Annotated in this window: 54 protein-coding genes and 2 riboswitches (2 of these 56 cut by a window edge); of the genes, 37 read left to right on the top strand and 17 right to left on the bottom strand. The window is 52.3% G+C overall.

The genetic code is table 11. The annotated features are described in order from the left end of the window. A protein-coding gene (locus HH215_RS20735) for a hypothetical protein (RefSeq protein WP_169281626.1) crosses the window boundary here: on the bottom strand, positions 1–455 show its 5' portion. 385 nt of this gene lie to the left of the window's left edge; 455 of the gene's 840 nt are visible here — the first part of the coding sequence; its start codon is at positions 453–455; its stop codon lies off the left edge, out of view. A 250-nt stretch (positions 456–705) separates the two neighbouring features. On the opposite strand from HH215_RS20735, the gene HH215_RS20730 reads away from it, so the two are divergent. The 3 genes from HH215_RS20730 (at position 706) to HH215_RS20720 (ending at position 5,097) form a co-directional block, all read left to right on the top strand. Next, on the top strand, positions 706–3,018 hold the full coding sequence (locus HH215_RS20730; RefSeq protein ID WP_169281625.1) for an alpha/beta hydrolase: 2,313 nt from the start codon (positions 706–708) through the stop codon (positions 3,016–3,018). Between the two features lie 95 nt (positions 3,019–3,113). Continuing rightward, positions 3,114–3,653: a sigma-70 family RNA polymerase sigma factor gene (locus HH215_RS20725; RefSeq protein ID WP_169281624.1), complete on the top strand. Its 540-nt coding sequence runs from the start codon at positions 3,114–3,116 to the stop codon at positions 3,651–3,653. Continuing rightward, complete coding sequence (locus HH215_RS20720; RefSeq protein ID WP_169281623.1) at positions 3,640–5,097, top strand: DUF4179 domain-containing protein; 1,458 nt, start codon at positions 3,640–3,642, stop codon at positions 5,095–5,097. The genes HH215_RS20725 and HH215_RS20720 overlap by 14 nt, the downstream gene beginning before the upstream one ends. A gap of 398 nt (positions 5,098–5,495) precedes the next feature. Here the strand turns inward: HH215_RS20720 and HH215_RS20715 are convergent, their stop codons facing one another. Both HH215_RS20715 and HH215_RS20710 read right to left on the bottom strand, forming a co-directional pair. Continuing rightward, positions 5,496–5,957 (bottom strand): GNAT family N-acetyltransferase, encoded by a 462-nt coding sequence (locus tag HH215_RS20715; RefSeq protein WP_169281622.1) that lies wholly within the window; start codon positions 5,955–5,957, stop codon positions 5,496–5,498. Positions 5,958–6,107: 150 nt separating this feature from the next. Further along, complete coding sequence (locus HH215_RS20710) at positions 6,108–6,932, bottom strand: 2-dehydropantoate 2-reductase (RefSeq protein WP_169281621.1); 825 nt, start codon at positions 6,930–6,932, stop codon at positions 6,108–6,110. 81 nt (positions 6,933–7,013) lie between these two features. On the opposite strand from HH215_RS20710, the gene HH215_RS20705 reads away from it, so the two are divergent. The 4 genes from HH215_RS20705 (at position 7,014) to HH215_RS20690 (ending at position 12,899) form a co-directional block, all read left to right on the top strand. Continuing rightward, on the top strand, positions 7,014–7,616 hold the full coding sequence (locus tag HH215_RS20705) for an ATP-binding protein (RefSeq protein WP_310735621.1): 603 nt from the start codon (positions 7,014–7,016) through the stop codon (positions 7,614–7,616). Positions 7,617–7,653: 37 nt separating this feature from the next. Next, a complete protein-coding gene (locus tag HH215_RS20700; protein ID WP_169281619.1) occupies positions 7,654–8,136 on the top strand; it encodes a cytochrome c biogenesis protein CcdC in 483 nt (160 codons plus the stop codon). A 227-nt stretch (positions 8,137–8,363) separates the two neighbouring features. Next, positions 8,364–11,402 (top strand): EAL domain-containing protein, encoded by a 3,039-nt coding sequence (locus HH215_RS20695; protein ID WP_169281618.1) that lies wholly within the window; start codon positions 8,364–8,366, stop codon positions 11,400–11,402. 102 nt (positions 11,403–11,504) lie between these two features. Next, positions 11,505–12,899: an FAD-binding oxidoreductase gene (locus HH215_RS20690; protein ID WP_254450593.1), complete on the top strand. Its 1,395-nt coding sequence runs from the start codon at positions 11,505–11,507 to the stop codon at positions 12,897–12,899. Here HH215_RS20690 and HH215_RS20685 read toward each other — a convergent pair. Then, positions 12,896–13,861 (bottom strand): helix-turn-helix transcriptional regulator, encoded by a 966-nt coding sequence (locus tag HH215_RS20685; protein ID WP_169281616.1) that lies wholly within the window; start codon positions 13,859–13,861, stop codon positions 12,896–12,898. The two genes, HH215_RS20690 and HH215_RS20685, sit on opposite strands and share 4 nt — an antisense overlap. 124 nt (positions 13,862–13,985) lie before the next feature. Between HH215_RS20685 and HH215_RS20680 the strand changes: the two genes are divergently transcribed. Beyond that, positions 13,986–14,855 carry an SDR family oxidoreductase gene (locus HH215_RS20680; protein ID WP_174887634.1) on the top strand — a complete coding sequence of 290 codons (870 nt, stop codon included), beginning with the start codon at positions 13,986–13,988 and terminating at the stop codon, positions 14,853–14,855. 20 nt (positions 14,856–14,875) lie between these two features. Here the strand turns inward: HH215_RS20680 and HH215_RS20675 are convergent, their stop codons facing one another. The 4 genes from HH215_RS20675 to HH215_RS20660 all read right to left on the bottom strand — a co-directional run bounded on the left by HH215_RS20675 (position 14,876) and on the right by HH215_RS20660 (position 19,040). Continuing rightward, positions 14,876–16,939 (bottom strand): multicopper oxidase family protein, encoded by a 2,064-nt coding sequence (locus tag HH215_RS20675; protein ID WP_169281614.1) that lies wholly within the window; start codon positions 16,937–16,939, stop codon positions 14,876–14,878. Positions 16,940–17,181: 242 nt separating this feature from the next. Then, positions 17,182–18,048 carry a DUF4097 family beta strand repeat-containing protein gene (locus HH215_RS20670; RefSeq protein WP_169281613.1) on the bottom strand — a complete coding sequence of 289 codons (867 nt, stop codon included), beginning with the start codon at positions 18,046–18,048 and terminating at the stop codon, positions 17,182–17,184. Continuing rightward, complete coding sequence (locus tag HH215_RS20665; RefSeq protein WP_169281612.1) at positions 18,045–18,593, bottom strand: DUF1700 domain-containing protein; 549 nt, start codon at positions 18,591–18,593, stop codon at positions 18,045–18,047. The genes HH215_RS20670 and HH215_RS20665 overlap by 4 nt, the downstream gene beginning before the upstream one ends. Before the next feature lie 117 nt (positions 18,594–18,710). Further along, on the bottom strand, positions 18,711–19,040 hold the full coding sequence (locus HH215_RS20660; protein WP_169281611.1) for a PadR family transcriptional regulator: 330 nt from the start codon (positions 19,038–19,040) through the stop codon (positions 18,711–18,713). 298 nt (positions 19,041–19,338) lie between these two features. On the opposite strand from HH215_RS20660, the gene HH215_RS20655 reads away from it, so the two are divergent. The 6 genes from HH215_RS20655 to cyoD all read left to right on the top strand — a co-directional run bounded on the left by HH215_RS20655 (position 19,339) and on the right by cyoD (position 25,474). Next, positions 19,339–20,796 carry an ABC transporter substrate-binding protein gene (locus HH215_RS20655; RefSeq protein ID WP_169281610.1) on the top strand — a complete coding sequence of 486 codons (1,458 nt, stop codon included), beginning with the start codon at positions 19,339–19,341 and terminating at the stop codon, positions 20,794–20,796. 137 nt (positions 20,797–20,933) lie between these two features. Then, positions 20,934–21,173, top strand: a complete 240-nt coding sequence (locus tag HH215_RS20650; protein ID WP_169281609.1) for a hypothetical protein — start codon at positions 20,934–20,936, stop codon at positions 21,171–21,173. 345 nt (positions 21,174–21,518) lie between these two features. Continuing rightward, positions 21,519–22,511 (top strand): ubiquinol oxidase subunit II, encoded by a 993-nt coding sequence (gene cyoA, locus HH215_RS20645; protein WP_169284501.1) that lies wholly within the window; start codon positions 21,519–21,521, stop codon positions 22,509–22,511. A 20-nt stretch (positions 22,512–22,531) separates the two neighbouring features. After that, the gene (locus HH215_RS20640) at positions 22,532–24,502 is read left to right on the top strand and encodes a cbb3-type cytochrome c oxidase subunit I (protein ID WP_169281608.1); all 1,971 of its coding nucleotides are present in this window, start codon (positions 22,532–22,534) and stop codon (positions 24,500–24,502) included. Continuing rightward, a complete protein-coding gene (cyoC, locus tag HH215_RS20635; RefSeq protein WP_169281607.1) occupies positions 24,502–25,125 on the top strand; it encodes a cytochrome o ubiquinol oxidase subunit III in 624 nt (207 codons plus the stop codon). The genes HH215_RS20640 and cyoC overlap by 1 nt, the downstream gene beginning before the upstream one ends. A 1-nt stretch (position 25,126) precedes the next feature. Then, positions 25,127–25,474 (top strand): cytochrome o ubiquinol oxidase subunit IV, encoded by a 348-nt coding sequence (gene cyoD, locus HH215_RS20630; RefSeq protein ID WP_169281606.1) that lies wholly within the window; start codon positions 25,127–25,129, stop codon positions 25,472–25,474. 84 nt (positions 25,475–25,558) lie between these two features. On the opposite strand, the gene HH215_RS20625 is transcribed toward cyoD, so the two are convergent. Together HH215_RS20625 and HH215_RS20620 are read right to left on the bottom strand one after the other, a co-directional pair. Beyond that, positions 25,559–26,038, bottom strand: a complete 480-nt coding sequence (locus HH215_RS20625; RefSeq protein WP_169281605.1) for a hypothetical protein — start codon at positions 26,036–26,038, stop codon at positions 25,559–25,561. A 90-nt stretch (positions 26,039–26,128) separates the two neighbouring features. Beyond that, a complete protein-coding gene (locus HH215_RS20620) occupies positions 26,129–27,034 on the bottom strand; it encodes a cation diffusion facilitator family transporter (RefSeq protein ID WP_254450163.1) in 906 nt (301 codons plus the stop codon). Between the two features lie 351 nt (positions 27,035–27,385). On the opposite strand from HH215_RS20620, the gene HH215_RS20615 reads away from it, so the two are divergent. The 3 genes from HH215_RS20615 to HH215_RS20605 are packed head-to-tail and all read left to right on the top strand — an operon-like array spanning position 27,386 to position 30,707. Beyond that, positions 27,386–28,840: a circularly permuted type 2 ATP-grasp protein gene (locus HH215_RS20615; protein WP_169281604.1), complete on the top strand. Its 1,455-nt coding sequence runs from the start codon at positions 27,386–27,388 to the stop codon at positions 28,838–28,840. Positions 28,841–28,890: 50 nt separating this feature from the next. Then, positions 28,891–29,844, top strand: a complete 954-nt coding sequence (locus HH215_RS20610; protein WP_169281603.1) for an alpha-E domain-containing protein — start codon at positions 28,891–28,893, stop codon at positions 29,842–29,844. Beyond that, positions 29,841–30,707 (top strand): transglutaminase family protein, encoded by an 867-nt coding sequence (locus HH215_RS20605; protein ID WP_169281602.1) that lies wholly within the window; start codon positions 29,841–29,843, stop codon positions 30,705–30,707. The genes HH215_RS20610 and HH215_RS20605 overlap by 4 nt, the downstream gene beginning before the upstream one ends. Before the next feature lie 84 nt (positions 30,708–30,791). On the opposite strand, the gene HH215_RS20600 is transcribed toward HH215_RS20605, so the two are convergent. Then, positions 30,792–31,949: a S1C family serine protease gene (locus HH215_RS20600; protein ID WP_169281601.1), complete on the bottom strand. Its 1,158-nt coding sequence runs from the start codon at positions 31,947–31,949 to the stop codon at positions 30,792–30,794. 260 nt (positions 31,950–32,209) lie between these two features. Next, positions 32,210–32,309: riboswitch (purine riboswitch) on the top strand. A 71-nt stretch (positions 32,310–32,380) separates the two neighbouring features. Between HH215_RS20600 and HH215_RS20595 the strand changes: the two genes are divergently transcribed. Beyond that, a complete protein-coding gene (locus HH215_RS20595; protein ID WP_169281600.1) occupies positions 32,381–33,820 on the top strand; it encodes an NAD(P)/FAD-dependent oxidoreductase in 1,440 nt (479 codons plus the stop codon). 7 nt (positions 33,821–33,827) lie between these two features. On the opposite strand, the gene HH215_RS20590 is transcribed toward HH215_RS20595, so the two are convergent. After that, a complete protein-coding gene (locus HH215_RS20590; RefSeq protein ID WP_169281599.1) occupies positions 33,828–34,877 on the bottom strand; it encodes a YeiH family protein in 1,050 nt (349 codons plus the stop codon). Positions 34,878–35,035: 158 nt separating this feature from the next. Here HH215_RS20590 and HH215_RS20585 point away from each other — a divergent pair, with 158 nt between their 5' ends. Continuing rightward, a complete protein-coding gene (locus HH215_RS20585) occupies positions 35,036–35,968 on the top strand; it encodes a LysR family transcriptional regulator (RefSeq protein ID WP_169281598.1) in 933 nt (310 codons plus the stop codon). On the opposite strand, the gene HH215_RS20580 is transcribed toward HH215_RS20585, so the two are convergent. Next, entirely contained in the window at positions 35,943–36,578 is a 636-nt protein-coding gene (locus tag HH215_RS20580; protein WP_169281597.1) for a DsbA family oxidoreductase, read from the bottom strand. The two genes, HH215_RS20585 and HH215_RS20580, sit on opposite strands and share 26 nt — an antisense overlap. A 126-nt stretch (positions 36,579–36,704) precedes the next feature. Here HH215_RS20580 and HH215_RS20575 point away from each other — a divergent pair, with 126 nt between their 5' ends. The 5 genes from HH215_RS20575 (at position 36,705) to HH215_RS20555 (ending at position 41,395) form a co-directional block, all read left to right on the top strand. Then, on the top strand, positions 36,705–37,532 hold the full coding sequence (locus HH215_RS20575) for an aldo/keto reductase (protein ID WP_375140455.1): 828 nt from the start codon (positions 36,705–36,707) through the stop codon (positions 37,530–37,532). 102 nt (positions 37,533–37,634) lie between these two features. Further along, a complete protein-coding gene (locus HH215_RS20570; RefSeq protein ID WP_169281596.1) occupies positions 37,635–38,060 on the top strand; it encodes an RrF2 family transcriptional regulator in 426 nt (141 codons plus the stop codon). Positions 38,061–38,157: 97 nt separating this feature from the next. Then, entirely contained in the window at positions 38,158–38,469 is a 312-nt protein-coding gene (gene trxA, locus HH215_RS20565) for a thioredoxin (protein WP_169281595.1), read from the top strand. Positions 38,470–38,699: 230 nt separating this feature from the next. Then, the gene (locus HH215_RS20560; RefSeq protein WP_169281594.1) at positions 38,700–39,275 is read left to right on the top strand and encodes a TetR/AcrR family transcriptional regulator; all 576 of its coding nucleotides are present in this window, start codon (positions 38,700–38,702) and stop codon (positions 39,273–39,275) included. A gap of 92 nt (positions 39,276–39,367) precedes the next feature. Next, the gene (locus HH215_RS20555) at positions 39,368–41,395 is read left to right on the top strand and encodes a YhgE/Pip domain-containing protein (protein WP_169281593.1); all 2,028 of its coding nucleotides are present in this window, start codon (positions 39,368–39,370) and stop codon (positions 41,393–41,395) included. Between the two features lie 66 nt (positions 41,396–41,461). On the opposite strand, the gene HH215_RS20550 is transcribed toward HH215_RS20555, so the two are convergent. Beyond that, positions 41,462–42,178: a hypothetical protein gene (locus HH215_RS20550; protein ID WP_169281592.1), complete on the bottom strand. Its 717-nt coding sequence runs from the start codon at positions 42,176–42,178 to the stop codon at positions 41,462–41,464. Between the two features lie 196 nt (positions 42,179–42,374). On the opposite strand from HH215_RS20550, the gene HH215_RS20545 reads away from it, so the two are divergent. Continuing rightward, entirely contained in the window at positions 42,375–43,664 is a 1,290-nt protein-coding gene (locus HH215_RS20545) for a molybdopterin-dependent oxidoreductase (protein ID WP_169281591.1), read from the top strand. A gap of 157 nt (positions 43,665–43,821) precedes the next feature. Here HH215_RS20545 and HH215_RS20540 read toward each other — a convergent pair whose 3' ends face one another. Next, positions 43,822–43,965, bottom strand: a complete 144-nt coding sequence (locus tag HH215_RS20540; RefSeq protein WP_169281590.1) for a hypothetical protein — start codon at positions 43,963–43,965, stop codon at positions 43,822–43,824. Between the two features lie 74 nt (positions 43,966–44,039). Here HH215_RS20540 and HH215_RS20535 point away from each other — a divergent pair, with 74 nt between their 5' ends. From HH215_RS20535 to prmC, 5 genes are all read left to right on the top strand, one after another. After that, complete coding sequence (locus HH215_RS20535; RefSeq protein ID WP_169281589.1) at positions 44,040–44,954, top strand: DUF6612 family protein; 915 nt, start codon at positions 44,040–44,042, stop codon at positions 44,952–44,954. A gap of 512 nt (positions 44,955–45,466) precedes the next feature. Further along, entirely contained in the window at positions 45,467–46,567 is a 1,101-nt protein-coding gene (ychF, locus tag HH215_RS20530; RefSeq protein WP_169281588.1) for a redox-regulated ATPase YchF, read from the top strand. A 189-nt stretch (positions 46,568–46,756) separates the two neighbouring features. Further along, positions 46,757–47,878 (top strand): stalk domain-containing protein, encoded by a 1,122-nt coding sequence (locus HH215_RS20525; protein ID WP_169281587.1) that lies wholly within the window; start codon positions 46,757–46,759, stop codon positions 47,876–47,878. 189 nt (positions 47,879–48,067) lie between these two features. After that, the gene (gene prfA, locus HH215_RS20520) at positions 48,068–49,141 is read left to right on the top strand and encodes a peptide chain release factor 1 (RefSeq protein WP_169281586.1); all 1,074 of its coding nucleotides are present in this window, start codon (positions 48,068–48,070) and stop codon (positions 49,139–49,141) included. A 17-nt stretch (positions 49,142–49,158) separates the two neighbouring features. Next, positions 49,159–50,058 carry a peptide chain release factor N(5)-glutamine methyltransferase gene (gene prmC, locus HH215_RS20515; protein WP_254450162.1) on the top strand — a complete coding sequence of 300 codons (900 nt, stop codon included), beginning with the start codon at positions 49,159–49,161 and terminating at the stop codon, positions 50,056–50,058. Between the two features lie 73 nt (positions 50,059–50,131). Here prmC and HH215_RS20510 read toward each other — a convergent pair whose 3' ends face one another. After that, on the bottom strand, positions 50,132–50,695 hold the full coding sequence (locus tag HH215_RS20510) for a hypothetical protein (RefSeq protein ID WP_169281585.1): 564 nt from the start codon (positions 50,693–50,695) through the stop codon (positions 50,132–50,134). A 120-nt stretch (positions 50,696–50,815) separates the two neighbouring features. Then, positions 50,816–51,706, bottom strand: a complete 891-nt coding sequence (locus tag HH215_RS20505; RefSeq protein ID WP_310735494.1) for a LysR family transcriptional regulator — start codon at positions 51,704–51,706, stop codon at positions 50,816–50,818. A gap of 143 nt (positions 51,707–51,849) precedes the next feature. Here HH215_RS20505 and thrC point away from each other — a divergent pair, with 143 nt between their 5' ends. The 7 genes from thrC to glyA form a co-directional block, all read left to right on the top strand. Then, positions 51,850–53,112: a threonine synthase gene (gene thrC, locus HH215_RS20500; protein ID WP_169281584.1), complete on the top strand. Its 1,263-nt coding sequence runs from the start codon at positions 51,850–51,852 to the stop codon at positions 53,110–53,112. Between the two features lie 124 nt (positions 53,113–53,236). Next, entirely contained in the window at positions 53,237–53,902 is a 666-nt protein-coding gene (locus HH215_RS20495) for a stage II sporulation protein R (RefSeq protein WP_169281583.1), read from the top strand. Positions 53,903–53,979: 77 nt separating this feature from the next. Next, positions 53,980–55,065, top strand: a complete 1,086-nt coding sequence (locus HH215_RS20490) for an L-threonylcarbamoyladenylate synthase (RefSeq protein WP_169281582.1) — start codon at positions 53,980–53,982, stop codon at positions 55,063–55,065. A gap of 116 nt (positions 55,066–55,181) precedes the next feature. Then, complete coding sequence (locus HH215_RS20485; protein ID WP_169281581.1) at positions 55,182–55,742, top strand: manganese efflux pump MntP; 561 nt, start codon at positions 55,182–55,184, stop codon at positions 55,740–55,742. Positions 55,743–55,781: 39 nt separating this feature from the next. After that, positions 55,782–56,363 (top strand): low molecular weight protein arginine phosphatase, encoded by a 582-nt coding sequence (locus HH215_RS20480; RefSeq protein ID WP_169281580.1) that lies wholly within the window; start codon positions 55,782–55,784, stop codon positions 56,361–56,363. A 94-nt stretch (positions 56,364–56,457) separates the two neighbouring features. After that, positions 56,458–56,540, top strand: a riboswitch (ZMP/ZTP riboswitch). 182 nt (positions 56,541–56,722) lie between these two features. Beyond that, the gene (locus HH215_RS20475; RefSeq protein WP_174887633.1) at positions 56,723–57,331 is read left to right on the top strand and encodes a TIGR01440 family protein; all 609 of its coding nucleotides are present in this window, start codon (positions 56,723–56,725) and stop codon (positions 57,329–57,331) included. Positions 57,332–57,373: 42 nt separating this feature from the next. Beyond that, positions 57,374–57,671 carry the start of a serine hydroxymethyltransferase gene (glyA, locus tag HH215_RS20470; protein WP_169284496.1) on the top strand. Its footprint extends 950 nt past the window's final position, so only the first 298 of its 1,248 coding nucleotides appear in the window; it begins with the start codon at positions 57,374–57,376; its stop codon lies beyond the right edge, outside the window.

Below are 57,671 nucleotides of genomic sequence, written 5' to 3'. Positions count from 1 at the left end.
GACAACGATTCCTTTCGCAGCCTTCTTTCTCTCTGATCTCCGTTTTCATCCGCGATTGACTGCCTTTCCCTTCGAACGGCTTCCAAGTACTCTTCTCTGCTAGAGAAATCATTCAGCAATAACAACTCGTTACCCGCAAACGTCAAAGAGAAAAATTCCCGTAAATTGCACGCGACCAGCCTCGCGCAATTCCCGAAGTCCATCGGCGAAACGCAGATGACCGGGGCTTCTTCCCCATTTTCCATCGTTCCGAAATCGGTAAGCAAAGCATAATGGATACCGTCCATTCCGGTTCGCGCGAACGTCACGGAATCCGCGGGCGAGCAACTATAGCCGCCGTTTCCATCGCCGAGAATACCGAGATACAACCCTGACGGTCGTTCCCATTCAGGCAGATCTTCGTCAACGGTTTTCTCCCAATTCATGACTTCTCTCAACAGCTCAGGTTCCTTCACCGCGGTTACTCCATCCTCTCAATAATAAGTAAGCTTTCTAAAGATGATATCCCATAAGTTCTATTTTAGGGAAGAATCAAGCTGTCCCAAAGGCGGTTGTATTTGTTAATGAGATAGCGATATCTCCATTAAAAGGTCCCGTCACCATAATCGTTCTTAGCGATTTCTAGACTTTGGAGTACGTGAACGTACAGGATAAGGTTTATAATCAAGGTAGAGAGAATGTCTATTTGGATTAGAGGCGGAATCTATGAACCTTGAATTTATAGAGTTAAGCAGAAACAAGAGAATCGCTGTATGGTTGAGGCGACGATTGTCGGGGGCTTACGCGCGGGACAACGGGATATGGAAATCGGCTATCGTAACTTTGTGGCTATTCAGTTGTTTGGCGGTCGGGATATCCGCGCTTGGCATGCCGACGGGCTTCGGTACGTTGTTCGATGTCGTTACGGGGTTAGCGTTAAATACGATTGCTTTAGCTATATCGTCCGCGGTTGTCGGTGCCTTGTTAGCGATCGCCGGCGTGAAAGTGCCCCGATTCACGGCGGGCAGCTTCCTATATGTAGGCGTGCTTGTTTATTTCGTCCTGTACTTCTCCGAATTCGGTTGGAAGGGCGCTACCGCTTTCTCGATTACGAGTACGCTGTTGGCTGCATGCTTAGGTGTTCTAGTTTGGGGGATAGTGCGACTTCGACTTCGATTGCAATCAAAAACGCGAAGGATGGTATTGGGGCTGGGGGCGCTCGTCGTCGTTCTCTTTCTTGCCGTTTCCGGTTATCCGCGTTTGCTTCCGACGATGTCGGACTCGGATGCCGATAGTGCAGACGGTGCGGCCCCGAACGTAGGAAACGATGTGCATTCCCTATCCGCGATCCTCTCCGATCCCTCGGAGCCGGGTGATTATGTCGTCGATTCCTTCACTTATGGAAGCGGGGGCGATCGGCACCGTTCCGAATTCGCCAAGGGAGCCGATGAGTTATCTTTACCCGTAGATGCTTCGGCTTATATTGATAACTGGCCGTGGTTACGGGACAAGTTCTGGGGCTTCGATGAAACGAATCTCCCGCTTAACGGCAGGGTTTGGCTGCCGGAGGGGGAAGGGCCTTTCCCTCTAGTGCTCATGGTACATGGCAATCACTTGATGGAGAAGTTCTCCGATGGAGGCTACGGTTACTTAGGGGAATTGTTGGCTAGCCAAGGAATCGCCGCCGTATCGGTGGACGAGAACTTCTTGAACTATTCGGTTTGGTCCGGAATCCCTAAGCAAGACATGAAGCTGCGCGCTTGGTTGCTATTGAAGCATATCCAGCAAATCCAACAGTTCAACGTACAAACCGAATCCCAGTTTAACGGTCGGATCGATTTTCAGAGGATCGCATTGCTCGGGCATTCCCGCGGCGGACAGGCGGCGTCGATGGCAACGGATCGAGACTCGTGGTTTCCGAATGACTTAAGCTTACCCGACGAGGATAGCTACTCGATTCGCGCGGTTATCGCGCTTGCGCCTACGGATACGGAAGTGGACGGCAAATGGACCCAGCTTAGGGATGTTTCTTATTTAACGCTGCAGGGCGCGAAGGATGCGGATCTCGTTAACTTTTACGGCGATAGACAGTACGGTCGAGCTACGTACTCCGATGAGTCCGATGCGTTCAAAACCTCGCTCTATATAGAGGATGCCAATCACAGTCAATTTAATACGGATTGGGGCGAATCCGATAACGCCATGCCGGCCGGTCTGTTTATTCGCCCAACCGAATTGCTTGAGCCGGAAGACCAGAGGCGGATTGCGCAAGTGTATGTTTCCGCTTTTCTGGAGACGGTCTTTCAAGGTTCCGAACGATATGATTCCCTATTCCGGGATTATCGGACAGGGCTTGGATTTCTCCCGCCGACCCGATATTTCAATCAGTACGAAAGCGGCAGTTTCCGTCGGATCGCCGATTTCAAGGGAAAAGCTCGCGAAGTTCTCTCTCCCGGAGTAACCGCGGAAGCGACCGATCTGACCGATTGGCGGCATACGGATGCTTTGAACCGTCAAGGGAAGGGCAAAGGGGATAACGGCGTCGAACTGGAATGGGATGCGGAAGGTTCTTATACGATCAATCTGAATCCGGCTTTGATTGGCGAGGTCGATGAAGAGGATGTCCTCATGTTCTCCATGGCCAATATGGGGCGCGATCTGGAAGAGCTGGAAGAGGAGATCGAGGAGCCGGAGATGCTCGAGGCGCTTGAGGAAGCGATGGAATCCAACTTGTCGATCGATATTGAGGTGGAGGACCGGGAAGGCAACTCGGTGAGGTTGCCGCTTGATCGATTCCGGGAGACGGAGCCTCAAGTGGCTACCGAGTTCACGTGGCTGCCTAGAATGGAATCCGTATTGAGCGAAGGAAAGTTTAAGGACGTCGAGGAACCGGTATATCAAGTATATGAGTTGCCGCTTGACTCTTTCGTGGAAGCTAACCGCGAGTTCGATCCGTCGGAATGGTCGCGGATTACGTTCCATTTCAACGAGGGACCGGGCAAAGTGATGCTGGACGATCTGGGTTTGATGCCCGGGTGATCAGATGGAGACTCGAGTAATCGGGTCTCTTTTTCGCGCGCATACGAAAACCGTTTTACGCCGCTTTCAGTCTAATGGGTATAAGGAGGGGCTTCATGGAAACAGATCAGCTAGTCCGAGCGGCGCAGCAAGGCGACGATGAAGCCTTTTTCTTCCTGATTAGCTCCGAGAAAGAGCGACTCTATAAGATAGCCTATTCTTATCTGAGGAACGAGGAGGAAGCGCTGGATGCCTTGCAAGAGACGACATGCCGGGCATATGGGAAGTTGCGTGCGTTGAAAGAGCCGCGTTATTTCGCGACATGGCTTATTCGAATATTGATCCATTATTGCATCGATGAGCAGAAACGGAAGCGGAAGCGGAAAACATTTTCTGATATCCGTCATCCCGACCAGATTCAACAGAATCAAAGCTCCGTAGACGATAGGATGGAGCTCGAGAAGGCGATCGAGAAGCTTGATCCTCGGTACCGGCACGTTATTATTTTGAAATATTATCAGGATATGACGTTGACCGAGATCGCCCGATTGTTGGAGAAGCCCGAAGGAACCGTGAAAACATGGCTGCACAAAGCTCTTGAGCAACTGCGAGCCCAAGTCGGAAGGGAAGGGGGCGGCGAAATTGTCGAATTATGAATCCTTGGAGCGGGCGCTTCAATCGGCGGGGGAAGCCCATTCGGAGATTCCGTTACCGCCAGCCGAATTAGATATGCGCATAACACGAGGAATAGAGCAAGGCAAGAAGGAACGACTGAGAGCGAGGCGGCTACTGAGGCGAAGGCTCTGGTCGGCGGCAGCGGCTTGCCTATTGCTAATGACCTGCGTGTTCGGCATTCGGTTATCTCCCGCCTTCGCCTCAATGTTGCGAGATATACCGGGTATGGAGACTTTCGTGAATTTTATCCGCAGCTCGAATGACCGTGGGTTGGGATTGGCGCTCGACAACGAATTCGTTCAGCCTCTTGCGATTTCGGATGAGTACGGAGGAATATCCTTTACGGTCGAAGGAATGATTGCCGACGAGAACAGGGTGGTTATTTTTTACTCGATCAATAGCGGTTCCGATCAAAAGCTCGTGGTGCTGGATCGACTGCAAATAAAGGCTCCGGATGGAAAGGAGTTGGGCGCTATGAGCAGTTACGGGGACATAGGCATAGAGCAAGAGTTGCCATTCAAAGGTTTGAATAAAGGCTATGTGGATATTCAGATGGAAAATGGTTCGCGAGTTCCGGATGCCGTTACTCTGAAAGCCCAACTAAAACTAGCGGATCCGGACAATCCTGCGGCAAGGTATGAAGGTCCGGATTTAGATGCGACCGAGCCTTCCGAAGCGGTCGAGCCAGCAAGACCGAACGATCGCTTCTACGAAGTAACCATTCCGATCGATCAGTCGAAGTTCGCGGGCATGAAGCGAGAGTATCATCTGAATCAGACCATTACCGTAGAGGGGCAACGAATCAACTTCGTCAAAGCGACCGTCACGCCGTTGCAGGTGAGGATAGAAGTTAAGTCCGATCCCGCGAATAGTAAGGAAGTGTTCGGTGCGGGCGACATTCGGTTGACGGACGAGAACGGCGAACAATGGAAATCGTTCTGGAGTATGGGGAATGTTGACGATGGCGCGACCATTGGTTTCGAGAGCAATTTTTTTCGTAAGCCCAAGGAGCTATATCTCGAAGGAGAATGGTTCCGCGCGTTGGATAAGGATAAGATGGACGTCGTGGTCGATATGGATCGGCAGGAGCTCATTCACAAGCCCGATTCCTTGCTCAAGCTTAGAAGCATAACGCCATTCGGAAAATATAAGAAGCTGACATTATCGATGTTGGTGGATCATGAGACGGATAATATGATGTACGGCGGCATGTTGGAGTCAAAATTCAAGGATGCTTCCGGCAAAGAATACGATATGGCTGACATTCCGGGCGGCGTCATTTCAGGGTCGAGCGGGAGGGGGGCGCCAAACGAGCAGGAAAGCTATTACTACTTGAATGATGAGGATTATGAGCAGCCGCTTGCTTTCCGAGTTTATCAGTATCCGAGTTATATTCGCCAGCCTTACAAAATTCAAATTAAATAAGGTCTGGAAATAGGGGCTGACGCATTCTAGTTTCTATCTAACGGAAGCAGCCGCCGCTATTTTGCTCAAAATGGCTCTTTTCAAAATCTAACGGAAGTAGGCGCTCTTATTTATGTGTTTTTCAGTGAAAACAGGCCATTTGGGCAGCAATAGCGGCGCTTAGTTCCGTTAGGATTTTAAAACGCTTGATATCGTCCAAATAGCGTCCGTGGCCGCCGTTAGAAAATACACCACTGCGAATGTGGTTCGAGCGCTGATTAGTCTAATGAGTAATGTCAAAAAAGGAGGTCGCGGGGCGAATTTTTTCGCACGGCGTGCTGCTCCCGGCGCGCGGTGTGCCGTTGCATGACGGGGGTTGACAACATGCGCGACGGTGTCGCCATTTAACCTGATCAACCTCAAGCCAAAGTTTTCTCGAACACGATCACGTTAAATCCGTCGATAACCGTCGGCCCTTTTTTAACGTACCCGTTTTTCTCGAACAATTTATGGGCGCCATACTGGTTATTCAAAGCGTCTAAGTAAATTTGAGCGAATCCCAAATCTTTGGCGCGCTGCTCGAGCTTATTCAGAAGCAGTTGGCCGTATCCGTTCTTCTGATAGGTGGGATGAACGCGAAGCCGCTTGATTTCGGCCGTCTGATCGTCCAGTTTCTTGAGCCCGCCCATCGCGAGAATATTTCCTTTATAGTTGGTGCCGACAAGAAAATCGCCGCCATCTTGAATGTATTGCTCCTCGATATGAAAAATATCGTGATAATGCTTATGAGTCGGTTCCACCCCGGCTTCCGAAATAACGAGTAAATGAATTCTCCATACGTGGTCGTGATCCGCCGTTGAATAACGTCTGATACGTATCATGAGTATCTCTCCCATTCACCTAGTCTACATGTAATATAAACTAACATAAAATGAGGAGTTTTTCCAATGTGAATTTCTTATTAGGGCATGAATGAATGGTTTGCGTTAGTTAACATTACATAATTAAGATATGCGTTTTGATTCTGAGGTTTAAGGTTCTTGGGTAAGGCCTGACCTCGTTTTCTCATAAATCGCGAGACGTTGGTGAATGACCTCCAGAAGAGGGACCTCGCAATCGTGGCGGTGAGCTAACTCTACAAGGTAACCTTGAATATGCGCCGACTCGGTAGGGAGCCCTAGCTGGAGGTCCCGCAACATGGAAGTTGTGCTCTGTGCGGACAGTTTACCGACTATCAGCAGTTGTTTTTCAATATAATCATCGCTTAACGTTCCCCCTGCGCGCAGAATTACGTTAACCGTCTCGGTGTAAACGCGCCTAAAAGTATCCATGCCCCCAGGGGCTTCGCGGATGTCCCCGACCGGTGCTTGAAACAAAGTCGTCAATCCGGATAAGACGTTGATAAAGGCGTACTTTTCCCACAAGTCCCGCTCGATGTCCGGTTTCTCTACGAACAAAGAAATAGAGGACAAGAAAGCTCTTACCGCTTCATACTCATCTTCGGAGAAGTTGCGAAACTTCCCGTAGGTGAATAGATGGTGCGGGCTCAGATGACGTATGCTGCCATCCTCTCCCAAGGTTGCTTCGATGCGGGCTACTCCGCCAAGCAAAGGCTGACCGGGATAAGCCGCTTCTATTTGCTCCATATGCTTCATTCCGTTAAGGAAGGGCAAGATGACGGATCGGGAATGCAAATAGGGCCTAAGTTGTTCAAACGCTTCCGGAAGACCGTACGCCTTGGAGGCGATGATCGCGACATCGAACGTTCCTCCCGGTCGTCCGCTCGACAGCAGCGGAGGGTGACCTTCATAATTTCCGGTGGGACTGTGTACGACGAGCCCCGTTTCCGCAAGCAAGCGCCGGATAAATTGTCTCGGGGGCTCCCTTTCCTAAAGAGTTCGGATTATAATGACAAGAAAGGAAAATTCGGAAGGGGGATTCCGGTGATCGTATGGATCAACGGCGCATTCGGCTCTGGAAAGACCCAGACGGCGGCGGAATTACATAGAAGAACGGACCGTTCCTTCGTCTACGATCCCGAGAATGCGGGTTATTTTATCCGGAAGAATGTCCCTCCGCATCTCCGTCACGATGACTTTCAAGATGATCCGTTATGGCGTGAATTTAATTATTCCATGCTGAAGCGTCTGGATCGCGAATATGACGGAATGATTATTGCGCCTATGACATTAGTAAACCCTCAATATTTCAATGAAATCGTCGGGAGATTACGCGACGAAGGAGTGGTTCTCCACCACTTTGCCTTATGCGCTTCCAAGGAAACCCTGAAGAAACGTCTCGGAAAACGGGGGGAAGGAAACGGTTCTTGGGCCGTGCGGCAAATAGACAGATGCATCGAAGGGTTGGCGGGGGCGAAGATGCAGCATCGCATCGATACGGATGGCCTAACGATTTCGGACAATGTCGAACTTATCGCGTCGTTAGCGCACATCGATTTGTTGCCGGATCATAGGGGAAAGGCTAGAAAAGCGGTCGATCGATGGATCACGCAGGCTAAGCATTTTCGGTTTTTCGGATAATGGAGAATGGATCAAAAACACGCACGAGGTGAACGTCATGGATTCTTCTGTATATGTTATAGCGTTATTGGTTGCGGCATTGATTATATGGCGGAGAGCGCGTGGAATGTATCGGCCGATTCGCGGAAACGGAGTCCGGCTGATGCTTCCGTTATTGTTCCTGGTACCTAGTTTGTTTCTGATCGTCAATCCGAAGGCTCATGCTCCGGCATGGGAATGGGGGGCGGCACTGGCGGTGGGATGCCTGCTTTCCTTGCCGTTGATTTTCACGACCAACTTCGAGCGCAGGGACGACCAACAAATCTATGCAGTCAAAAATATGGGGTTCTTCATCGCTTTCATAGGCGTAATAGTCGTCCGCTTCGTCATTAGAGATCACTTGGACGGTCTAGATTCAGAGACGGTGGCTGCGCTATTCATGGTGCTGTTAATCGGGTACGTGATCCCGTGGAGGGTCGTATCTTTCCTTAAATTCCGTAAGCTTTACTCGAGTCAACCGCAAACAAACGTTGCGAAATAAAATCTAATGGCATAACAATGCCGTTTGTTCTGACGAAACATGAAACCTTCATTAGAAGAGTTTCATGTTTTTTTGTGCATAAGGGGGGATTAGGGAGGAGAATGGAGTCCGCGATATAGGTGCTTCGTAGGAATTTCGGCGATTCTAAAGGATTTTGAGGAAAAATGTTGAAACATGACAGTACACACATTTGAATGTTACCTACATATAGAAGGCAGGGAGCAATCATGGCTCAAGGTACTCGAATCGGTGTGATCGCTCCGCACCTGGATGGGGAATATTACGGACGTCTGCTTCCCTTCATTCACGATGCGGTTAGAGAGAGGCAATCCCAGCTATTCGCGGTACAGGTCGCGGACGAGTATCTCGGCATAACGGCGTTGGAAGAGCCGATCGCGTTCGAACTCGTCGATGCATGGATTTTGATCTTGCCTTCTGCAAGCGCTTCGTTTCTTGAGTTGCTAGGAAACAGCGACAAGCCCTTCGTCTGCGTCGGATTTCAATCTCCTTACCCGAACGGTCATTCCGTCCTTGTAGAGAATCGCGGTAGCATGAAAGCCGCCGTCAACCATCTCGTCGATCACGGACATAAGGCGATAGCCTTCGTCGGGAATACGGAACAGTACGACTTGCATCAACGGTATTTAGGATACCGGGATGCGCTGGAGCAGAACGGACTGCCTTTCGATGAACGCCTGCTCGTCCTGACGAACGATAACTTATTGGAAGGCGGAGTATACGGGGCGGAGAAACTGCTTCAGAGCGGGGGGGCTTTTACCGCCGTTGTCGCAGGGACGGACTTGAACGCTCTCGGGGTGATCGACTGTCTGCAGACGAGAGGCTATTCCGTTCCGGGGGATTATGCGGTCATCGGCTTCGACGACATTCATCAAGCCGCGGTGAATTATCCTTCGTTAACGACGGTGCGGCAGCCTTTCGAGGCCATGGGAAGAGAAGCCGTTCGCAGAGTATTCGAATTGCTGGATGGCAAGCGGTTGAACGAGACGGAAGTGCTCATTCCCGCTCAATTTATCGTCAGGTCCTCGTGCGCCTGCGCGGAGAGAACGCAATTCGCTTCGGCGGAAGAGTTCGATCATTATTTGCAAAATCTGTCCCAGCTTCGCCTTTCCCTACATAATATTACGATAAATAACTACCAGATGACCCGGGGATTAATCATAGCGACCAAAGAAGAGAAAATTCATATTTCCGACTTGTTCTGGAACCTGTCTCATTGGGGCTGCTTGGCTCTGTGGGAAACGGATGATGAAGGCCACAGACATTTGGTCGTCAGGCAGGTGTTCAGCAAGAAGGGGGATCCGCTGCCTCCCGAAGGGAAGAAGTACCAGTTGCACGATTTTCCGCCCATTGATTTTCTTCCTCCCGAAACAAGGCCCGGAGGCAAGGACGTCGTTATTTTGCATCCGGTCAAATCCGAGCTTCAGAATTGGGGATACATCGCTCTGGCAGGTCCTTTGGATTCGTTGAACAATTTCGTTGCCAACGATCTATCCCGCCATAGCTTTACGATACTGGCGGTCGCGTTGGAACGCGAGTTGCTCTTTCATCAGATTCGCTCGATCGCGGAGAAGCTAGAGATCGTCTCGAGAACGACGAACGACGGCATATGGGACTGGGACTTGGAGACGAACAAGATCGACTGGAACATTCGGGCGCACAAAATATTAAGCGGCTCGACCGCCGATCTATCGAATGCCCCGCGGTCGTTCTTGAAGTTAGTCCACAGGGAGGATCGGCAAGCGGTTCGGACGGCTTTCGGCAAGTCGCGGAGGAAGGAGCATCCGATTCAACTGGAGTTCCGGATTCGGGGGCTGGACGAGCAATATATTTGGGTTTTCCTCGCCGGAGATATCGTTTGGGATGACAAAGGGAACGCGACCCGGATTATCGGATCGTTAACGGATATTACGGAGAAAAAGGCGAACGAAGCCAGAATCACGCAGTTGGCTTACCAAGATGCTCTCACCGGGCTGCCGAATCGCCTCTTGTTCAAGGATCAATTGAAGAACGCGATGGAGGATCGTTTAAGAGACGGGAAGAAGCTTGCCGTTATGATGATCGATCTGGATCGCTTCAAGATCGTCAACGATACTCTCGGTCACCAGACCGGGGATTTGCTCCTGCAGCATGCTGCGCGAGCGCTGAAAGAATGCGTTGGAGAGAACGATATTATCGCCAGGTTAGGCGGGGACGAATTCATAGTTCTGTTGTCTCCGATCGAAGGGGTAGAGGACGTCAGGCGGGTAGCCGACCGAATGCTCCGGCTGCTTAAACAGCCGTTCATACTGGAGGGGCAAGAGTTCTACTTGTCCGCCAGCATCGGTGCCTGCATGTATCCTTGCGACGGTACGGACGTTGATTCCTTAATCAGGTTTGCCGATTTAGCCATGTATCACACGAAAGAAAACGGAGGCAATCGCCTCGGAATTTATACCCCGGCATTAAGCTCGAAGCGGGTAGAAAGGTTTAATATGGAAAATGGATTAAGGTACGCGCTGGAACGGAATGAACTTACGTTGAATTTTCAACCTCAAGTGTCCCTCGTCACGGGGAAAGTCTATGGAGCGGAGACGTTGCTTAGATGGAATAGCCCTGACGGCACAACCATTCAACCGGGGGAGTTTATCCCGCTGGCGGAGGAAACGGGACTCATCGTTCCGATCGGGCAATGGGTGCTGGAGCAGGCTTGCGTGGAATGCAAGCGGTGGATACACGCGGGGATGCCTTCACTGGTCATTTCGGTGAACATTTCGGCGTTGCAATTTCAACAGGATGATTTTCCGGAGATCGTACGGAACGTTCTCCGGAATACGGGAATCGAACCGTTTAACCTCTGCTTGGAAATAACGGAGCATACGGCGGTTCAGAATCTGGAACATAGCATTCGAATGCTGGGCGAGTTAGTGAGCATCGGAGTGAAGATCGCCATAGACGACTTCGGAATCGGACAGTCTTCGTTGCTGTGGCTTAAGAAGCTGCCGGTACATATCGTTAAGATCGATCCCTCGTTTATTTTGAATATGATAGAGGATTCCGACGATGACGCGATAGCTAAAGCGGTAATCGAAATGTCGCACAGCTTGGGATTATCGGTAACCGCGGAGGGAGTCGAAACGGAAAGGCAGCTCGAGCGGCTGCAGCAATTGCAATGCGATAGAATTCAAGGCTTCTTCACGGGACGCCCGATGACATCGGATCAATTCATTGCTTATTTTCTGGAGATCTCCAGTTGGATGAACGAGTAGTCGCGTAAAAATATCGTTCGTGATAGTCGCCGTGCCTCCGCCGTTGTCTCGGTCATAGCTTACATAGGTAGATATCTATGAAGCCGAGAGAGGTGAGGGAGCATTCTGAACCATTCTTCGAAGGGGAGGACCCGGTTAACGGGACGGATCGTCGTGCCGGGGGATCCCGCATATCCGAAAGCGAGACTGGAATTTAATCGGCGCGTTAACAAATTTCCTCGCGTTATCGTGTTCTGTCGGAGCGTGCGCGATGTCGTGAATGCGGTAAAGTGGGCCCGGGAGAGGGAAGTTCGGATCCGGGTTCGCAGCGGGAGGCACAGCTACGAAGGATTCTCCACTTTAAATGGCGGGATCGTCATCGACGTAAGTCCGATGCGGAAGGTTTCCATAGATCGGCATAAGCGGATAGCGACGGTGCAGACCGGCATCCCTTTGGGGATGTTGTACAGCAAGCTATGGACCAAAAGATTGGCGATTCCGGCAGGCACGGCGCCGGATGTCGGCGTGGCCGGTCTTGCGTTAGGCGGAGGAATCGGCCTGCTTTCCCGCAAATACGGACTAACTTGCGACAGCTTGAAGTCGGTCGAAATGGTTGTCGCTTCCGGAACGAATAGCGCCAAACGAATCGTCGCCGACAACAACCGGAACGCGGATCTGCTTTGGGCGTCGAGAGGAGGCGGTGGGGGCAACTTCGGTATTGCGACCTCGTTCAAGTTCCGGGTAAAGCCTATTCGCGACGTTGCGATCTACCGGATCTTATGGCCGTGGAAAGATCTCGAAGCCGCGTACTCCGCTTGGCAGGCATGGTTTCCGACGGTCACCGACCGATTGACTACGACGATCGACCTCCAATCGAGACAGGAGGGCAAAATCGAATCCACGGGTCAGTTGCTCGGTTCAGCGGATGAACTGAAACGTCTCATCCAGCCGTTATTGCGAGCCGGAACTCCGATCGAGGTGAGCGTCCGCACGGTTCCTTTTATCAAAGCCGTCGAATTTTTTGCCGAGTCCGATCTGAACTTAGCTCCGAAATTCAAAATATCGGGAACCTACGCGTTCAAGCCGCTGCCTCCGGAAGGGATTCGCGTGTTGCGGCGGTTCTTGGCTAACGCACCCAATCGTCATGCGTCGGTATGGTCTCAATCGTTGGCGGGCGCGGTGGCTCGTATTCCTCCTACCGCTACGGCATACGTGCATCGCCAAGCGCGCAACATTCTGGAGTTGTCGTCCAGATGGTTTAAGGACGAGGAAGCCGCGCGCAACGCCGACTGGGTTCACAGGCTCCGGCAAGCATTGAAGCCTTACACCAGAGGCGATTATGTTAATTTTCCCGACTTGTCGATTCGAGACTGGCAGCAAGCTTATTACGGGGTGAACTTCAAACGCCTCACGAGAATAAAACGCAAATACGATCCCCGCAACGTGTTTCGGTTTGCGCAGAGCATTCCGCCTGCAACCGCGCCGAGAACTGCTTTGAGGAAAGGCTCTACCCGCTAGCGTTCTTCATAGAGCGATACGATCGCTTTGCTCTCTTCGTAGACGGTTTCCCGAAGCTCTTCGGGGGATAGGGCTTGGGCGTATCTTCCTAAACCGAGCAGGATTTCGCAGGCGGTCTCGAGCGTCTGGAATTCCACGGCGGCTTCCGTCCAATCCGTGTCCGCGACTGCTGAAGAGGATATGACTTTTACGTATCTCTCGCGCGAGAATTGGCTCCAACGGACGGAGGCTATTCGTACCTGCGCGGGATAACGGGGGAGATTGGTTTTAAATCGTTCGACCGATCGTTCCCAGTATTCGGCTAGATCGAATGCCTCGGGGCGGGCGAAGGTTGCTTCGAGCCGAGCGATATCTTTCAAGCGGGAGATCCGGTAAGTGCGGATCTCCTCTTCCGTCTGCGCGATCATATACCAGACGCTTTGTTTGGCGACGAGACCGAGCGGATGGACGATGCGCTCCGCGTCGGTATCCGAGTCCCAACCGCGATAAGTTATGCGCAGTCGTTGCTGCCCCCAAATCGCTTCCTGCACGGCTTGCAGATGAGAATTACGGATAGGCTCCGCGGCGTGCCATCCGGCGCCGTCTACGTGAATCCGTTCGCGGACGTATTCCGCATCCGTTCTGACGGTCGCGGGAAGCGCCGAGAGCAGCTTGAGGAACGCGGTACTCAGGTCTCCGTTCAACCCCAGATCCTTCACGATGCTAGAAGATTGAAGGAGCAGCAAGGAACGGATTTCCGTTGTCGTCATGCCCGTGATTCGGCTTCTATAGCCTTCGGATAACATCCAACCGCCCTTGGAGCCCCGTTCCGCGTATACCGGAATCCCGGCAATGCTTAGAGCTTCCATATCCCGGTGAACGGTTCGTTCGGATACCTCGAGTTGGCCTGCGAGCTCTCGCGAGGACATTTGTCCATGGGTTTGCAACAAAGACATAATCATTAGCAAGCGATCCGCTCTCATGAAATAAACTCCCTCCGTCGTTCGTTACCCTAACTGTACCCTTCTTATATGACAGGAGTTGTCATCTATCCGTACTATACTTTAGGGGTAATGGATATACAAATGCTAAGGAGGAGTTATGGGTATGAAACCTTTGGAAGGCAAGGTGGCCGTCGTTGCGGGAGCGACGAGAGGGGCGGGCCGGGCAATCGCGATGATGCTTGGAGCGGCGGGAGCGACCGTATACGGTACCGGCCGCAGCGTGAGAGGCGGCCCTTCGGATATCGGCCGTCTGGAAACGATAGAAGAGACGGCGGAATTGGTGAACAAGCAAGGAGGGCGCGGCATTCCCGTACAAGTCGACCATACGGTGGAAACGCAGGTGAAAGAGCTGTTCGCGAGGATCGAGGAGGAGCAAGGCGGGAGGCTGGATATTCTCGTTAACGATGTATGGGGCGGAGAGAAGCTGTCGGAATGGGGAACCCCGTTCTGGGAAGGATCCTTGGACAAGGCGTTGCTCATGCAACGGAGAGCGGTTCAGTCTCACTTGATCACGAGTTATTACGGAGCGCCGCTTCTCGTGAAGAGGAAACAAGGATTAATCGTAGAAGTGACGGACGGCTACGATTACCGATATCGCGGCAACTTGCCATACAGCTTGGCGAAAGTGTCGGTTATCCATCTGGCCGAGGCGCTTGCGTCGGAGTTGCGGCCGCATGGCGTAGCGGCGTTGTCCGTCACGCCGGGGTTTCTGAGATCGGAGGAAATGCTGGATCATTTCGGGGTTTCCGAGGAGAATTGGCGGGAAGGCGCCGAACAAGACCCCCATTTCCTGCAATCGGAAACGCCGTTTTATCTCGGGCGGGGGGTCGCCGCATTGGCCGCGGATTCAGGCTTGATGGACAAGTCCGGGAAAGCTTTTACTTCTTGGGGGCTATCGGACGAATACGGCATCGTCGACGTAGACGGCAGACGGCCGCATTGGGGGAGTTATGCGGAGGAGCAAGGATTCTGATCGGGATTTCCTGCAGCCTTTTATTTCGGGTGGTTCCGCGTTTGTCCTCCTACGGTATAGGGAGTCGTGATTCCTTCGTACATGAGATGCATCGACATGCCGACCGCCGCATGAGTCAGATTGTGGCAATGATCCATCCAAAGACCGGGATTATCGGCGACGAAACCGACTTCGTACGTATCTCCCGGCTGAACGTCGAGCGTATCGGAATACCATGGGGATCCGGTTGAATCCTCTCCGTTATAGGATAGAATCAACATGTGGTGCCCGTGAAGATGCATGGGGTGATCGACGGCTCCCCTATTCGAGATGGTCGTCTTGACGAGATCCCCTTCCTGGACCATGAACATCGGGGTATTCGGGAATACCTCGCCGTTCATCGTATACAGGGAGCCGAACCGGCCGTTATAGAAACCGAGCTTGTTATCCAGGATTAATTCGAACTCCCGATCGAAATCGCTATTCGCCTGAATAACGGTTTCGGCAGGTTTGCCGTAATGGAGAGGGTCGAAAGCCGTTGTACTCGGGATATCGGGGATCTCGCCGGTGCCGTCCCGGCTCATGAGAATCCCTAGTTTCTTATTGCCGCCTACGCTAAGGAATACGGGATGGTCGGGCATGAGAAACGTAAGATCGGCCCTTCCTCCCGTCGTGAGTACGATATGGGTATCCTGAAGCTCGCTTGGCTCGTTCAGCTCCGTGCCGTCGATAGCGGCGACTTGGAACGGCGTGTCCACGAGCACGTATTTCTGTCTGACCCAATCCTGGGTATTGATCAGCCGGATTCGAACGGGAGTGCCCGGGGTGACTTGCTTGCGTTGGATGCCGTTATTGCTGCCGATGGACAATCCCGCGCCGTCCCATACGTGGGTCAGGATCGTTACGTCTTCTTCGGGGCCGTGTTCGATCGGCGTTTCGGGTTCTACGATTAACGCTCCGAACAGCCCCATCTTCACGGCTTCTTGAGAATCCTGGTGCGAGTGGTACCAGAATGTTCCCGTCTGTTCGGCGATGAACCGATAGACGTGTTTCTCCCCGGGCATCACCGCATCCTGAGTGGCGCCGGCAACTCCGTCCTCGGCATTGGGGACGTCGAGTCCATGCCAATGAATCGTCGCCCCAACCTCGATATCCCGGTTAATCAACGTAACTTCAACCAGTTCGCCGCGTTTCATTCTCAGTTCGGGACCGGGGAGTTGCCCGTTGTAAGTCCAAGCGTCGACTTTCTTGCCCGAACCGAGCGCGATGGTTTGTTTCTGAGCGGTCAAGGTGAACTTCCGATCGGGAGTCCGATCCCGAGGGCCCGTCAGCATCGCTAAGGAGAAGTCCGATTGCGTAGCGTGTTCGAGTTGCGTACCTCCGCCGAAATCCATCGGGCCTTCCGCCATGTTAAGCCGGTTGGGAAGTTTGCTATTGTAGCTTTGGATGATTAATCCGATGGACGTTATTCCGGCGGCGACGAAGAAAATACCCATTCCTCTAAGCAATCTCCTTCGCGGTTGGAAGGTAACGGTCGCATCGGGATGGCTTAATCTCCGCAAGCGGCGGTCGTGGATCGTCCATAAGGCTACCGATGCGGCGAGCCAGATGAGGATAGGGACGATGGCTTTCGTCAAAGTGAGCGGAACGGGCGTAACGAGCAACAAGTAGAAAATCGTAGCCGCTCCGAGAGCCGACGATTGAAAGGGCAAGATGACCATTGGGTGCGCGGCTTGCATGCGAATTCTCGCGGGGAGCGGAGCGCCGGTCGTCCCGCGCGTTTCCTTCCAAAGCTTCAATAGCCTTGGCATAGCCAGCAGCCCAATGCCCAGCATAGGGACGGCGACCAAGGGGAGATGAAGCAGAATGCGATCCTCCCAGAAAACGGGGCTCATGGATACTGACATGAGCAGGGTTGCGACGATGATTCCGATGGCGGGAAGCGCGACATAAGCGGCCCATACCATTTGCTTGCGGGTTTTGCGGGATAATCTCTCCGCCGATCCGCCGTAGAGCAGGCGAGAAGCTTTGTTGCCGGCGATCCAAGATAGGATGAGCAATAAGAAAACGCAAGCGTAAATGATTCCGGTAAGAAGAGAAAACAAAGGGGAAACCTCCTTGTTCGTTCCGTATCCTCAGTGGATAACTCTTGCTTTAATCGTATATTCAGAGCGGAAACGAAGGAACCGCCCGAGGTTTGGAATACTTCCTAGACCAAAGTTGGAGATGGTTGCCAGACTGCCTCTTGCTCGACCGTGCTCCCTGCCATATTTCGTTAACGACAAAAACGCCCCTTATCTCTTGAACCGCTCAAGAAATAAGGGGCGTTTATGCTTATGGCTATCGGTTACGGTTGCTGCTCGATTTTGATATTGCCGCTATCCACTCTAACCTTTACGAAATCTTTCGTTTCTCTCTTGGATTCCGGCGCGTTACTCGTACCTGAATCTACCTTAAGGTCGTAGAAGCCCGCGAAGCTGGAAGGAACCTGCACGTAAACATTTCCGGAATCGGCGGTAATGTCGGTATTGGAGGTGTCCAGCTTATACAACCGTATGTTTCCCGAATCGACCGATAGCGTCGTTTGCCCCGTCGTGTTCTCCAGTCGAATGTTGCCTGAGTCCGCCGAAGCCGTAATGTTCGCGGTGACGTGGTCTCCTCTTATATTGCCTGAATCCACTTCCGCGTTAAGGGAATCGCTTCGGAAACGATTTAAGTCGAGATTACCGGAATCCGCGGATAACTCTGCTACGGTAATCGGAATGAGCGTCGCGTCCGTAATGTTGATATCCCCTGAGTCCACATCGATCTTAAGCAGATCGAGGAGGGCGTCGTCCGAAACGGAGATGACGAACTCTTCCTTCGCGGTCACGAAGTTGAAGTCGAAGAAGTTGATGTATTTTTTAGGAGAACGGGTGAGATCTAAGGTGAGGCTTTGGTTCGAGATTTCGGTCGCCAACACTTTCTCGATCGTTTTCTCCGTTGCATGTCCGTTGAGTTGGATGGAGTTTTGTCCGTCGGTGCTCTTCACGAACTTAACGTTCACTTCATAATCGCTTTCGATTTGTAACTTGCGTAAGTCGGAAGCGGAGAAGGTCCACTTCTTCTCGAATTCCGGAAGATCCCCCTTATTAGACTCCCACCCTACGGTTAGGGCGCCTGCAACGCCGATCACGATAAGGCATGCGGCGGTAAAATACCAAAATTTCTTCATAGTCGAGTTCTTCCTTTCCATGTCCTAGAGGTCCATTGGCCGTATTTCGCCATCCCCGATATCAATTCGATGCCTGCCGCTCGGGAGAGTCCGGCGAATAGCATGCCTATGCCGACGAAACCGATTGCCATGAATAATTTAAATGGGGAGTACCCGCCGTATAGCGCTGATTCTAGCGCTAATATGATCGGCGACAGCATGCCGGCTAACGCCGCCAGGCATATGGCGGCAAAGGCGGCCCACATCGCGGCGATTACGGGGAGCGCGAATAGATTTAGAAAGAAGAGCACGATCGTTACGCCGATGCGCCGTGGGGTATCCCGGCCGGGCGCCCAGGGAGGTTGCGGCAGGAAATCGGGCCCGACGATATCTCTGGCTAGCGTTAACGGGTCGCCAAGCTCTCTTGCGATTTCGGCCTCCGACTTGCCGTATTGTTGTCCGTAAATAAAGTGCGCTTCGTAGTCGCGCAATAATTCGTTCCTTTCGTCCACGGGCAAGGAAACGAGGTAATGGCGAAGCGTCTCGATAAATTCTTGCTTGTTCATGGGATGATCTTCCTTTCCTTTCGTTCATTTTATCTCATTTATATTTCTCTTGATAACCGACGGGAGTTGATGCTAAACCCCGACTTAAGATGGGGGTTTATTGCCGGCGAGCCGAATCTAACTTAAGAATTCGCCTTGCTCGATCAAGTTGGATACGTTTTGCACGAAGGCGTTCCATGCGAGAACCAACTCCTTGGAATACAGCGCGCCTTCAGGTGTCAACTTGTAATACTTCCGAGGCGGACCTTCGCTCGATTCCTGCAGGTAAGTCGTACAGTACCCGTCTTTGACGAGTCTGCGGAGCAAAGGGTAGAGAGCGCCTTCCGCAACCTCGATGTGCTGCGATACCGCTTCGGCGAGTTCGTATCCATAACGGTCGTGTTTCTGGATAAGTACGAGCACGCACAGTTCCAGCACGCCTTTTTTGAATTGGGTATTGATATCCACGATGGTAACCTCCGATCTGTTCGTTCTGTGCTTATACTCAGTACTGAATAATGAATACTGGCTGATCGACTATAATTTATCACGCGGTACTGAATAATGCAAGGTACTGATTATAAAATAGTCTATTATCCAATTCGGTGAAACTTTCTTTGTGAACAAATGGGGGCGATTTTCAGATGCAAGTCTTATAAAACTTAGGCTTAAGGTTATCTTAAGAAATTTACTTTTCCTTTCATGGTACAATATGTAAACCAACTCTTTTTGTTTTGCCTATTAAAGATAAGAAGGAAGTGTGAGAATGCGTTTCGAAAAGCTAGGAAAGACGATCCTGATGTCTACGTTGCTCGCGGGGGTACTCGCAGGCTGTAGCACTGGAGGGAATGAGTCGAAGGAAAACGTCAAATCGACCTTGAAGGTAATGCATTACGATGAAAGAAGCTTTTATCAGCAGTATGGGATGCTCTTCTCCACGTTATATCCCAACATCGAGATCGAAGTGATCTCTACGCAAGGCGTCTATCAAGAAGGCAAAGATTATCGCGAATCGATGAAGGAATTCATAGAGAAAGAGAAACCGGACGTTCTTATGATCGATGCCGAACAATATTCCACGATGGCTGGCGAGGGTAAGTTGTATAACCTCGAATCGTTCATCAAGAAAGATAAATTCGATCTCGAAGGCATCGCTCCCGGAATTATCGATTATATTAAGCAACAAAGCGATGGAATCCTCTACGGGTTGGCGCCCGAATTCTACAGTCAAGCGATCTATTACAACAAAGACCTGTTCGCTAAGCACGGCGTAACGTTGCCGAAGGATCGGATGAGCTGGGAGGAAGTGCTGCAACTCGCCGCGCGGTTCCCGACAACCGGATCGAAAGAAGACCGGGTATACGGATTCAAAGCCGGTTATCAAACAAGTCTCTACTACTTCGGGTTGTCCATCGGAACATCCCAAGGCTTGTCGTATATTAATCCGACGACGATGCAAATGATGATCAACTCGGATTCCTGGAAGAGAGTATTCGAGATGGCGGATAAAGCGATCAAATCCGGGTCGCTGTATATAGAAGATCCCAACCAGAACGGCGGAGGAGGCTCCTACGAGGAATATCTCCTTAGGGATGCTTTCATCGGCGGCAAAGTCGCGATGGTCATGGAAGGCAATTATCTAATGAACCAAATCAAGGAAGCGAAAAACGTTCTTAAAGAAGGCAAGGGCGTTCAGAACTGGGATGTCGTTACGGTTCCGGTCAATCCGCAAGCGCCGGATGAAAGCACGGGCATGTCGCTTAGCCAAATTTTCGCGATCGATGCCAAAACCGCGAATGCGGATGCCGCTTGGCAATTCGTGAGTTACATTAACGGCGACGATTTCGCGAGAGTAACGTCGAAGCTGCAGAACGGCGGATTTCCTTCGAGAACCAAGTATCTCGAAAGCGCGGAAGGCATACATATGGAAGCCTTCTATAGCTTAAAGCCGGCCCAGAATAATATGTATAAGGGCTTCGATAAAATCCCGCAACAATTCCATATGAAGTACGAGCCATTGACGCAACAAGAGTTCCAGAAGGTTACCGACGGGAAAGCGACGATCTCCGAGGCGCTCGATACCCTGCAAGCCAAAGGGCAACAGCTTCTGACCGAAGAGAGCAAGAACGCGGAGAAAGCCAAACCGGCCGAGGGCGAAGCAAGTCCGTCGGCGAGCGGGTCTGCGAATTCGGGAGCGGCTTCAACTTCCGTGAGCGCGGAGTAATCTGACTTCAGAGGGACAACCTGTTAACGATGACAAGCGCCTATTTTTGTCGAACATGTGAATTGTGACTTTATTTCGTCACAACTCTGTGCTAAAATGTTCACATATAGCGCTTTCACGGAGAGGGGAATTACCTCATGAAGAATAAAGAAATGTCTCGTATGTTGAAATGGGTAGCCATGATCGTTATCGGAGTCGGAATTGTCTGTTGCATCATGAACATCGCGCAATTCAACGACCGTAACCTTGGATTGATGGTCGGAATCGGTTTCTTGATCGGAGGCAGCCAAATTTTGCTATTCGGCGTCATTGCTCCTCTGATGCAGAAGAATCAAGAGTCGGCTCCATCTTCTACGGTCACGGAAGAACTAGCCTAATCGACAATGAATAAGACCGCCTTGACGGAACCTCGGTTCCGATAAGGCGGTCTTTTGCCGTCTATCGAGCAGGGAGAGATCGATTTGGCGATCTCTCCCTTTTTCGCGCGCCTAATCTGGGCTAGAATGTAATGATTTTCACAATTCGTCGAAATCGTGAACAAAGTATTGCGAAATTTCAACGTTTATTTGTCTCATTTGTTAACTGTGCGGAACATCGCTTCGCTTTCTGATATGTTGGATGCAGTTCAGGAAATGCTGCGTTCATTACCCGTGAATTCCCGGTGTTAAAGGACGCTTCGCTCCGGGAAATTCGTTTGAAGCAAGAGGATGGGGGAGATGGCAATGAAGAAAGGTTTGCGGCGCTTTACCGCGGTTCTATCGCTTGTGCTGATGGCGATTGTGACGTCGGGTTGTGCCGAGAAAGTAATCGTAATGAATCCGAAAGGCGAGATCGGAAGGCATCAGGCGGATTTGATATGGATCACGATAGCGCTCTGTCTGGTCATTCTTATACCGGTGTTGATTCTGACTTTCTATATCGTATGGAAATATCGAAATAAGCCGGGCAATAAAGCGAAATACGATCCGACGTGGGAGCACAATACGAAGCTGGAGGTAATCTGGTGGGCAATTCCGATTGCGGTTATCGTGATTCTCGGAGGCATTACGATCAAATATACGTACATGCTCGAGCCGTCCAAGCCGATCGAGCATGAAGCGAAACCGCTCGTTATTCAAGTAACGTCGCTCGATTGGAAGTGGTTGTTCCAATATCCGGAGCAAGGCATCGCAACGGTGAATTACATTGAATTTCCGGAAGACGTACCGATCAAGTTCGAGCTGACTTCGGATGCGCCGATGAACTCTTTCTGGATTCCGCAACTCGGCGGCCAGATTTATACGATGTCCGGGATGGCCATGAAGCTGCATTTGATCGCGGATGAGCCTGGTTCCTATATGGGGATGGGCGCGAATTTCAGCGGCCGCGATTTCGGCAGCATGCAATTTACGGCTAAAGCGACCTCGCAAGAGGAGTTTGACGCATGGGTAGAGAGCGTGAAGGGATCGTCTCCCGCGCTGACCGAAGAAGGTTACGCCCAGTTGGCTAAACCAGGCGTATCGGACGTACAAACGTTCTCCGGGATTCCGGAAGGCCTTTTCCAGAAAATCGTGACGAAGTATGGCGCGCATAACCATGGCGGGGGTAAGCAAGAATCGGATAACTCCGGCGGCGAAGAGGCGAACGTTCACGAGAGCGGATCGTCTCATGAGCAATCCGATACGAACGTTAAACAAGAAGCTAGTAGTACTGAAGGCCATGCGAGTCATGAATAAAGGGAAAGGATGGTGCCGGCATGTGGGACAATATTAAAGAATTCGCGTCCGAATTTTTCGTAACGGGCGATCCGCTCATCTATGGGGCCGACGTCTCCATCGCGCTTACGTTGATTGCGGTCGTTACCGCGCTGACTTATTTCAAAAAATGGACGTGGCTGTGGAAAGATTGGCTAACGACCGTCGATCATAAGAAAATCGGGATTATGTACGTTATCGCATCGTTGCTGATGCTGTTCCGCGGCGGAGTCGACGCGCTCCTGATGCGTACGCAACTCGCGGTTCCGGATGCGGAATTCCTTTCTCCGGAACACTATAATCAAATCTTCACGACCCACGGGGTCATCATGATCTTATTCATGGCGATGCCGCTTATGTTCGGATTGTTTAATCTGGTCATCCCGTTGCAGATCGGAGCGAGGGACGTCGCGTTCCCGTTCCTGAACTCGCTTAGTTTCTGGCTCTTCTTCTTCGGAGCCATGCTGTTTAACGTTTCGTTCGTTATCGGCGGTTCTCCGGATGCGGGTTGGCTGTCGTATCCTCCTCTATCCGGTAAGGATTTTAGTCCCGGGGTCGGGCAGGACTTCTATATTTGGGGCATTCAGATTTCCGGGATCGGAAGCTTGATGACGGGAATCAACTTCATCGTGACGATTCTTAAAATGCGTGCGCCGGGCATGAAGCTGATGAAAATGCCGATGTTCACTTGGTCGGTTTTGTCCAGCTGTTTAACGATAATCTTGGCGTTCCCGATTCTGACGATTACGCTTGCGTTATTGTTTATAGACCGATACCTAGGCGGACACTTCTTCACGCTCGATAGCGGGGGAAATCCGATGATGTATATCAACTTGATATGGATGTGGGGACATCCGGAAGTGTACATCGTAATATTGCCGGCGTTCGGGATTTTCTCGGAAATCGTCGCTACCTTCTCCAAGAAGCGGCTGTTCGGCTACAAGTCGATGGTATTCGCGCTTATGGCCATTAGTATCACTTCCTTCTTTACTTGGGCTCATCACTTCTTCACGATGGGCACGGGGGCGAACGTCAACGCCTTCTTCGCGGTCACGACGATGATCATCGCGATTCCGACGGGGGTTAAAGTGTTTAACTGGCTGTTTACGATGTACCGAGGGCGATTGTCGTTCCCGACGCCGATGCTCTGGATGCTCGGATTTATTCCGTGTTTCGTCGTCGGCGGCATGACCGGCGTTATGCTATCCGTTGCTCCGGCCGACTTCCAGTTCCATAACAGCTACTTCCTCATCGCTCACTTCCATCAAGTGTTGATCGGGGGCGTCGCGTTCGGTTACTTCGCGGGTCTCTATTATTGGTGGCCGAAAGTGTTCGGATTCAAACTGGACGAGAAACTCGGCAAATGGGCTTTCTGGTTCTGGAATATCGGATTTTATGTCTGCTTCATGCCGCAATACGTGCTCGGATTGATGGGGATGACCCGTCGCGTCAGCACCTACGGTTGGGACAAAGGCTGGTATGATCTGAATTTAGTGTCCACTATCGGAGGATTCCTGATGGGAATCGGATTCATCTTCCAAGTGTGGCAAATTCTCCATAGCATCAAGTTCATGAAGAAAGCGCCGGCGGATCCGTGGGACGGACGGACTTTGGAATGGTCGATTCCGTCGCCGGCTCCGGTGTACAACTTCGCTACGATACCTAGGGCGGAGGGCAAGGATTGGTATTGGGAAGAAAAGCAGCGCATCGCGCAGGGGCTCCCTCCTTCGCCAAGGCCTAAGCTTGAACCGATTCATATGCCGAAAAATTCGGGTATCCCGTTCATTATGTCGGCGTTCTGGTTCGTAGCCGGTTTCGGGCTCGTCTTCGATTGGTTATGGATGGCGATTCCGGGCTTTATCGGTATCGTGGTCTGTATGCTTGCCCACTCGTTTAACTATAAAACGGACTATTATATTCCGGTCGATGAAATCAAACGCACGGAAGCTGCCGCTGCAGGGAGGGGAGTCTAATGGCGAAATCTGAAAACCTGAACGTCTCCTCGGCGTCCCATCACGGTGGCGATGATGGGCATCATGATCTGGAAGGCATGCGGGTAATGGGGTTCTGGATCTTCCTGATCACCGACTTCATTATGTTCGGAACGCTGTTCGCCACGTTTATCGTGTTAAACGACAGCACGGCGGGAGGTCCTACGGGGGCCGAGTTGTTCGAAATGCCGGGCATTATCGCGGAAACGTTTATCTTGCTGACCAGCAGCTTCACGAGCGGATTGGCCGTGCTGGCGATGAACAGGGGCAATCGCAAGGCTTTGATCGGTTGGCTTGCCGTAACGGTATTGTTGGGTCTCTCGTTCATCTCGCTCGAACTAACGGAATTTTTCACTTTGGTGCACGAGGGCGCGAACATTTCCACGAGCGCTTTCTGGACGGCTTTCTACACGTTGGTCGGAACGCACGGATTGCACGTGTCGATCGGTCTCGTATGGATTACCGCGATAATGATTCAACTCGCTCGCCATGGTATTAATCCCGTGACAAAGCGTAAAGTCAATATCGTGAGCTTGTATTGGCACTTTCTCGACGTAGTGTGGATCTTCGTCTTAACGATCGTTTATTTGATGGAGGTGATGTAAGGTGGCGCAGCATACGAACAACAATACGCACGGTGACCATGAGGCTCATGGTTCGCACGAAGCGCATGGCTCGCTTAAATCTTATATCATCGGCTTCGTGATATCGATCGTGTTAACGATCATTCCGCTTGTCGTTGTCCTGAACGACATTCTGGAAGGCACGGCGGCCATCGTTGTGCTGTTGGCCGCGGCGATATTGCAATTTCTGGTGCAACTGTTCTACTTCATGCATTTGAAGGAAGAAGGCAAGCCGCGCTATAACATGACGGTGCTTATTCTCGGCACCATTATCGTGCTTACGGTCATAATAGGCTCGATCTGGATTATGACGTATAACAAAGTCGCTTAAAGCGGTAGGGATAATAAAGAGGCTCGGATCGTCCGGAAGTATCGGACGATCCGAGCCTTTGTCATAGCGTTCGGCGGTTTGCGGTTAATTCGTGCAGCGTGCGTACCTGTAATCCCGTTCACGCCCGGATCGGTTAACGATCCGGAGGCGTCCGCCGGCCTTGGACAGCGTGTAGAGTATCGTTTCGTTGCCTTCGTCGCTTCCGGAAAGGCTCGCTCTAACACGAATGCTCGATTCCGTTTGGTTCACGATCCGGAGGCTGACGACGAACGTGGGGACGGGACCCGGATCGGCGACGATCTCGTATAATCTGGTCTTATAGAGGATCGGCTTTAGATTGCATAGCATGATCGCGCTGAGCCTTGCGTTCCAGTTACGCTTGAAATAGGCTAAGATCTTGCCTCGGGTGCTGAAACGGAGCGGTAATCTCTTGTACTCGTCTCCGTCGATAAAGATGGACGGGCCGTTTAACGACGAGTCGTAAACGGCAATCCATTGCGATTCCGCGCGATTGATGAATGCGGTAATCTGGCGCGGCGTATACGTTATGGCGGCGATTGGCATTTCGGCATCCCTCCACTTGTATCGTATGTACAAGCCGGAGGAATGCGAGGGTGGTTGTCCGATGGCCGAAAGAGGAATTCAAGGAGGGGTTTATTTGGCGGTATTTTCGCCGGCTTCCCATGGATTCAAATGAATCATGACTTCGACGACGTCGGGGTCATAGTCCATAATCAGCTTCTTGAGCTGTTTGCTGATATCGTGCCCTTGCTGAATGGTGTAATCGTTAGGGATGCCGACGCGAATGTCGACGATAATATAGTGGCCGTGCTCGCGCGCTCTTACGCGATCGATTCTTTTGACGTTCTCGTCCGTAAGGAGCAGAGCTTCGTAATGCGCGAGTTTCTCGGCGGAGACATTGCGTTCCATCAGAATATCTATGGAGTCGCGCCCCATCTCGTAAGCGAGCTTAAGCACGAGCAGCGAAACGACGATACCGGCGACGGGGTCGCCGTAGGCGGCCCATTCCCAGTGGAAACGGTCGCCCAGTAAACCGATGCCGATCCCGATAACGGCGGCCAGAGAGGCGTATACGTCGGCCAGATGGTCGTAAGCGGTGGCAAGCACGCTCTTGCTATTCGCTGCTTTGCCGACTTTGATCGTATAGACGTAGAGAGCTTGTTTCCATACTAGCGAGATGGCTGCGGCGCCGAGCGCTAGCCAGTTTTCTTCCCCTGGAGGCTGGAAGAGCGCGCCGATCGATTGATAGCCGATCCAGAGGGCTGCTAGCACGAGAACGACGGCTACGAAGGCGGAGGCCACGACCTCGGCTTTGCCGTGTCCGTAAGGATGATCCTCGTCCGCGGGTTTCTTCGATACCATGGAAGATGTTAAGGCTGCCACGGTTGCGATGATGTCTCCCGCGTTATGAACTCCGTCCGCGAGGAGTACGGGACTAGCGAGCAATAGTCCTGCGACGATTTTCAAAATGGTGAGAACGATGTTGCTAATTAAACTGATCCAAATTGCCAATAAAGCCGAATGATGCCTATCCGCCACAAAGATTGCCCCTTCAAAGAAAGTTTGCCCCGCGCAAAAAATAAAACAGGCTTCCAACCTTGGGGTTGAAAGCCTGAAATCGTCCATATTCGGGTTGATGCGAGAATCGAATTCATGGGTGACAACCACCCTCTCCAGAAATGCGGGATAACATAACTCGATTATTCTAACATACCTTAGAGCTCTGCGCTAACTCATCTAAATTCTATAGTTAACTCTTACATCACTATTAATGTAATATATGTGTTAAATAAACAAAAACATTTAGCCATTTATGTAACTATTATTGACATCAAGTAGGAAGGGGCATATGATTACAATAAAACCCAGTGGGAGAGGGAGCCGTTCTGCATGGAAACGATAAACGACGTATCGGTGAATTCGCCTTCCTCTCGATTTTACAATGAAATGTATAACGGAGCTCAGGTTCGCGCGCATTATAACCATGTCCATCAAGTGTTATCGCGCATGTCCTTGGAGGATCGGGTAAGCAGGCAAACGCAAATGAACGGGCGTCTTCTCGAGGAAGGAATTACGTTCACTCTGTCCGGCGGGGATCAACCGGATGCGCTGGAGAGAACCATTCCGTTCGATCTGATCCCGCGGATCATTCCGGCGACGGAGTGGGAAACGATCGAGCAAGGCACGCGACAGAGGGTTCGCGCCTTAAATGCTTTCCTAGCCGATATTTACCATGAACAGTGCATTCTGAAAGACGGGCTCGTACCTCGCCGAATGGTGATGGGGAATCGTTATTTCCGTACGGAAATGATGCGTCTGCCCGTGCCGGGCGGAACTTACGTGACGGCGTCGGGCATCGATCTCATCCGCGACGAGAAAGGCGATTATTTCGTCTTGGAGGACAATCTGCGGTCTCCCTCCGGTTTCTCGTACGTTTTCAAAAGTCGTTCGATCATGACGCATGATTTTCCCGAGCTCTATTTCTCCTATCCCGTTAAGGGGATCGAGAGGTCTTTGCACGATTTCCGTACATCGCTTAGAAACTTAGCCCCTACGGACAGAGCGGAACCCGTGATCGCCTTGTTAACGCCCGGGAGCTTTAACTCCGCCTACTTCGAGCATACGTTTCTTGCGCAGCAGATGGGGATGGAGCTCGTAGAAGGCCGCGATCTTGTATGCAGGGACAATAAAATTTATATCCGCAAGCTATCCGGATTGAAGCAAGTCGACGTGTTATACCGCCGGATAGACGACGATTATCTCGATCCGCTAGCGTTTCGTCCGGATTCGATGCTGGGCGTAGCGGGGCTGATGAACGCTTACCGGTTCGGTAACATTACGATCGCCAACGCTCCGGGCACGGGCGTAGCGGACGATAAGGCGATCTACACGTTCGTTCCGGAGATGATCCGTTACTATCTCAACGAACGGCCGATATTGAATAACGTGCCGACTTACCTGATGAGCCGTCCGGACGAACGGGAGCATGTCTTGGGTCGGCTGGAAGAGATGGTCGTCAAGGAGACGTCGTTATCCGGAGGTTACGGCATGCTCGTCGGACCGGCATCGACCGAGTGGGAGCGCGAGAGGTTCGCGGCCAAAATCCGCGAGAACCCCGACAACTACATCGCCCAGCCGACGATTAAGCTTTCGACTTCTCCGATTAACCTGGATGGCCGAGTTGCGCATCGTCATATCGATCTGCGGGTATTCGCGTTGGCCGATGGCAAGAACGTGCACGTGCTTCCCGGGGGATTAACGAGAGTAGCGATGAAGGAAGGTTCGTTGGTCGTTAATTCGTCGCAGGGCGGCGGCGTTAAAGACACTTGGGTATTGTCGGAATAGAGCGATAGAGGGATATGAATGGGAATCGAGCCCATAAGGAGTGGAGCCCTATGTTGGATCGGATAGCGGAATCGTTGTTCTGGATCGGACGTTACACCGAACGCGCGGAAAATCATGCCCGGTTGCTCGACGTGTATTACCATCTTCGCGAGGAAGGAAGCGGAGAGCCGGAGGCGGTGTGGAGGCGGATAGCAGAAGCGATCGGAGATTGCGCGCTATACGAAGAACGGTACGATGGCTACCGGGAGCAGGACGTACTATACTTCCTCACTTTGGATCCGACGCAGGACAACTCGATTCTGTCCTGCGTCGCTCAAGCTAGGGATAATCTGAAGAAAATCCGCGAGCAGCTTCCTTCCGAGTTGTGGAACTTGTTGAACGGGTTCTACTTATGGTTAAAGGGGGTGCGGCTGGAGGAGGTTACTCAGCAGTCTCCCCATCGGTTTTTTCAACGGTTGAAGGAAGGATTGGCGGCATTCCAAGGTACCGCCGTATCGATCGCGCTAAGGGATGAATCCTGGCATATGCTCGAGAGCGGACGTTACTTGGAGCGCTCGGAGAATATCGTCAGGCTGCTCCAATCGGTCGGCAACATCGCCCCGGACAAAAGGAAAGGGTCCTACGCGTACACGATGGCCGTATTGAAGTCGGTAGGCGGTTACGAGGCGTTCAGGCGGTTGGATCTAGAAGAGATTTCTTTGGAAGAGGTATCGCGTTTCCTCGTGCTTCAGGAGACGTTCCCAAGATCGATCCATTTCGCGTTAGCGAACTTCGAACAGCATCTGAAGGCGATGCGCGGGCATTCGGAGAAGTCCGGTTCCGCGCTGGAGCGGATGATTCGATTAGCGGGCAAAGCGCGTTCGGAGCTCGGATGGCTCGATCGCAACGATATTACGATGGACTCGTTGAATGCCGTGCTTCAACAACTGCTTGGCGCGAATCGGCAGCTTGGCGAAGCCGTGGCAAGAACCTTTTTTTTCCCTGAACGGGAGGTTATCGCATGAAATTCGATATTTGCCACGTTACGAGGTACCGGTACGATTCGTCGGTGACGGACAGTGTCAATGAAATTCGTCTTTCTCCCCGCACGGACGAGCGGCAGGCTTGTTATCAGCATCGGTTGGTGGTCGAGCCGAACGTGCAATTGCTATCCTACGAGGATTATTTCGGTAACCGGGTACATTCCTTTACGGCTAACGCTCCTCATAAGGAATTAGTCATCACCTCCCATTCCACCGTCGTAACGAGGGATCGGGACGTCGTATGGAGCGCGGCATGGGGAGCCGAGGAATCGTGGAATCGACTGAGAAGCGAGGATTTCATAGACGGGAACGCGGAATATTTGCTCCCTACGGCGTATGCGTCGTTTCAGCCTAAAGTCGAATCGTATGCATCCGGTATTCGCGGTGAAGAAGCCGGCGTATTCGGATTCGTAAGGAACGCGGCTAGCGCGATATACGGCGATTTTGAATATAAGCCGTTTTCCACCGGCGTGCATACGACGGCGGACGAGTTGGTCGGGATCGGCAGCGGGGTTTGCCAAGATTTCGCCCACTTGCTGCTAGCGGTTTGCCGACTTCGAGGTGTTCCGGCGCGTTACGTAAGCGGGTATCATTTCGTCGGGGACCTGCAAGGCAGGGATGCGGATTTCGAGCAAGCCTCGCATGCATGGGTCGAGGTATACATTCCGGGCGCGGGCTGGCAGGGCATCGATCCTACGAACAATAACCTGATCGATTGGCGTTACGTTAAGCTCGGGCATGGACGGGATTACAACGATATCGTTCCGGTAAAGGGCATTTACCGCGGGACGTCCGGGCAGACGCTTCAAGTGACCGTTGACGTTAGGTTGGCGGAAACGGGATAAAGAGACGATAGTACGGCACGGGAAAGAGGCTGCCTACGCGATACCTGCGCGGGCTGCCTCTTTGGGTTGAGCTGGTTTAGCGATTTAAAGGTTATCCCAGTTGCTTTGAAAATACTTCATCGGTACCGCGAAATCCAGCGTCGTATTCGAGACCCCGAACGTCGTAATGCCGATGACTTCGCCGTATTCGTTGAGCAACACGCCGCCGCTTGAGCCGACTTCCGTGTCGGCCGTATGTTGAATGTACGTGACGCCGTCTATCGTGCGAATCGAGGAAACGATTCCGTCGGACACGGTATTTTCCAAGCCGTTCGGACTGCCGATGGCGTAGACTTTGTCGCCGACTTCCGGCAAGGCGGTCGTATAGTCGAGGTAATGCTCCGGGGAGCTTCCGGTTGCGTTCCCTTTGTCGTCGAACGCAGTGGAGATGGCCGCGGCGAAAATATCTTTGGCCTCGTCTTTGAAGTAATACCAATCGGATAAATCATACGTTTTCTTATCGACGGTTACGGTAATCTTGCTCGCTTCTCCGGCTACGTGATAGTTGGTGAGGAACGTGTTTTCGTTGATGACGAAACCCGAGCCTTGTCCAAGGGATTTGCCGTTTTCGTCGTAGACCATTACATATCCGACGGCGTTCTGCAGCTTGGCGATTTCCTTGGCGGTTAACGGCGCACGGAATAGCTTTCCTTCGACGACCCAGGCATTGGAAAGCTGGTCGTCCGTGATTTTGCCCTGTTTGTATTTGACGTAGATGGATTTCGAGACGGCGATGGAGCCTTTCCACTCATATGACGGCGTCGTATAATAGTCGACCTTGAGCGTTGCGGCATCCACTTTAAGCAGCTTATCGAACGAATCGAGGATATCATCCCAGTCTTCGTCCTCGTTCGCTTCGATTTGGTAAAACGACGTCGAAGCTTCGATACCTGCGTCTTTGTCCGTTAACGTTACCGAATACAATTGTTTGACGGCTTTGTTCAAGCCGTTGGAGTTGAGCTCTAAGGTTTGGTTTTTCTTGTCTTGGGCGTATTTGACTCCGGCTTTGTCCAGAACGTTCAAGGGAACGTAGGTTTGATTGTTAAAGCTGATTGCCGGAACGGCATTCTTATATACGGCGCCGTCTACCTTTACTCTGACTATAGGACTGCCCTTATATGCTCCCCATAAGGCCGCGGCGCTCGCGACTCCCGCGAATACGAATGAGAGCAGGATAAATGCGAGGATCGTTTTCCGTTTCAATCTACCATCTCCTATGAATTGGATGTTCAAATATTAACTTACTTTATCTTTAAGGGTGCGCGAATTCAATAGCGTTCGCAAAATAAATCGAGAAATTGACGGTTGAGGAGTTGGTTGAGCTAATGTTCGGAAATTGATGTATAATTTTCTCGAATTCATCCTAGTCAGGTTGCTTTATCGTTAATATTACGAATGATCGGGATATTAACCCCTTGACCCGTGCGTGTAAATCGGTTACTCTACGTAATGGAAATATACATTTACCTTTCAATTCATCCATTCGTATATCCTCGGCAATATGGGCTGGGGGTCTCTACCGGGAACCTTAAATTCCCGACTACGAAGGATGTGGGGACACCCACACCTTCGCGGTCGGGATTTTTTTATGGGCTTGTCCAGACTACGGGGGCATATCAGGAGGAGATTAACGGATGAGCAATGTTTATGATGTTATCGTGGTTGGCGCGGGTCCTGCCGGTATTTTCACATGTTACGAATTGACGAGAACCTCTCCCCGCCTGAAGGTGTTATTAGTGGACAAAGGGCACGACATTAAGCATCGCCATTGTCCGATACTGGAAAATAAAATCGAGCTATGCCCGCCTCCCGCCGGAAAAAAAGAATTCGCGGGCTGCTTGCCCGCCTGCTCGATTACGGCAGGCTTCGGCGGCGCCGGCGCGTATAGCGACGGTAAATTCAACATTACGACGGAGTTCGGCGGTTGGCTGACGGATTACGTGGCCCCATCGCAAGTGCTGGGTTTGATCCGTTACGTAGACGAGATTAACTTGGAGCACGGAGCAACGTTAAATATGACTGATCCGACAACGGAAGCGGTTAAGGCGATCGAGCATAGAGGTTACGCGGCCGGTCTGAAGCTGCTAAGGGCGCAAGTCAGGCATCTCGGGACGGAACAGAATTTGGAAATTCTGAAGTCGATCCGCGCTTACTTGGAAACGCGAATCGATATGCGCTTCAAGACGGAAGTCGCCGATCTGTTGTCCGTTAAAGAGAACGGCGCCCATCGGGTGTGCGGGATTACGCTTAAGAACGGAGAGGAGATCAGGTCGGACACGGTCGTGGTCGCGCCTGGACGGGACGGTTCGGGCTGGTTGACCGAAGTATTGAAGAGACGCAGGTTGGCAATGGTCAACAATCAGGTCGACGTAGGCGTACGGGTGGAAACTTCGGACGTCGTCATGAGGGAAATCAACGAGCATCTATACGAAGGGAAGTTTATCTATAACACGTCCGTCGGTACCCGTGTGAGAACGTTCTGCAGCAACCCGTCGGGACACGTCGTCGTCGAGAACCACAGCGGGGTGATGGCGGCTAACGGGCATGCGTTCAAGGATCCGGCGCTTGGCTCCAGCAATACGAACTTTGCTTTGCTCGTCTCTCATAAGTTTACCGATCCGTTCGATAAGCCGAACGAGTATGCGCGCGAAATTTGCAAGCGAGCGAACGATCTCTCGAGCGGCGGCGTCATCGTGCAGAAGTTCGGGGATATTCTGAGAGGCCGCCGTTCGACGTCCGGCCGCATTAAGGAAGGCTTCATCGAACCGACCTTGCATGAAGCGGTACCGGGCGATCTGGGGCTAGTGCTTCCTTACAACACGATGAAAAGCTTGATCGAGATGGTGGAGGCGCTCGACAAGGTTACTCCGGGAATCGCTTCCGAGCACACGTTGTTCTATGGCGTAGAAGCGAAGTTTTACTCCGCCCGACCGAAGCTGAGCGCAACGTTGGAAACGGAAATTGCCGGTCTGTATTGCGGCGGCGACGGAGCGGGCGTCACTCGCGGGCTCGCCCAAGCGGGCGCTGCCGGCGTCTGGATCGCTCGCGCGGTTTCGGAGCGGAAGAATAAGTAAGTTGAACTTACAACGACAAGTAGGTGAACCCCGCAAGCAACAAAGACGCGATGAGCATGGCGATGAACGGGCGAAGCGCGCGGTTGCGGAAATCGCGCAAATGAATGTTAAGTCCGAGTCCGGCCATAGCCATGACGAGTAGCAATGTAGTCACGAGCGACAAATCGCGCAATAATGGGGCCGGATCGGGCAACATAATCGGAAGAACGTAACTTCCGAATAAGCTCATGCCGATGAACCCGAGCAAGAACCAAGGGAACGGAAACGGCGTTCGACCTGCTGAAGATTGCGTATGCTTAGATTCCGAACGAGCTTTGAGTTTAGAGTATCCTGCGATCCCTAAGCATAGAGGCACGAGAAGGGCGACTCGGCATAGCTTCGCGAGCAAGCCGTCGGTTAGGGCGTCCGGTCCTGCCGGTGCCGCAGCCATCGCGACATGGGCGATTTCGTGCAAGGTGAGGCCGGACCATATTCCGTATACGGAGGGATCCATCGGAAGCCAAGGTTGGATGACGGTATAAGCCGTTGCGAATACGGTGCCGATCAATGCGATTAAGCCGGCGCTTATGGCGGTATCTTCCTGTTTGGATTTGAGCAGCGGAGATACCGCGATAATTGCCGCTGCGCCGCAGATGGCCGTTCCGATGGCAAGCAGGACGGTCAGTTTACGGTCCGCGCGGAGCCAATGCCCGATCGCCAGCACGGTAACCAAGGAGAAGGCGACGGTTGCTCCGCCGCGCGCGAGCAAAGGTAATCCTTGTTGGGCGAGATCTACGACATTGAGTTTTAATCCGAACAATACGATCGCCGCGCGCAGCAAAGTTCCGGAAGAGAACCGAATGCCTATGCCGATGGCGGAAGGATATCCGAAACGGTGGCGATAAGCGGCCGTTAACAGCAAGGTGCAAGCGAGAGCGCCTATTCGATCGAGCCCCGGGAGCATGGACAGCCCCCATCCGGCCAAGGCGAAAACAAAGGTAAATAATATACCGTATGTCCGGGCAGGGGATGGGGACGGAGCGGCAACGGATGCGGGCGGCGTGGTTTTGGTTAACATGATGTCTGATTCCTCCAGTATCGAGCCGGGATCGGTGTTTCTTGTTAATCCAAGTGTAAGCGGGTTTTCATGATAAGGAAAATTAATTATAATTATATTTATAGTAAGTAATAACTTATGCATTGATAAGAGATCAACTTAGAGAGCGAGGAGTGCCGATGGACCAATCCCTGATCGTTTTCTCCGAAGTCGCCGATACCCGTAATTTCTCGCGCGCGGCTGAACGGCTGCATATGACGCAGCCGGCGGTTAGCCAGCATATTCGGGCGCTGGAAGAGCGTCTTAAAGTTAGGTTGCTGGAACGGAACAATAAATCCGTAACGTTAACCCGGGCGGGAGAAATCGTGCTCCATCACGCGAAGGAAATCGGGGGATTATACCGCAGGATGGAGGAAATGGTCGACGAGTTAATTCACTATACGGGAGGGCCTTTGGCTATCGGAGCCAGCTATACGTTCGGAGAGTATATGCTCCCGTTGACGTTAGCCCGTTTGAATACGGACTTTCCGGATATTCGGCCTATCGTCATGATCGGAAATACATCGGATATTGCGGAGCGGGTTCGCGGCCGGGAGTTGGATGTCGGCATCGTGGAGGGCGAGGAGATCGGGACGGGCTTGGTCGTGGAGAAGTTGGCCGAGGACGAAATGTATATCGCGGCTGGGGCGCAGCACGCCCTTGCGGATCGAAAAGCCGTTTCGTTGGCGCAATTGGAGGAGCAGACGTGGCTTGTAAGGGAACCGGGCTCGGGGACTAGGGCGGCAGCGGATAAAATGTTCGCCGAGCTCCGCTTGAAGCCGGAGCGTCTAATGGAAATGGGGAGTACCCAATCGATCAAGGAAACGGTAGAAGCCGGGCTCGGAGTGACCTTGCAATCGCGCTGGGCGCTTCGCAAAGAACTCGGGCTCGGCTCCTTGAAGTTGCTCGACGTGGAAGGTCTCCCTTTTCGCCGAAGCTTCCATATTCTCATGCGAAATGGCGATCTGCGTACCCGGACGATGGAAGTGTTTCTGCATACTCTTAATACCGTCACGGGAACGATGTTATCTTCCGATAAAGCGGGTATTAGTTCTCTTGAGAAATTTTCTTGAACGCTTCGACGAACTGGGCGGACGGATAGGCGCCGGATAAGGCGTACTTGTTGTTAATAATGAAGAACGGAACGCCGGTGATGCCAAGGGCTTGGGCGGATGCCATGTCTTGTTCTACGTCGGCCAGGCCTTCTCCCGATTCGAGAAGGCGTTTGGCTTCCTCGGCATCGAGTCCGAGTTCGGAGGCAATCTCAAGCAGAACGTCAAGCTTGGCGATATCTCTCCCGTCTTCGAAATAAGCTTTCATTACCGCGTCTAGCCAGTAGACCTCATCTTCTTCGGGAAGCAATGCCGTAATCCGATGAGCGAGTACCGTGTTCGGCATGCGTTCCACCTTGTCGAAATTGAAGGTAACTCCGACGGCGGCTCCGGCATCGGTTACCCGTTGAAGCATCGGCTTGAAGCGTTCGGCCCCGCCCATTTTTTTCTCCATCACGCTGTTAAAAGGCAGGCCTTCAGGCGGTAATGTGGCATCTAATTGATACGCATGATAGCTCACTTCGACCGTTTGGCCGGTTTGCTCCAACCACGTCTCGATCGCGTCGCTCATGTTTTTTTTGCCGATCCGGCACCAAGGACAAACCATATCGGAATATACGTCGATTTTCATCGGAATCACCTCTGCGTTATTTTCGTTAATCCGTGCTCTTAGTATGGCAGACTGCGGGCCGGCATTCAACGTGCGGTTGCGGGATAGCGGTGGTAAAATGTGATTTAGGATAAGGGGGTACGTCTTGTGGCGCTAAAGTTGGATTCGGCTGTAGAGTTATTGAACGGAGTGGAGATGCCGCGACTCGGTCTTGGCGTCTGGCGCGCGGTTGACGGACAAGAAACCGAGGATGCGGTATCGGCAGCCCTAAAGGCGGGATATCGCCATATCGATACGGCATCCATGTACGATAACGAGCGCGGAGTCGGACGGGCGATCCGCGCATCGGGCATCCCGCGAGAGCAAATTTTCGTAACGACTAAGGTATGGAACAACGAGCAAGGTTACGACAATACGCTTAAAGCATTCAAGGGAAGTCTTGAACGGTTGGATATGTCTTACGCGGATTTGTATTTGGTCCATTGGCCTGTCGTGGGGAAATACAAGGAAACCTATCGTGCCATCGAGGAACTGTACGATCAAGGGCTCGTTCGGTCGATCGGCGTCAGCAACTTCAATATCCATCATCTCGAGGATTTGATGGGGTCATGCCGGATCAAGCCGATGGTTAACCAGGTGGAGATGCATCCCCTTCATACGCAGAAGAAGCTGTTTGCCTTCTGCCGCAAGGAAGGGATCCAACTGGAATCGTGGCGTCCGCTTATGCAAGGAAGGCTAGATCTGCCGTTACTCGGGGATCTGGCTGCCAAATACGGCAAAACCCCCGCGCAAATCGTTCTTAGATGGCATTTGCAGCTAGGGGCGGTTACGATTCCGAAGTCGGTCAAGGAAAGCCGTATTCTCGAGAACTCCGATCTTTACGATTTCGAGTTGGAGCCGGAAGATGTAGTCGCCATCGATGGGTTGAACCGGAATCATCGCTTCGGCGCCGATCCGGACCACATTGATTTCTAGGATATAAGGGAATCGGAATTGAGATAATACTGGACATGGAGCCTCTTGACAACCTCAACTGTAACTGATAATATTACAGTAATCACCGAGGAGGCTGAGCGCATGAACAGTGAATTCGTCATAGCTGTCCACGGCCTTGTGCTTCTAGCTCATCGTCCAGACGGAATGGCCTCCAGCGAAGAGATCGCCGCGAACGTGTGCACGAATCCGGTTCGCGTCCGCAAGGTTATGAGTTGCTTGCGCAAGAATGGCTACGTGGATACGCGCGAAGGCTCCGGGGGCGGTTATAAGCTATCCCGGGAACCTGGCGCAGTCACGTTGGCGGACATCTACCGCGCTTTGGCCGCAGGATCTTTGGCACCGGGCTGGTGCAGCGGGGATCCCGAGTCGGATTGCATGGTAGGCTCTAATATGGCGGACGTAATGAACGCCGTGTTCTGCGGGGCGGATCAGCATCTGGAGAAGTATTTCGAGACGATCACGATCGGTCAGATGTTGTCCAGCATTACGGCTAAAGCGCGATTGTAGTCCCTTCGCGATGACGTAGGATGGAGCGGGTTCAGACTACCCGATCATCATAGGTTTTTTCTCAAAATCATTTCACTAAAGATAGGAGAGGTTTCTTATGGCAGTCGCGATTACAAAAGATAACTTCACTGAGAACGTAGCGCAAGGAGTTTCCTTGCTTGATTTCTGGGCTCCATGGTGCGGACCTTGCAAAATGCAGCTTCCGATCGTCGAAGAGCTTTCCGACGAACTGAAAGGCACGGCAACGATCGCGAAAGTGAACGTCGACGAAGAGCCCGAGCTCGCTAGCCAATTCGGAGTCATGAGCATTCCGACGCTGATTCTGTTCAAAGACGGTCAGCCGGTTGACAAACTTGTCGGCCTGCAAAGCAAAGATTCGCTGAAAGCGAAAATTCAAAGCCACCTGTAAGTCATGCGTTAGGAGCATCGTAAACCCTCTCTCGGGAGGATTTGCGATGCTTTTTGTTTGCATATCAACGCTAAAGACGGCGGGGAGTTTTTATGCTTGGTGGGTATGCTTGATGGGGTATGCTTGATGGGGTTGCAAACGATAAAGGTTCGTGATATGATTCGTTTTGACCGAATGACCGAAAATTGATTTTAGTCAGTTAGTCACTTTTGGGAAAGGAGATGGGACGAATGTCGGTAGATCGCAGGAAGCTGATCGTGGATGCGGCGTCTCAATCGTTCGCATTGTTCGGTTATAAGGCGACGACGATGGATCAAGTCGCGAAGCTCGCCAACGTAGGCAAAGGAACGATCTATACTTTTTTCTCCAACAAAGAAGAGCTATTCGACGAGATCATGAATCGTTTGATCCAAGAGATGAAGGTGGTGGCGGACGGAGAATACGACGAGAACCGTACGTTCTTCGACAATCTGAACCGGATTCTGTACCGGATTCTCGATTTCCGGGAGAAGCATCAGCTTGCGATGAAGATGGCTCACGAAGTTAGGGATATGGGAACGCCGAAAGCTCTGGAAGGATTGAACAGGCTGGAGAGCGCGATTCTCTCTTATATCCAAGTGAAGATTCGAACGGCAATCGATAAGAAGGAATTGAAACCGTGCGACCCGGAAGTCACTTCTTTCGTAATGTTAAAGTTATATTTGGCTTTAGCGTCGGAGTGGCAGCATTCTCACGCGCCTTTGGAGAAAGATAAGATCACGGAGTTTTTTCAACTGTACTTAATGCGCGGGCTGGCTGCGGAATAGTTTTACGCTTTCCGGTAAGAGGGCGGCCCAAATTTTTTTATTCTAAAATGACCGAATGAACAAAACGGTCATAATGTATAGGGGTGTTCGAAATGAAAGGAATTAAACAGTTTTTCGAAGAAATGGCGGGCATCGGGAAGAACAAAAAGGTACTTATTCCGGTGCTTGCCATATTAACGGTTCCGGTTATGTACTGCGCGATGTTCCTCGGGGCTTTCTGGGATCCGTACGGCAAAATGGTAGATCTGCCGGTTGCCGTCGTCAATTCGGATCAAGGAACGGTGTACGAAGGGGAGGAGATGCATCTCGGGGACGAGTTTGCCGAGAAGCTGAAGGAAAGCAATAACTTCAAATATAGTTTCGTGGACAAGGCGGCCGCCCAAGCGGGACTAAAAGATAACACGTATTACATGGCCATCGAAATTCCGGAGGATTTCTCGAAGAAAACGACGACGCTCACTTCCGAGCAACCGACTCCGGCCCGGATCGTGTTCATGCCGAACGAAAGTTACAACTTTCTGGCTGCGCAGATCGGGAATACGGCAGTAGAGCAAATGAAGTCCGAGCTAGGCAAAGAAGTGACCAAAGCCTATACGAATACCGTGTTCGATCAAGTACAGACGCTTGCCGACGGCTTGAGCAAAGCCAGCGACGGGGCGAGCGAGCTTGCGTCCGGCACGAATAGCGCCAAAGACGGCGCGACGCTGCTCGAGATGAACTTGAGCAAGCTGGCATCGGGGTCTCTAACGCTGCAGGGCGGGGTCGATAAGCTAATGGACGGCGGCTCGAAACTGGAGAAGGGCGCTGCGGATCTCAAGCAAGGCAGCGGATCGCTGGCAAGCGGGTTGACGCAACTGAAGGATGGAAGCGGGAAGCTGGAGCAAGGAGCGTTGCAGGCGAAGCAGGGAACGTCCCAATTGGCGGCCGGGCTTGCGCGGTCGGTTGCCGGGGCTTCCAAGCTGGAGGCTGGCGCGAAAGGCTTAGCCGATGGTCTTGAGCAATATGCGAAAGCCCATCCGGAGTTCGCCGAGGATGCCGCGTTCCAGCAATTGATCGCGGCAAGCAAACAGGTGGCGAGCGGCGCGGGCGATGCTAGAGAAGGGCAGGAACAGCTTAAAGCCGGTTCGGACAAACTCGCGGAGGGAACGTCTCAATTGGCGGAAAGTTTCGGTCTGTTTGACGATAAGCTAGCGGAGGCTAGCATCGGGAGCGGAAAACTTGCTTTAGGCGCTGCGCAGCTTCACGTTGGAACAACGGAACTGAACCAAGGCCTAGGTAACTTGTCGCAAGGTGTTAACGTCTTCGTAGATGGCTCCGGTCAGTTGGATAAAGGAGCGCAGCAAATGACGGAGGGATTGGCGAAGCTGACGGACGGCTCGGGAGAATTGTCGGCTAAGCTGAGCGAGGCCGCTCAGCAAACTTCTAGCTTGAACGGAGGGGAAACGTTCGTCGACATGTTCGCCGATCCGGTAGATCTCAGCATCGAGAAGACGAACGAGGTGCCGAACTACGGGACGGGATTCGCTCCGTATTTCATTTCACTTGGATTGTTCGTCGGCGCGCTGTTATTAACGATCGTATACACGGTAAGGGAACCGGCGGTCAAACCGACAAGCGGCTGGAGTTGGTTCGTCGGCAAACTGCTTACGATGGTGTTCATCGGTACGGTTCAGGCGGTGATCGCGGATCTGGTGCTCCTATACGGACTCGGGTTGGAAGTTAGGGATTTGCCGTTGTTCTTCCTGTTCACGGTTATCACAAGCATCACGTTCATGGCGCTGATTCAGTTCCTTGTTACGGTACTCCAGCATCCGGGCAGATTCGTCGCGATCGTCATTCTGATCTTCCAACTGACGAGCTCGGCCGGCACGTTCCCGATGGAATTGATTCCGAGCTGGTTGCAGAAGGCAAGCGCATGGCTGCCGATGACTTATTCGGTATCCGGGCTTAAAGCGGTCGTATCCAGCGGGGATTACTCCTATATGTGGGAGAACGCGTGGATCTTGCTTGGCTTCGCGGCGCTGTTCGCGGCGATGACCTTGATTTACTTCGTGATCTCCTACCGCAAAGACTATGCGGCGGGATCAAGGGATCAAGCGCAATCGGCTGTTAACGTTTAAGAAAAAAGGAGCTGTTCCGAGAGGTCGTAGACGACCCGGGAACAGCTCCTTGCTATTGATCAATGATTAAATCGTCCATTGTCCGTGAACGACCGCGGCAAGATTCCAACCGTCCTGGTCCTGAACTGGAACGAATACGAGGATCAGGCTTTGCCAATCCATTCCGTCCAGCTTCTCGTCGAAGCCGGGATAATGAAATTCCACGTAAGAGGCGTTCGGATAAACATCGGAGCCGTTAAACGGCGAATTGCCTGTTCCGACTAGCTTGTTGGCCGTTATGCTTGGAGCATCCGCGAAATCCTTGTTGTATACGAATCTCTCGTAATAATCCCGGAATGAAAGTTCGAGCGGCTCGCCGCTACCGTCGGCCGTGCCCCACTTTAACTTCTTCGTGTCCTTAAAGCTAGGAAGCGTATCCGATTGGAATACAAGATCGGTATCGGTATTGATATGGGGATATGGCGAGAAGCGTAAACCGAGCTCTGGATCGATAAAGGGGATAATGGAGTTCAGATCCCTGTCCCGCAAATATTCTACGACCTCATGGGCGGCAGCTTTAAGTCGCGCATCGGGGTCGTTCTGCGATTCTGTCGGTACGGTTTCGGTTGGCGATTCGGTTGCTTCGCTACCCGTATTGACTGTAGGTTCTATCCCGAGGGATGAAACGGCGGAAGGCAAAGCTTTCGGAACATCGGTTGCTCCGTTTTCATTGGATTTGGCTCCGCAGCCAGCCAATAGGAGAGCGAGAATAGCCGCTAGCAACAGCGGGTACATTCTTCGCATAATCTTTTCCTCCTTGGAGTTGTTAAGTATATAGTTAGACGCAGAAATTGCTAAGATGTTCCGGTGGAAAATAATGTAGACCGACTTTTATTCTCCCTAATGGCGCAAGGGTGGGTCATGCGTCTATGTGCTATAATTTGGATAAAAGAGGATCGATAACCGATTACCTAATAAACCCGGTCGAGGAGGAACGTAAATGAGCGGTCGGAAGCTTGGATTCGGCAAGCAATTGGCGGAGTTGCACAGGTGGAACGGGTGGATCGTTCTCATACTTGCGGTTACCGGTCTGCTGCTTCCCTGGGACGTTGTCAGGGGCTGGTTGGAAGGTCACTTTCGCAATCCCGTTAAACAGCTGCACATTATCGTTGGCATCCTATCCGGAGTCCTGATCGCTCTCTATATTCCCCTAATGAAACGCCATTTGAAACAAATCAGGAAACGGCCGAAGCAGAAGGGGAATCTGGGCTTCATGCTCGTGCTTCTGGTCGGATGGTTCCTTTCGGGAATCGTCCTATGGCAAATTCGCAGATTTCCCCCGGAATGGGCGAACGGGGCGTTAATCGTCCATGATCTGCTCACATGGATCGGAGTCCCTTATATCGTCTATCATTCCGTGACCCGAATGAAATGGATGAAGAAGCCGGAACGTCGGGCAATTACCCAGATGGACGATGCTCGGAGTCCGGACGTCCACGATCCCGGAGCCGCTGCTCATGCCGGATTGCCGGCATCCGCGGAGAGGGCCGTCGATCCGGTCCCCTTGATTAATCGCCGTCAGTTTTTGAAGTGGTCTCTTGGGGCGGCGCTGGCAGTCGTGGCCGCGCCTCCATTTTTTCGCTGGCTCTCTACATCCGCTGGAGCCGGTTTATCCGGCGTTCCCGGCGGGATGAAAGAGGTAATCGACGAGACGAACCGGATGCTTCCGAATCCTACTCCGTTACCGGATTCCGTTAACGTGATCGGAGGCGGCGCCAAAGGATATTTTCGAGTGTATTCGGTCACCCCTCTGCCTAGCTTCGACTCTTCGAATTGGAGTTTCTCTATTCAAGGTCTGGTGGATAAGCCGGAGACTTGGAATTGGGAGCAATTTCTGGCGTTGTCTCGCACCGTGCAGGTTAGCGATTTCCATTGCGTGACGGGTTGGTCGGTATATAAGAACACCTGGGAGGGAATCCCGTTATCCGCTTTGCTGAAAAGGGCGGGGGTAAAGGCCGAGGCCAAATACGTAAAATTCTACTCCGGAGACGGGGTTTACACGGATGCCTTAACATTGGAACAAGCCGACATGGATGATGTTCTCGTCGCGTTGCTTCATGACGGAAAGCCGATTCATCGGGATTACGGCGGTCCCGTTCGTCTGATCGTGCCGAAAATGTACGCCTACAAATCCGTGAAATGGCTGGACGGAATCGAATTGATCGCTCAAGAACATATCGGATATTGGGAAAAGAGAGGTTACGATAACGATGCTTGGGTGAAAACTTAAGGGATTCAGGGGTTCTTAACCTATTAGCTGGGTATGTTAATGGGGAGGAACGGTTCATATCGCAGCCGAATTGCAGCCCGGATTTGCAAGCCGCCCTCGATTGATGTGCGTGCTTGCGGATCCGGGCTGCTTGGCGTAGGCGGACTTTCGAGTCGAATTAATCCGTTTCTTTCTTGACGGAAGGCACGGGAGCGACGGACTTGGTGTTTTCTAACGAATCGTTAACGAACGCCATGTCTTGATTTCTCGCTTTCATGTTCGTAGTGCCTTTGTAATTCCCTTTGCGCGATTTGTTTTCCATGGGTTGTCCCTCCTCTCTTCGACGTCATTGTGCGCAATCCCCCATATCGTTATCCGCATGGAGGTACTTACAGCATGAACATAGCTAACTATCGTAATCATGATCTGAGGAAAAGCTTGAGGGCGTTGGCGTTTGGCTTCTTGTTATGCCTTGCGGCATGCTCGCGCGACGATTCATCGGCTACCGGTAGTCGGAATGAGCTGCCATCGGCTTCGGCTTCCGATATCGCGAACGAGGACTCCGCAACCGCGTGGATCGAGAAGGCGATCGCGGGTGCCCAATCGATGACGAAGTACGGGTTCGAATTGCAAATGCATCAGAAACTTACCGGGACGGAGGGGGGAAAGGGAGTATCCAACGTCAGGATCGACATGCAAGGCCGGGTCGAGCGGAATCCGCTAAAGCTGGATCAAACGATCGTAAGCGATATAGACAGCGATAAAACGACATTGCGTTCCGTCGTCGTACCGGACGCTTATTATATGTATCTTCCCGAATACGAGGAGTGGAGCAAACTCTCTAAGGACGTAGCCGCGGAGAACATTGCCACTCTCTCCGACTATCAGGTAAACCCGGAACGGGCTTTAACGAATTTTCGGGGGCTTCGCGGCGCATTAACCGCGGAGCAGGACGGAGGGGCGGTGATCTTGCGTTACGAGGGAACCGGGCAAGAGGCTAAGATTTTCCTGGCCGGGTTGCTTGAGAGCACGTTAGGGGTAACCGGGGAACAATCGGATATTATGGACAGCCTCGCCGTCCATAAGCTGAAAGTAATCGTGACCATGGATGCCGGAAGACATTGGCCGCTGTCCTATCGGATCGAATCGAACATGACGATCGAATTGGAACCGGGGAAGAAGACCGGCGTCGATCAGACACTGGCAGGTACCTATAGTAAGCACAATGTTTCCGCGCCGATAACCGTGCCGAAGGAAGCCGAACAAGCTCTTGATCCGGATGAGCTCGGGAAGGAACTTGGTTTAGAATGAGGGGGAGTGCGGGTTTGCTGCGGGTGCCGCGAGTAGTTCGGTAATCGTACGTAGGCGGTGTATATCGAATCCCGTACGCCTTTCACGCTATCCCTTTTGCTCAGGAAAGGTGTGGGGAACCTTTACCTGAACGAAGGGGATAGCGTAGAAGGGCGTGCTTACTGAGCGAAGGGGAGCTGCGGGTGCCGCGAGTAGTTCGGTAATCGTACGTAGGCGGTGTTTTATTCAATCCGATCGCCTTTCACGCTATCCCTTTTGCTCAGGAAAGGTGTGGGGAACCTTTACCTGAACGAAGGGGATAGCGTAGAAGGGCGTGCTTACTGAGCGAAGGGGATAGCGTAGAAAGATATGTGTACTGAGCGAATGGGATAGCATAGAGGGCGTGCGTACTGAGCGAAGGGGATAGCGTGAAAGAGCGCGTTTCGGCGACTTGCCGTGTCTAGCTGTGGACGTTCCCTTAATCATCCGTTATAATGGCGTGAGAATTGCAAGAAGTCAGGAGTGTTAGAACAATGGCATTATCGTGCGGAATCGTCGGACTTCCCAACGTAGGCAAGTCGACCTTGTTTAATGCAATTACCCAAGCGGGAGCGGAGATGGCCAACTATCCGTTCTGTACCATCGATCCGAACGTCGGCGTTGTCGAAGTGCCGGACGAACGCCTTCAGAAGCTTGCCGATATCGTGAACCCGAACCGGATCGTCCCTACGGCGTTCGAGTTCGTGGATATTGCCGGACTGGTCAAGGGCGCGAGCCGCGGCGAAGGCTTGGGCAATAAATTTTTGGCGAACATTCGCGAAGTCGATGCGATCGTGCATGTCGTGCGTTGTTTCCAAGACGAGAATATTACCCATGTTTCCGGCAAAATCGATCCGATCAACGACATCGAGGTCATCAATCTCGAACTCATTCTGACGGATATCGATTCCCTCGAGAAGCGGATGGATCGCACGCGCAAAGGCCTTAAGGGCGGCGACAAAAAAGTGGCCGAAGAGCTTGAGGTGCTTCAACGCATGCACGAGGCTTTAACGGCCGAAAAACCGGCTAGAAGCGTGGAACTTTCCAATGAAGAGAAGCTGCTTATTCGCGATCTTCACCTACTGACGATGAAGCCGGTGCTCTATGCGGCTAACGTAAGCGAGAGCGAAGCAGCGAATGCCGACGGGAACCCTTACGTGCAGAAGGTTCGCGAGTTCGCGGCTGCGGAAGGCTCTGAAGTCGTCTACATCAGCGCCAAAGTAGAATCGGAGATTGCGGAGCTCGAGGGCGAAGACAAAGCGCTGTTTTTCGAGGAATTGGGTTTGACGGAGTCGGGTCTTGATCGCTTGATTCGCGCTTCGTATAAGCTGCTCGGACTGTACACCTATTTTACGGCGGGCGTGCAGGAAGTTCGGGCTTGGACTATTCGCAAAGGGACGAAAGCTCCGCAAGCGGCCGCGGTTATCCATACGGATTTCGAGCGGGGCTTCATTCGCGCCGAGGTCGTGTCGTACGATGATCTGACCAACAGCGGTTCTATGAAAGCGGCCAAGGAAAAAGGCCTTACGCGATTGGAAGGCAAAGAGTACGTCGTTGCGGACGGGGACGTTATGCATTTCCTTTTCAACGTATAATTACGGCTTGAATAAGCGGCTCAGGGGGACGATTCCTTCTAAGTCGCTTTTTTGTCGTTGCTTCGTCCGATTCGCATTTTTTCATTATGTTGGAGATATTACTGTAACCTTTCCGGAACTAAAGTCGTCTTAGACAGCGAAACGAAGAAAATTTCCCAGCATTAAGGCAAATGCGAAAGGAGCAATAACATGCAAAAGAAAAAATTGTTGATTCTCGTTACTGCCGTCGGGCTGCTCGGAACGAGCGCGGCCGTCGGCGCAAGCGGGTTGGTTAGCAAGGTTACCGGGGTATTGCATAAAGAGATCGCCGTTTCCGTGGACGGAACCGATACGAATTTGCATCCTGTCTATATCGATGGCAAAGCGTATCTGCCGGCTCGCGAAGTAGCGGGAGCTATGGGTTTCAACTTGAATTGGAACTCCAAAGGCAAGGAAATCGAAATTATTTCGAAGGAAGAGCAAGCCGTGGAATATGCCAGGATGTTGGGCGTTGTCGTCAGCGTTACTCCTAAGGATAAGGAAGGAGAGTACCGCCTCGAGTTGCTCGGATATGGCGATCAGAGGTGGATGATCCTTAATGTCGACAAGGAAACGGAACTAACGGACGGAGACGGTAAAATCTTCGCGGCTAAAGATCTGAAAGCCGGCACGCGGTTGATGGCGGAGTTCGGTCCGGTCATGGCCATGAGTTTCCCCGGCCAATCCCAAGCGCATAAGATTATCGTGAACGGCGAATCGCTCGTGAAGGAAGACGTCGTTCAGTCGATCGAAAATACGGCCGACGGCTGGCAAGTGACGTTCGGAGAAAAGAAAGACGGGAAAATCGTTCCGACGCTTGTGTTGAATGCAGGCAAGGAAACTAGCGTAATGACGGGGCAAGGCGAGTCGGTTGCTTTCGCTAGCCTGAAAGCGGGAGACAAGGTCCGCGCTTACTACGGACCGATCATGACGAAGAGCATTCCTCCTCAGAGCCCGTTGCATATGCTGGTCGTCTTGTCCGAGACGGAGCAGCTAGCTCCCGCCGAGATCCAAGAATACCGCGAGCTTGCATGGAAGAACGTGCCTGAAAGCCAGGTATCCCATCTGACGACGAAGAAGGACGATGCAAGCGTATCGATCATCGATTCGGCCAATGCGGCGATCATGACAGGTACTGACGCGCAGAAGAAAAGGCTGGAAGAGATCAAAGCCGTTAACGGCAAGCTGATCGAAGTGAAATACAGCACGGATCAGGATGCGTTGCTGGGACCCCTTATTCTCGCTTTCGATCCCGAAACGAAACAACTGATGGGCTTTTTCATTAGAAAATAAGTGATTGCGAACGAAAAGTAAAAGAATCATGCACTGAGAAGGTGATTTCCTTAATTGGGAATCGCCTCTTTGCCTTATATTACAGTCCCGCACGAACCGGCTTTATTGTGGTATAATAATTCACAGTATATTTTTTTACCTGAGTAGGTAGGAACGAGAGCCCTGGCGGGCAACGGAGGATGAGGAAAAGTGTTAGACCGTCTGCAAATTCTTGCGGATCGATACGAGAAGCTTAACGAATTGCTTAGCGATCCGGACGTAGTAAACGACTCGACGCGTTTGCGCACCTATGCCAAGGAGCAATCCGGGCTGGAGGAAGCTTACCGCGCTTATGAAGAATACAAGCAAGTGCTTACGCAACTGCAGGACGCGAAAGCGATGCAGGAGGATAAGCTGGACGACGAAATGCGCGAGATGGTGAAGCTGGAGATCGAAGAGCTCGATGTTCGCCGTACCGAATTGGAAGAGCGGGTCCGTTTTCTTCTGTTGCCTAAGGATCCGAACGACGGGAAAGATATCATCGTCGAAATCCGCGGAGCGGCCGGCGGGGAAGAGGCGAATCTATTCGCTGCCGAACTATACCGGATGTATGCGAAGTTCGCGGATAGCCAAGGCTGGAGAACGGAAATGCTGGAATCCAGCGTAAGCGATCTCGGCGGGTTTAAAGAGGTTATTTTCACGGTCAGCGGATCGGATGCCTATCGCAAAATGAAATACGAAAGCGGAGCTCATCGCGTTCAACGGGTTCCGGAGACGGAATCCGGCGGACGTATTCATACTTCGACTTCTACCGTCGTTGTCATGCCGGAAGCCGAAGAGGTGGATATCGTCATTCACGACAAAGATATTCGCGTGGACACGTTCTGTTCAAGCGGAGCGGGCGGCCAATCGGTTAATACGACGAAGTCCGCGGTTCGCGTCACGCACGTGCCTACGGGAATCGTAGCGACTTGCCAGGACGGCAAATCGCAAAACGATAACAAGGACAAGGCGCTGCAAGTGTTGCGAACGCGCATCATGGATGTTAGGCGGCAAGAGGAAGAAGAGAAATACTCCGGCGAGCGTCGCGAGAAGATCGGGACGGGTGATCGGAGCGAGCGGATTCGCACTTACAATTTCCCGCAAAGCCGCGTGACCGATCATCGGATAGGTTTGACGCTGCACCGTCTGGATTACGTGCTCAACGGGGACATGGAAGAGATCGTTCAAGCGTTGACGCTTGCTGAGCAAGCCGAAATCCTCGAGCGGGAACAGATGAGGTAAAGCGGGAGGCGCTTGGCGTGAGTATAGAACGCAATCCGTCGATTCTAACGTTGGGCGAGGCCCGACGTCGGGGCTCGGAACAATTACGGCAAGCCGGAGTCGAAGAAGCGGACGCTGACGCGGAGCTTCTTCTTCTTTATTTGCTCGACATTAGCAAAGCGGCGTTGCTGCGGGACTGGAGGGATCCCTTCCCGGAAGGGAAAGCGGATGCTTGGAATGAACTGTTGAACCGGAGAGAAAAAGGGATTCCCGTTCAATATTTAGTCGGAGAACAGTTTTTCTACGGTAGGGCGTTCGAGGTTTCGGAAGCGGTGCTTATCCCTCGGCCGGAGACGGAGCTGCTCGCCGAAGCGGTACTTCAGCTTGCGGATCGATTGTGGCGGGAAGCGGCTACAGTCCCGACCGTTCTTGATGTGGGAACGGGCAGCGGTAGCCTTGCCGTGACCTTGGCGGCGGAGCGTCCGCGCTGGAAGCTGATCGCCTCTGATCTATCGCCTGATGCTCTGAAGATGGCGAAGCGCAACGCGGAACGGTTAGAAGTAGCTTCCCGGATTCGTTTCGTTCAAGGGGATCTGTTATCCCCCTTCTTGAACGGGGAGGAGTACCCGCGCATCGACGTACTTGTATCCAACCCCCCTTATATCCCGTCTTCGGATATCTCGGGATTGCAACGAGAGGTTCGCGATCACGAACCTAGGCTCGCGTTGGACGGCGGCGAAGATGGATTAAATCCTTATCGGATAATGGCAAGCCAGTTGACGCGATTAGCCCAGCTTCCGAGAATCGTAGCTTGGGAAGTCGGGGCGGGGCAGGCTGCCGATGTGGCGGAGTTGCTCCGGGCCGCGGCGAATTGGGACGACGTTCGTTTCGTCCAAGACTACGCGGGTATCGATAGACATGTGATCGCCGTTAAATAAAAGAAGACCGCTAATCCGATAAGGATTGCGGTCTTCTTAACATATAAGGACGGCTGGTGAACGTTAATGCTTGTTAGATCGGCTTGGGTAGCCTACTCCGGGCGGTTTGTTCCAAGAGAGACTTGGCGATTTCTCCTAGCAGAAGCTCGTGCCGTTCCAGTTTGGGTTTTGACTCGACGACTTCTTCTCTGATCTCGGCAACATCCACCTTGATCTCGGTGACTTCCTCCTTGATCTTTCCTACGGTATCGAACGTCATATCCATGCGTTGCTCCAAGCGTTCGGTTCGGGCATCGATCTGGTCGACTTTGCTCTCCAGTCTGCATACGTCATTTTTGAGTATGCGAATGTCCTGCTTCACTTCCGTCATGTCCGACCGCAAGCTTTTCATTTCCGTCTGCAATCCTGTTACGTCCGACCGCAAGCTTTTCATTTCCGTCTGCAAGCCCGTCACGTCCGACCGCAAGTTTGTCATGTCCGTCTGCAATCCTGTTACGTCCGACCGCAAGCTTTTCATTTCCGTCTGCAATCCTGTTACGTCCGACCGCAAGCTAGTCATGTCCGTCTGCAAGCCCGTTACCGCAGTATACAGCGTATTGACCACATCAAGAATCTTGTGCATAACCGGTTCTTCCACGTTCTGGCCTCCTCGCCCGTATCAATTATTAGAATTGACCGGTGCTTCCGGATCTTAACTGTATGTTAGCATAGGGCTGAAATGATCGTCTATACCCATATCCTGCAAGAAAGACATTTTCTATCCAGAGTTATTGCGAGGGATCGTCTCTAGGAATCGAAGGGCGTGCGGCGGCAAGGGTTCTTTTCGATGGCAAAGGAAAACGGGATTATTCATTACCGCGTCCTGGACGTAAATTCTGCGCAAATTTCCTCGTTCGACCTCTTCTCTGGCTTCTAGCGCGGACAAGAATGCGACTCCGTACCCCTCCGATACGACGCGGATGAGTTCGCTAAAGCCGTTCATTTGCAATCCGACGGTCGGTGCGTTTAATCGCTGAACTCTGCACAGGGACAGTAACTGCTCTCTGGAATAGCTGCCTTGTTCTCGGTATACGAAAGGCTCCTTAACGACCTCCGCCAAAACGGCTTCCGATGAGGCCAGCTTATGATCCTTATGAACGACGAACCACATTTCATCCTCGTACCAGTGCGTTTTCTCGAGCGAAGGGTGAGAATTCCGAAGGCCTCCGATAAAGGCGATATCGGCTTCATAACGCAGGAGGTGGTCGGTTGCGTTTAACGAGCTCGTCGTCGTGAATTGGATATCCACGTCGGGAAATTTTCGTTTGAAACCCGCAATCCCTCGGGGCAGAAGAAAGTTGGCGGGCAAATAAGTGGCGGCTACCCGCAGCCGGCCGGCGTAACCCGCTCTATAGTCCTCGATCGATTGTTCGATATGTTTCTCCAAGGCGAATAACCTCGCAGACTCTTGCGCAAGCGTCATGCCTGCATCGGTAAGCAGAATTCCCCTGCCGAGGGGAGAAAATAGCGGAAGTCCGAGCTCGCGCTCCAGCTTCTTGATTTGCGAGGTGACGGCCGGTTGGCTAATCTTGAGCAGCTCGGCCGCTTTCGTAACGCTGCCAAGCTCGGCGACATGGTGGAATAAACGCAACGCGTGCAGATTCAGCATGTTGATTCCTCTCTCGTATAAATCATAAATTCTAATTATGAAAACCAAATTATTATATATTAGATCTATTATTCGTCATCCCTTATTCTAAACTTGCAACGAGGTTTCAGGCAACTTATCAATCGGAATAGGCGGCGATAAGGATGAAGATCAAATGTTATGACTGCGGCAAGGAATCGCTGGAAACGACTTATGGCAACCCCTGCGAGTGCGGAGGGTTGCTCGAGATCGTTCATGATTTCTCCGAAGCGGACGCGGATAAATTGAAGTACGTTTTTCAACGGAGACTATCTGAACGGATGAGTACATACGCTAGCGGCGTATGGCGTTACAAGGAGCTCATCTATCCGGAACTGGCGGAAGAACATATCGTTACGAAACGGGAAGGAAATACGGGGTTGTACGGCTCGGAGCTCATCCGGCAATGGCTGGGCATTCGAACGCTATGGCTTAAGGCGCAGAGCGAAAATCCGAGCGGCTCGTTCAAGGATAACGGAATGACGGTCGCGATTTCCCACGGGCGCTCTCTCGGATACAAGCGCTTTACGTGCACCTCGACGGGAAACACCTCTTCATCGTTAGCGATGTACGCTGCGCTAGCCGGTTGCGAATCGGTCGTGCTCGTCCCGTCGGAACAAGTCTCGGCCAATAAAGTGCTTCAGACGATGGCGTACGGAGCGAAGGTCATCGAGTTCGATGGAACCTACGATGACGGCATTCGTTTTTACGAGCAATTCGGCGTGGAGCTTGGCCTGTATATTTGCAATTCGATGAATCCTTTTCGGATCGAAGGGCAGAAAAGCATCGTATTCGAGATCGCGCAGAGCTTGAACTGGGAGCTGCCGGATTGGATACTGATTCCCGGAGGAGCGCTGAGCAACGTTACCGCTTTGGGCAAGGGGTTGCTTGATCTTCATTCGCTCGGACTGATCGATAGAATACCGAGAGTCGCGTTAATCCAGGCAGAGGGGGCGAGTCCTTTTCACGAAATGATGATTCATGGACGGCGGGAGCTAATACCGGTTAATCGACCGTCTACGATCGCTTCGGCGATGAATATCGGCCATCCTCCAAGTTGGAGAAAAGCCCGGGAATTCCTGAAGGAGCATAAAGGCGTGACTTGTTCCGTAACGGATGAAGAAATTATGGAGGCCAAGGTATTGATCGATAGGAGCGGAATCGGTTGCGAGCCGGCATCTGCGTCGACGTTGGCGGGATTGCGGAAGCTGATGGCGGGAGGGACGATCTCCAAGGATGAATCCGCCGTATGTATTCTCACGGGCAATCTGCTGAAGGATACCGATGTTCTGCGGAAGCATCATTTCGGAGGAGGTCCCGGTCAGGCCGATCCCCATCGCGTCGCAATCGCGCGGCTGTCCCTCGAAACGGTTATGAGCCGACTCTAGTATTGTTAATCTTGAAAAAAATCCCTTGGTAGGTTTATAGAGTTCAAATCCGGACATAATGATGGCTAAGACGTTCCGGAACGCATAGCGCTGCACCGACGGGTGCTCCAAGGAGCGAGAATCTATGCGTATTAGCCATCATTCCTATTCCACTTTTTTCCGTCAAGCCAGTAAATTAATTATTATTTTAGTTGCACTTTTCCTATGCTTGACCGGAATTGTCGCACAGTTGGCATCGGCCAGTTCGGGCGACGCGATTCCCGAAGACGCGATTCGCATTCGCATTATCGCCAATTCCGATAAAGATTCGGATCAATCCGTTAAAAATAACGTGAGGGACGAAGTGGCAACGTTCATCGAATCTTGGGGCGCGATGCCATCGACCCACGACGAAGCGAGAGATTTAATCAACAAAAATTTGCCGCGAATCCAGCGGATGGTGAACGATAGTTTGAAGGAAGCCGGAGTGTCATACGGCGGGAAGGTTGTTTTAGCAAAGGTTCCTTTTCCGGAAAAAACATTCAAAGGATCCGAATACTCGGCGGGCGATTACGAAGCGCTGCGAATTACTTTAGGCAAAGGCGAAGGAAGAAATTGGTGGTGCGTATTGTTTCCGCCGCTATGCTTGACGGCAGCGACCGCGAGCGACGACAAGGCGTCCGGAGCCGCAGAAGCGACCGCTGGCAAGGCGGCGAACGGAGACTCGGATGCGGAAGAGCCGAAGGCGAAGTTTTTCTTGTGGGAAGTCCTTCGGAAGCTGTTCGCGTTCATCGCCTCCTTGTTCTCGTAAACGCTGTGCTATAATAGCGGATATGAGACAGGACAGTTGCTTTGCCTGCCAAGGCAACCGATGAGGATGGACGCGACATGAAGCTAAAGACGATATATTGGCCCGCCGAGCAAACGCGGGCCGGAATAATAGAAGCCGCCGCGGCGCTTGCCGCTGGCGGCGTCATTGCTTTCCCGACGGAGACCGTTTATGGGCTCGGAGGGGATGCGCGGAGCACGGAAGCGGTGGAACGGATTTTCGCGGCCAAAGGCCGGCCGTCGGACAATCCGCTTATCGTGCATCTGGCGCGAAGCGAAGACGTATACGAGCTGACGGATAGGCTTAGCGAAGTGGAAGAAGCATTGGCCCAAGCCTTCTGGCCGGGGCCGCTGACGTTGGTGCTTCCCGTCCGACCGGGAGCCGTCTCCCCTCTCGTTACGGCAGGGTTGGATACGGTAGCCGTTCGGGTTCCCGCGCATGAACTCGCGAGAGCGCTCATCGAGAAGTCGGGTTGCCCGATCGCGGCGCCAAGCGCTAATCGCTCCGGCCGTCCAAGCCCGACGCAAGCGCGGCACGTCTTGGAAGATCTGGACGGACGAATCGACGGAGTGCTGGACGGAGGAGCTACCGGAGTAGGGTTAGAATCGACTGTCGTTCGGGTGCTGGACGGTAAAGTTCATATTCTTCGGCCGGGCGGCATTACGAGAGAGCAGTTGATATCCGCGGTAGGGTCGCTAGCGGACGTCTTGAAGCCGGTGGAAAAATCGCCCGAAGAGATTGGTTCGGATAACGGTGCCGATGACGAACATGCTCCCCGCTCTCCGGGAGTGAAATATACGCATTATGCGCCTAAAGGCGAAATGCTGCTCGTTACGGGGCCTCAAGAAAAGCAGTTGTCGATCGTCCAAGAGAAAGCCGACGAAGCGACGAAGCTCGGCCTTCGAGTAGCCGTTCTAGCCTGCTCGGAGAACGCATCCCGTTATCGGGCCGAAGCGGTGTTCGATTGCGGCTCCCGCAACGAACCCAGCCAAGCGGCGCAATCCTTGTACGCATTATTACGGGAATGCGACGAGCGCGGCCTGAATTTCATCGTCGCCGAAGGTTATTCCGAAGCCGGCATCGGCGCCGCTCTTATGAACCGTTTGCGCAAAGCCGCGGGTGGCAACGAACTAACGATCCTGTAACCGCCGTTATCCCCTTGCATGTTCGTCTTCTCCTCCGCATATGTTGGAAGAGGACAAGACGGCAACCATCGTTAAGCTAGCATAACGAATGAGGTTGCGCGGGGGAGGGACAACCTATGTTCGACGCGTCCGCGTCAGCCGGGCAATTGCTAACCATTCTCGTCATGGCGGTCGCCCTGGGCATGGATGCATTTTCTCTGGGAGTCGGGATCGGCTTGAAAGGCGTACGGCTTTACGATATTTTGAAACTAAGCACGATTATCGCCATCTTTCATGTGCTGATGCCTCTCGGCGGGATGATAACGGGACAATACGTGAGCGGCTTGCTCGGCGGAATCGCGACTTCCGTGGCAGGGGCGCTGCTTTTGCTGCTTGGAGGGCATATGGTATATAGCTCTCTTCGCGGGGAGGCCGTGGATTCGATCGATCATCGCACCATATGGGGGATGCTCGTATTTTCTTTTAGCGTTAGCATCGACTCCTTCTCCGTCGGAATATCGCTTGGGATGTTTTCCACGCACGTTCTGCTCACCGTTCTGATGTTCGGATTTTTCGGAGGACTTATGAGCGTATCGGGTTTAATGTTGGGGAGACGCGCAAGCCGTGCCTTGGGAGGATATGGAGAAGCGCTTGGCGGTGTCATTTTATTCGCTTTTGGGCTATTATTTCTAATATAAGCGAGATAGAATCTATCCAGAAATACGGGGGGAAAGCAAATGAACCGCGTTTTGATCGTATGTACGGGTAATACTTGCCGAAGCCCGATGGCCGAAGCGATGCTCAGGGATTTAGCCGCCCGCAGCGGGAAACCTCTCGAAATCCGTTCGGCGGGCGTTGCCACGGCCGAAGGATTGCCGATTTCCGCTCACGCGGCCGCAACTTTGAGGAAAAGAAACTTGGCGTTGCCGGGATCGTCTACCGTGTTAACCGCGAACGAGGTGTTATGGGCGAATCTCATCTTAACGATGACGGCCGGGCATAAAAGGGCGATTCTGGAACGGTTTCCCGAAGCGTTATCCAAAACTTACACGTTGAAGGAATATGCACTGCGCGGAGATCCCATCATGGACGATGTAGCTGAAGCCGAGAGATTGTATTCGGAATGGCAAGTAAGACAAGCGTTGGGTCAGAATTTGACGCCCGAGGAGCGAGAGAGATTGTTCGAACTGCAACGCCGTATTCCGGGATTCGATATCGCGGATCCGTTCGGCGGGCCTTTGTCGTTATACGAGCAGTGCGCCGACGAGATCGAAGACGTACTGATGACGTTGGTCGATAAATGGGACAGGGAGCCTTAATCGCCGATCGAGCAGGGAGATCATTGGGCCCTCTATTTAAAGTCGATGATTGATTTTTGGTACGAGGTTCGTGTAAAATAAAACTACAACTTCAAGGTTCCGATGTAACTGGCGACGACAAGTGGAGCATACCACGGTGGAGCATCGGAATGACGGCCGGTCGCCTGGGCAAAGAGCAACGTGCGAGAGCACGTCTGCTCTTTTTTGTCTTTAATCGCTCGTAATATACTAGGAGCGGAGGCGATCATTCGACGAAATCTCTCTCGCGGCAGATAGGCCGACCTGTTTGAGTATCTTCAATTCAGGTATAATACCTATAATGTCTTCAGAGGTACTTCGAGATGTTGGGAGGTCATGCCATGGCACAGGATTCTCGGTCCATCACCGATCAAGTCGAGCAACTGCTGGTCGAATTGGTACAGACGGGCGGAGTGCGTCCCGGTCACGTCATTGTGGTGGGAGCGAGCACGAGCGAAGTCCAAGGCCATCGAATCGGTTCCTCCGGCGCCGAGAGCGTGGCCGAGCAAATCTATGATGGCGTACAGCGGGTCCGGAATCGCTTCGGGTTCCACGTCGTCTGGCAATGCTGCGAGCATCTGAATCGGGCGCTAGTAACCGAACGCGGCATTGCGGAAGCGCAAGGCTGGGTCGAGGTATCGGCGATTCCCGTTCCGAAAGCCGGGGGCTCGATGGCCGCACATGCCTATCGTCAGCTCGACGAGCCTTGCCTTGTCGAAGCCGTACAGGTCCATGCCGGCATCGACATCGGCGAAACGCTGATCGGGATGCATCTTCGACCGGTCGCGATACCTTTAAGGCCGGCGATCCGTTCGATCGGGCAAGCGAGAGTCAATATGGCGACGACTCGTCCGAGATTAATCGGCGGAGCGCGCGCCGTCTATTCAACGGTGCGCGAGGATCAAGCGAACGCTTCGCCGAACGATTCTTCAACGACAACGTGCGAGTAATCAGAAATTTATTATAAAACCTTGGGAGGATTTACGACTATGTTGGAAAATTTGCGCAAACAAGACCCTGAGATCGTCAAAGCCCTTAATTTGGAATTGAAACGCCAGCAAGATAACATCGAACTGATCGCATCCGAGAATATCGTAAGCGAAGCGGTACTGGAAACAATGGGCACCGTGCTGACGAACAAATACGCGGAAGGTTATCCGGGCAAACGCTATTACGGCGGATGCGAATACGTGGATATTCCCGAGCAAATCGCCCGCGACCGCGCCAAGGAATTGTTCGGCGCCGAGCATGCCAACGTGCAGCCGCACTCCGGCGCGCAAGCGAACCTTG

The organism is Cohnella herbarum (genome assembly GCF_012849095.1).
GTDB classification, from domain to species: domain Bacteria; phylum Bacillota; class Bacilli; order Paenibacillales; family Paenibacillaceae; genus Cohnella; species Cohnella herbarum.
The sequence above is the reverse complement of the archived record's forward strand: the minus strand, read 5'-3'. Positions and strand labels throughout refer to the sequence as shown.

What these genes read in the sequence shown, in the direction of transcription:
- thrC (WP_169281584.1), top strand. Translation starts at nt 51,850, where the DNA reads ATGAAGATCAAATGTTATGACTGCGGCAAGGAATCGCTGGAAACGACT.
- HH215_RS20475 (WP_174887633.1), top strand. Translation starts at nt 56,723, where the DNA reads ATGGCACAGGATTCTCGGTCCATCACCGATCAAGTCGAGCAACTGCTG.
- HH215_RS20615 (WP_169281604.1), top strand. Translation starts at nt 27,386, where the DNA reads ATGGAAACGATAAACGACGTATCGGTGAATTCGCCTTCCTCTCGATTT.
- HH215_RS20525 (WP_169281587.1), top strand. Translation starts at nt 46,757, where the DNA reads ATGCAAAAGAAAAAATTGTTGATTCTCGTTACTGCCGTCGGGCTGCTC.
- cyoC (WP_169281607.1), top strand. Translation starts at nt 24,502, where the DNA reads ATGGCGAAATCTGAAAACCTGAACGTCTCCTCGGCGTCCCATCACGGT.
- HH215_RS20695 (WP_169281618.1), top strand. Translation starts at nt 8,364, where the DNA reads ATGGCTCAAGGTACTCGAATCGGTGTGATCGCTCCGCACCTGGATGGG.
- HH215_RS20590 (WP_169281599.1), bottom strand. Translation starts at nt 34,877, where the DNA reads ATGTTAACCAAAACCACGCCGCCCGCATCCGTTGCCGCTCCGTCCCCA.
- HH215_RS20610 (WP_169281603.1), top strand. Translation starts at nt 28,891, where the DNA reads ATGTTGGATCGGATAGCGGAATCGTTGTTCTGGATCGGACGTTACACC.
- HH215_RS20665 (WP_169281612.1), bottom strand. Translation starts at nt 18,593, where the DNA reads ATGAACAAGCAAGAATTTATCGAGACGCTTCGCCATTACCTCGTTTCC.
- HH215_RS20490 (WP_169281582.1), top strand. Translation starts at nt 53,980, where the DNA reads ATGAAGCTAAAGACGATATATTGGCCCGCCGAGCAAACGCGGGCCGGA.
- HH215_RS20495 (WP_169281583.1), top strand. Translation starts at nt 53,237, where the DNA reads ATGCGTATTAGCCATCATTCCTATTCCACTTTTTTCCGTCAAGCCAGT.
- HH215_RS20655 (WP_169281610.1), top strand. Translation starts at nt 19,339, where the DNA reads ATGCGTTTCGAAAAGCTAGGAAAGACGATCCTGATGTCTACGTTGCTC.
- HH215_RS20700 (WP_169281619.1), top strand. Translation starts at nt 7,654, where the DNA reads ATGGATTCTTCTGTATATGTTATAGCGTTATTGGTTGCGGCATTGATT.
- HH215_RS20715 (WP_169281622.1), bottom strand. Translation starts at nt 5,957, where the DNA reads ATGATACGTATCAGACGTTATTCAACGGCGGATCACGACCACGTATGG.
- trxA (WP_169281595.1), top strand. Translation starts at nt 38,158, where the DNA reads ATGGCAGTCGCGATTACAAAAGATAACTTCACTGAGAACGTAGCGCAA.
- cyoA (WP_169284501.1), top strand. Translation starts at nt 21,519, where the DNA reads ATGAAGAAAGGTTTGCGGCGCTTTACCGCGGTTCTATCGCTTGTGCTG.
- HH215_RS20685 (WP_169281616.1), bottom strand. Translation starts at nt 13,861, where the DNA reads ATGAGAGCGGATCGCTTGCTAATGATTATGTCTTTGTTGCAAACCCAT.
- HH215_RS20480 (WP_169281580.1), top strand. Translation starts at nt 55,782, where the DNA reads ATGAACCGCGTTTTGATCGTATGTACGGGTAATACTTGCCGAAGCCCG.
- HH215_RS20680 (WP_174887634.1), top strand. Translation starts at nt 13,986, where the DNA reads ATGAAACCTTTGGAAGGCAAGGTGGCCGTCGTTGCGGGAGCGACGAGA.
- ychF (WP_169281588.1), top strand. Translation starts at nt 45,467, where the DNA reads ATGGCATTATCGTGCGGAATCGTCGGACTTCCCAACGTAGGCAAGTCG.
- HH215_RS20550 (WP_169281592.1), bottom strand. Translation starts at nt 42,178, where the DNA reads ATGCGAAGAATGTACCCGCTGTTGCTAGCGGCTATTCTCGCTCTCCTA.
- HH215_RS20605 (WP_169281602.1), top strand. Translation starts at nt 29,841, where the DNA reads ATGAAATTCGATATTTGCCACGTTACGAGGTACCGGTACGATTCGTCG.
- HH215_RS20540 (WP_169281590.1), bottom strand. Translation starts at nt 43,965, where the DNA reads ATGGAAAACAAATCGCGCAAAGGGAATTACAAAGGCACTACGAACATG.
- HH215_RS20580 (WP_169281597.1), bottom strand. Translation starts at nt 36,578, where the DNA reads ATGAAAATCGACGTATATTCCGATATGGTTTGTCCTTGGTGCCGGATC.
- HH215_RS20625 (WP_169281605.1), bottom strand. Translation starts at nt 26,038, where the DNA reads ATGCCAATCGCCGCCATAACGTATACGCCGCGCCAGATTACCGCATTC.
- HH215_RS20595 (WP_169281600.1), top strand. Translation starts at nt 32,381, where the DNA reads ATGAGCAATGTTTATGATGTTATCGTGGTTGGCGCGGGTCCTGCCGGT.
- HH215_RS20535 (WP_169281589.1), top strand. Translation starts at nt 44,040, where the DNA reads ATGAACATAGCTAACTATCGTAATCATGATCTGAGGAAAAGCTTGAGG.
- HH215_RS20485 (WP_169281581.1), top strand. Translation starts at nt 55,182, where the DNA reads ATGTTCGACGCGTCCGCGTCAGCCGGGCAATTGCTAACCATTCTCGTC.
- HH215_RS20560 (WP_169281594.1), top strand. Translation starts at nt 38,700, where the DNA reads ATGTCGGTAGATCGCAGGAAGCTGATCGTGGATGCGGCGTCTCAATCG.
- HH215_RS20725 (WP_169281624.1), top strand. Translation starts at nt 3,114, where the DNA reads ATGGAAACAGATCAGCTAGTCCGAGCGGCGCAGCAAGGCGACGATGAA.
- HH215_RS20730 (WP_169281625.1), top strand. Translation starts at nt 706, where the DNA reads ATGAACCTTGAATTTATAGAGTTAAGCAGAAACAAGAGAATCGCTGTA.
- HH215_RS20505 (WP_310735494.1), bottom strand. Translation starts at nt 51,706, where the DNA reads ATGCTGAATCTGCACGCGTTGCGTTTATTCCACCATGTCGCCGAGCTT.
- HH215_RS20585 (WP_169281598.1), top strand. Translation starts at nt 35,036, where the DNA reads ATGGACCAATCCCTGATCGTTTTCTCCGAAGTCGCCGATACCCGTAAT.
- HH215_RS20545 (WP_169281591.1), top strand. Translation starts at nt 42,375, where the DNA reads ATGAGCGGTCGGAAGCTTGGATTCGGCAAGCAATTGGCGGAGTTGCAC.
- HH215_RS20640 (WP_169281608.1), top strand. Translation starts at nt 22,532, where the DNA reads ATGTGGGACAATATTAAAGAATTCGCGTCCGAATTTTTCGTAACGGGC.
- HH215_RS20670 (WP_169281613.1), bottom strand. Translation starts at nt 18,048, where the DNA reads ATGAAGAAATTTTGGTATTTTACCGCCGCATGCCTTATCGTGATCGGC.
- HH215_RS20555 (WP_169281593.1), top strand. Translation starts at nt 39,368, where the DNA reads ATGAAAGGAATTAAACAGTTTTTCGAAGAAATGGCGGGCATCGGGAAG.
- HH215_RS20570 (WP_169281596.1), top strand. Translation starts at nt 37,635, where the DNA reads ATGAACAGTGAATTCGTCATAGCTGTCCACGGCCTTGTGCTTCTAGCT.
- HH215_RS20650 (WP_169281609.1), top strand. Translation starts at nt 20,934, where the DNA reads ATGAAGAATAAAGAAATGTCTCGTATGTTGAAATGGGTAGCCATGATC.